Raw genomic sequence first — 57,671 nt, 5'->3', positions numbered from 1 at the left:
CCTGAATTATCCATCCCCGAAACAAAAAGCTACGTAAAAACGGTTTTCGCCGACCCAAACTCACAAAAAGCTTTACTTTAAACGCTTAAAAACCGTACACGAGGGTTTTAACTCTTTTTTCTGGCACCTAAATTTGCCCATTAGCTTTTTTCCTTATCTTTGGCTGGCAAAAAATCCAATAATTTTAATTTGAAGACAACTATGAGCAACAAAAGAAAATTAAAGCGCACTATCAATTACATTTGTAGCGACCTCTTCGCCGAAGCTCTGGCAACATCACTCTATGGCGACATAAACAACAAGGAAAGCATAGAGCAAGTACTCTCTTCAATTCTCATCATTCACAATAACTATATCAGTCGGGTGTCTCACGTAGAACCGGGTATGCCCCCAAAAAAGTATTTTTCCGACCTCATCACCAGTTTTAACAAAGAGGTCATCGAAACCATCGACCAAATCAATAACATCAGTTAGGGGGACGATGCTGAAGAAACTATCTCAATGGATTCTTTACAGACTAATGGGATGGCACAAAGCCATCACTGTCGATTTTCCCGAAAAATGCATCATATGTCTTGCCCCGCACACAAGTAATTGGGATCTCCTAATAGGCCAATTATATTCGCATGCCGAGGGACTGAAAAGCAATTTCCTAATGAAAAAGGAATGGTTTTTCTGGCCTTTGGGTGCATTGTTTAGAAGCATGGGAGGAATTCCCGTGTGGCGCTCAAAGCAAACAAGCCTGACCGATATTCTTGCCGAGCACGCCACGAAAGCTAGCTCTTTCCAACTGTGTATAACACCCGAGGGAACACGTTCGCCCAATCCCGATTGGAAAAAAGGCTTCTATTTCATCGCCCTGAAAGCAAAATTACCAATACTACTCTACGGAGTAGACTATGAACAAAAACTAATTTGTTGCACTAAGGCGATTCTCCCAACTGGAAACATCAACGAGGATATGAGAGAGATTAAACTGTATTTTAAAGATTTCAAAGGCAAACGACCTGAACTATTCACCGTAGGAAATATTGATTAATGAAAAAATTCACACTTACTACCCTGATATTTCTCTTAGCAGGCAGAATCTGCGCACAAAACACCACGACATGGGGAAAAACCGAACATAAAGGAAAACCATGGGTTGAAAATACATCTCGTCCGAATAAAATCACCAACGGACTACAAGGACGACACTTTTCAATCTGGGCCTCGCACGGCCGATATTTCGACAACGCTAAATGTATCTGGAAATGGCAGCGCCCGATTCTTTTCGGAACAACCGAAGACCTTTTCACCCCAACCATCGTTGTACCATACCTAATGCCTATGCTCGAAAACGCCGGAGCCATTGTTTTCAGTCCTCGCGAACGCGATTGGCAGGCAAACGAAGTCATAGTCGACAATGACACGCCATTATCATCGTATGCCGAGAACAACGCAAAGAAAAAATGGAAATCTACTGAAGAGCCTGGATTCGCTTTTCATAAAGGCACCTATGCCGACGGCGAGAATCCCTTTACAGCCGGTACCTCCAGGCAAATTAAGACCAGAAAGAAAGACACCAAGCTCAGTTCCATAGTATATAAGCCCAACTTCCCAGAAGAGGGACGATATGCTGTTTACGTGAGCTATCAAACTATGAAAAAGAGCACTGAAGAAGCCCAATACATTGTTCGCCACAAAGGTTCGCAAACAATTTTCCACGTGAACCAGCAAATGGGCGGCGGAACATGGGTTTATCTCGGAACATTCGACTTCGACAAAGGGCAGAACCAGCGAAACTGTGTTATCCTAACCAATCACAGTACAAAGAAAGGAATCGTCACAGCCGACGCCGTGCGCTTCGGAGGCGGAATGGGAAACATTCAGCGAGGCTCTCAAACCAGCCAGCTTCCTCGAGCACTCGAAGGAGCCCGCTACTACGCCCAATGGGCCGGTGCACCACGCGAAATTGTAAGCAAAAGCGGCGGCAGTAACGACTATACCGACGACATAAACGTACGCTCACTAATGACCAACTGGCTTGCTGGCGGCTCATGTTATCTGCCAGATCACCAAGGCAAAAACGTGCCCATAGAACTCACCCTAGCCATCCACAGCGATGCCGGCGTGAAGGCCGACGGCTCCGTTGTGGGAACACTCGGAATATGCACCACGCAACAAGGCGAACCAACACTAGGCACCGGATTATCCCGCCAAGCATCCCGAACCCTCGCCGAAGCACTCGTTCAGGGGGTGAAAAAAGACATCGAAGCAACCTTCGGGGTAAATTGGAACACACGCTCTGTACGCGACCAAAACTACAGTGAAACCAGGCTCCCCGCACAGCCGTCAGCCATTCTGGAAGTACTTTCCCACCAGAATTTCCCAGACATGCGCCTCGCTCAAGACCCCAACTTCAGATTCATCCTAGCCCGCTCAATCTACAAAACAATTTTGCGCTATACCGCAGCCATGCATGGCACAACAAGCATAGTTCAACCCCTAGCACCCAGAAACTTTAGCGCTGAAATAATTGCCCCCGGAAAAGTACGCCTAAGCTGGGACCCTACCCCAGACGCAACCGAACCATCAGCCACCCCAACATCCTACAACGTCTACATTGCCGCAGGAAAAGCCGGATTCAACAACGGCCAGAATATAACCACAACAAACCTCGAAATTCCTATCACCCCCGGCATTTCATACTCCTTCCGCATCACAGCCTGCAACGCAGGTGGCGAAAGTTTCCCAACCGAAACACTCGCCGCATGCTCACAGCCAGGCGCAACCGAAACAATCCTTGTAGTCAACGGATTCGACCGATTATCCTCACCCGCGATCATCAACACCAATATCGAACAAGGATTCGATATCGAAACCGACCCCGGAATAACGCTCGGTCCGACCCTTGGATGGAGTGGCCGCCAGAGCAATTTCGACAAACAGCAAATGGGCAAAGAAGGCCAAGGTAGTCTAGGATACGGCGGCGAAGAACTCACCGGAACCCTCGTAGCCGGAAATAATCTCAACTACGTCCCAGTGCACGTTGAAGCCATCCAAACCCTACAGAAATATAACATTGCGAGCACATCCGGCAAAACCATCGAAGCAGGGAAAATAAACCTCAAAAAATACGCCCTCATCGACCTGGCCCTAGGTCTCGAGAAAGACGACGGGCACAGCCTCTACCTCTACAAAACCATCGCCCCCGAAACCCGCCGCCAACTCACAGAATACCTCTATCAAGGCGGAAAACTCCTCATATCCGGAGCCTATCTCGCAACCGACATGAAAACACCCGAAGAAGAACAATGGCTAGCACAAACCCTCAAAATAAAAGCAGCCGGAATCAACGCCGACAATAACAGCCCACAAATCACCGGCCTAGGAATGCAATTCAACATCCACCGAACAATAAACTCCGAGCACTACGGCGCCTACAATCCCAATATAATCCAACCCGCCGACACACTCGCAACCAACATAAACCCCATCATGACCTATGCCGACGGCTCCACCGCAGCCCTAGCATGGAACAACGCCCCACAAGCCGCCATCATCCTCGCCTTCCCATGGGAATGCATAACCTCTCCACAACAGCGGAACCGAATAATGCGCGGCCTCATAACCCATCTAATGAAATAAAAAAGCAAACACATGTATAAAATCCAAGCCAACCAAAAAGGTACACGAACCATAGAAGTAAGCCCGCAACACCTAGCTACAATCGAAAAATATTCACTCCTCTCGAACCTCGTAGACTCCAACGGAATCATAGACGAAGACATACTCCTAAAGCTCAAACTCAACATTCGCAGTATGCTCGAAACCGAAGTCGGCGCCGACAAAGAACTACTCAACCTCTGCCTCGACATCATCTACCACCCCAACATGAAAGCACTCGGTCTCCAAAATCTCGTCAGCCTATATAACGACTGGCATAAAACCCACAGATAATCCGCACACCAAACGAAAAAAATCAGGAATGATCACAATCAATCCGCACGCCACCCCAAAAGCAACACAAAGTCCGACATGGAAAAAAGCAACACACAACAAGCACACCAACTCACCGACTTTCTCCCAACAACAAAAAAAGAAGTACAACTACGCGGATGGAACCAGCTCGATATAATCCTCTTCTCGGCCGACGCCTACATAGACCACCCATCATTCGGAGTAGCCGTAATCGGACGAACACTCGAAGCAGCAGGCTACAAAGTAGCCATCGTTCCACAACCCGACTGGCACGGCGACTACCGAGACTTCAAAAAACTAGGACAACCACGACTCTATTTCGGAATAGCACCAGGATGTATGGACTCAATGGTGAACAAATACACAGCCAACAAACGACTCCGCTCACAAGATGCCTACTCGCCCGACGGACGACACGACCTCCGACCCGAATACCCCACTATTATATATACACAAATCCTCAAACAACTCTACCCCGAAACACCCGTCATCCTCGGCGGAATCGAAGCCTCCCTCAGACGCCTCACACATTACGACTACTGGAAAAATACACTCCGAAAAAGTATCCTCTGCGACTCCGGAGCCGACATGATAATCTACGGAATGGGCGAAAAACCCGTCATAGCCCTAGCCCGAGAACTCGAAACCGGACAACCCATCAGCAACATAAAAAACCTGCCACAAACCGTCTACCTATGTCCCAAAAACCAAATACCAGGCGGAATAACCGCCAACGACATAATACTCCACCCACACCACGACTGCCTGCGCAATCCCAAACACCAATCCGAAAACTTTCGCCACATCGAAGAAGAATCAAACAAAATGCACGCCCAAAGAATCCTCCAAGAAGTCAACGGCCTCTACACCGTAGTAAACCCACCCTATCCCACCATGACCACACAAGAACTCGACGCATCATTCGACCTTCCCTACACTCGCCAACCCCACCCAAAATACCGCGGAAAAACCATCCCAGCCTACGAAATGATAAAATACAGCGTCAACATACACCGCGGATGCTTCGGCGGATGCGCCTTCTGCACCATCTCGGCCCACCAAGGCAAATTCATCAGTAGTCGCTCAAAAGAAAACATACTGAGAGAAGTCAGAAAAATAATAGCAATGCCCAACTTCAAAGGCTATCTCTCCGACCTCGGCGGTCCATCGGCCAATATGTACAGTATGGCCGGTCGCAACCTCAAAGCCTGTGAACACTGTAAACGCCCAAGCTGCATCCACCCCGAAATATGCCCAAACCTAAATACCAACCACACACCACTACTAGAAATCTATAAAGCCGTCGACGCCCTACCCGGAATCAAGAAAAGCTTCATCGGCTCCGGTGTACGCTATGACCTCCTGCTCCACCAAAGCAAAGACGAAACAAGCAATCAAGCCGCCCGAGAATACACACGCGAACTAATCCGCAACCACGTGAGCGGCCGACTCAAAATCGCACCCGAACACACCTCCGACCGAGTGCTGCAACTAATGCGTAAACCAACCTTCAAACAATTCTATCAATTCAAGAAAATCTTCGACAGAATAAACAAACAAGAAAATCTGAACCAACAAATCATACCCTACTTCATCTCCTCCCACCCCGGCTGCAAGGAAGAAGACATGGCCCAACTAGCCATCATCACCAAAAACCTAGACTTCCACCTCGAACAAGTACAAGATTTCACCCCAACGCCAATGACTGTCGCCACCGAGACATGGTACACCGGCTACGACCCTTACACACTCCAACCCGTCTACTCGGCCAAGACACCAGCCCAGAAACTGGCCCAACGACAATTCTTCTTCTGGTATAAACCCAGAGAACGAAAAAATATCGAACGCGAACTCCGCCGAATCGGTCGCCCCGACCTCATCCCACAACTCTACGACAACAAGCAAACCCGCAAAAAATAAAACACAACATGATACAAGGAAACAATACAAAATCTCACAGCGTCCCAGTGAAAAGATATTGCCAGACAATGACGCTCAAAAACGACTCCGAACTAATCAGCAAATACAAAAAAGCCCACAGTCCGGAGCATTTCTGGAAAGAAATAGGCCAAGGCATCCGCTCTGTAGGCATCCTCGAAATGGAAATCTATCTCTCCGGCAACCAGCTCTTCATGATTGTCGAAACACCCCTAGATTTCGACTGGGATTCAGCCATGGCAAAACTCGCCACCCTTCCCCGCCAACAGGAGTGGGAAGCCTTCGTCGCCGCCTTCCAACAGTGCAAAGCAACCGACACTTCAAACGACAAATGGAAAATGATGGAGCGCATTTTCCACATATACGATTAAAACCATAGAATTACGCACTCCATCCTACACTTATAATTCTTCGGGGATTTGTTTTTTAGGAGTTATTCCGAGTGATTTCATTCCGTCGAGACGGCGCACAATGTTACCCTTACCCTCGCTAAGCTGGTTACGAGCCTTGTCGAAATCCTGCTGAATGCGCTGTATGCCGTTGCCGAGCTTGAGAAAAGTTTCACCAAAAGAAACGAACTTATCGTAAAGGTCGTTCGACTGACGGAGAATCTCTTCCACGTTTTTATTCATCCTAAAGTTTTGCCACATGGTGTGCGTAAGCTGCAGAGCCATGAGCAGATTGCTCGGACTGAGAAGAATGATGTGCTTTCTATAGGCATATTGCAGAATGCCTGGATCGGCTTTAAGAGCAGCGGAGTAGCCGCTTTCGTATGGCACGAACATAAGCACGTAGCCGATGCAACCGGGGACAAGTTTCTCATAGTTCTTGGCCGACAGTTCATCGATGTGCCTGCGCATGGAAAGAGAATGCTCGTGCAAAAGGCGGTTGCGTTCCTTTTCGTCGTCAACCGTGAGAGCGACTTGATAGGCAGTGAGCGAAACCTTTGAATCAATAACGGCCTTTTCGTCGTTAGGAAACATTATCACCGCATCAGGACGGAAATTGTTTCCGTCTTCGTCTTTGTAATTTTCCTGAAGGAAATATTGCTGGTCTTTAATGAGTCCGCAATCTTCAAGTGTTTTTTCTAGAATCATTTCGCCCCAATCGCCTTGCATTTTCGAGTCGCCTTTGAGAGCTTTTGTGAGCGACGCGGCATCATTACCGATGCGTTCAGTTTGTTCGCGCAATTCTTTCACGGTACGTTGCTGTTCTTCGCGCATGGCTTTCACGGTGTTTTCCTGTTCGGCGTGGAGGCGCTTCATTGCCTCTTCGAAAGCGGTTTTTATTTCGGTCTTATTCGACGCATTTTCCTTACTATTATTCGTCACGTTTTGGTTGAAAGCCTCAAGCCGTTCTTTGAGCGGAGCCAAAAGATTGTCAAGCCGTTCCTTATCGACAGAATTCAGTCGGTCGCGACTTTCGTCGAGCAGCTTGGTCGTCATGTTCCGCACTTCTTCCTGCATCAGACGTTTATCTGCCTCCATCTGTTTGGTTAGTTCGACTCGCAATTCTTCACTGTGCTTACGCTCTGTTTGAAGTTGATTTTCAGCTACAGCCAGTCGGGAGTTAGCTTCTGAAAGCGTTTGGATATTTTTGTTTCGCATGAGCAGGAACACGAATATTGCGCCCAATACTGCTCCGAGGATGATGTAGGTTATTATAGCCATATTATTTAATCTTGGAAATACATTCGTTTCACGCGGTTACTGATTGTTGTGAGAACCTCATAGGGTATCGTTCCGAGCACGTCGCTAAGCACGGTGACTGGCAGATTGTCGCCGAAGATTTCAACGCTATCGCCCTCCTTACAGGGTATTCCAGTAACGTCAATCATAGCCACGTCCATGCATATGTTGCCTACATAGGTCGCCGGCCTACCGTTTACCAGGCAATAACAGTTACGGTTACCCAGGTGACGATTCAATCCGTCGGCATATCCAATCGGAATAGCTGCAACGACGCTGTCGCGTTCGATTGTTCCGCGCCGCGAATATCCTACGGTTTGTCCGGCCTTCACTTCTCGGAGTTGCAGGATTGTTGTGCGCAACGTGGCGACATTGTTTATTATAGAGTTCGTGCGCGGGTTTATACCGTAGAGTCCCAGGCCGAGCCTACACATGTCAAGTTGCCGCTCAGGAAAGTGCTCTATGCCGGCCGAGTTATCCATGTGGCGCAAAATTCGATGCGAAAAAGCATTGCAAAGCATATCGCTACCCATCTTGAAAAGTCTGAATTGCTCGTCGGAAAATGTATCGAAGTTGTCGCTGTCCGCCCCAGCGAAATGTGAAAACACTGACCGCGGGATTATTGCATTTTGTCCTTTCAGACAGCCAATCAATTCAGGCATATCTCTCTCTGGGTTGAATCCCAACCGGTGCATTCCCGTGTCGAGTTTTATATGAACCGGATAGCCCGTTATGCCTTCGTGTTGCGCGGCCTTTACGAGCGCGTGGAGCAGGCGGAAACTGTAGACTTCGGGTTCGAGTTCATAGTCGAACAGCGTTTTAAACGAGCTCATTTCCGGGTTCATAATCACTATATTGCTCGTGATTCCGTTCTTGCGCAGTGTCACGCCCTCGTCGGCCACGGCCACGGCCAGATAGTCAACCCGATGTTCCTGCAAAGTTTTGGCAATCTCTACTGCGCCGGCGCCATATCCGTCGGCCTTTATCATGCAAACCAGTTTTGTTTCGGGGCGAAGAAACGAGCGATAGAAATTCAGATTTGCCACTACGGCGGTGAGATTAACTTCCAAAACCGTTTCGTGAACCTTGCGCACAAGTAAATCTGTGAGCCTCTCAAAACCAAACACCCGTGCACCTTTCAGAAGTATAACCTCATCGTGCAATTTTGCGAACGCCTTGCTACCAATAAAATCGGACACCGACGGGAAGAAGACTCTCTCCCCCACTCTTCTGAACTTTTCCTTATTCGCACACAGTTTCGGCCCGATACCGATAAACTTCTCCACGCCGCGTTGTTCGCAGAGTTCGGCCACAGACTCATAGAGTTGTTCTTCGGCCTGGCCGCTTTGAAGAATGTCGCTCAACACAAGTGTACGCCGCCGGCCGGCATGGTCGGGACGCCGATTCATGAAGTCGAGTGCAATATCGAGCGAATTGAAATCGGAGTTATATGAATCGTTGATTAGCGTGCATCCGTTCCGCCCCTCGATAACCTCGAGTCGCATAGCCACAGGCTCGAGCGTAGACATTTTTTCTTTCAACATGTCGACCGTGACCCCCATCCATAAGGCGGCCGAAGCGCAGGCAAACGAGTCGATGATGCTGGCCTCGTCGATGAACGGCAAAACATAACTTCCGCTCGTAGTGCCACGCCAAACAAAGTTGATACAGGTTGAATCGTCGCTCTTTTCAATTGATTCAACCCAAAAGGCCGCGTGTCGGTCGGTGAGCGACCAGTCCACTCGTTCACTTTCGCTATCGACCATACATTTCCGAACTATCGGGTCGTCGAAAGGATATATCACCGCCTTCGCACCACGAAAAAGTTCGAGTTTCTCCTTACATTTCGCTTCCATAGTCGAAAAATTCTCCTGATGAGCGTCGCCCAAACCGGTGAATATTCCAACCGTGGGGCGAATAATTCTCTGCAAGGCTACCATCTCGCCGGGTTGACTTATGCCTGCCTCGAAAATTCCAACCTCGGAATTGTTGCCGAGCAGCCAAACCGACAGCGGAACTCCAACCTGGGAATTATAGCTGCGGGGCGACCGTGTGACCGTGTATTTCGACACCAACAACTCGCTCAACCATTCTTTCACAACTGTTTTTCCATTCGACCCCGTGATTCCTACGACCGGAATATTGAACATTTCTCGATGTCGCTCGGCCAAAAGCTGAAGGGCTTGCAGGGAATTATCGACCAGGAGGAAATTAGCCAGTCGATAATTCTCTTCGTTATCGGTCGGTACTTTTTCCACAACGAAATTCCTAACTCCTCTATCATAAAGTTCCTTTATATAAAGGTGACCGTCGCTCCGTGCCGAACGCAGAGCAAAAAAGAGTGTTTCTTCGGGAAAACACAGCGAGCGACTGTCAGTGAGCAAAAAGGCAATAACATTGTCATGGCCCTTCCCCACTCGCTTGGCGCCAATGAGCTGCGCCACTTTGTCTATAGAATAAATCATCGTAGTTTCATTTTCATTATTTCTCCAATCGTTGGAAAAGCCTTCCTCCCAGCCTGTCGAGAAACCGTGGCAAAGGTAGTTAAAAGCCCATATCATCTCGCCCTCGAGCGGTTATATAGGAATTCTGATAACTCATCCGAAGCCTCGGATGAACAACTTCTTCTCGGATAGTGCTCCCTGATGATATAAAAATGTTGTCGGGATAATTTTCAAAGCTTCGCCCGCAAAAGATTCAATAAGTTTATATCTTTCAGATAATCAATAACCTAAGAAAGGATAAAGGACAAAAGGGTTACGAGTTGGAAACGAGCGAGTTTCTTTTCCTTTCTTTATTCTGCATTGCTTCAAAGAACACGTTGTTCTATGTTGCAAAGATACTGATTATTCGATGAAAAACACCTGAAATCAAAGAAAATAATAGTCTAGGATAAATAATTCTCTAAATCTTTCGCTATAATGCTCTTAATGCTGTACCTTTGCATATAACTACTTATATTATTACTATATAAAATCACCATATTATGGCAATGAATAGGATTAAGGCTGTATTAGCAGAGAAACAACTAACAAGTAAATGGCTTGCCCAAGAACTGGGGAAGGCTGAGAATACTGTTTCCCGTTGGTGTTCCAATAAGGTACAGCCTTCTTTGGAAAATCTTGTAGAGATTGCCAAAGTATTAGATATAGAGGTGAGAATACTTATCACCCCCACAAAAGATAAGTTGATATAAGCTACCTACCACCATGGCTAAGAAAAAGAAGAAAGAAGATGCTGGTATGCCCAGCCTTGAAACCATACTATTTAACTGCCGAGAGTATTTGCGCAGTAATGCTTCACTCAACGATAAGCGTGACCTCCTGCTCACGCTCGTCTTCCTGCGCTTCATCGGCGAGAAGTTCGTGGATGAGCAGCAGCGGTTGTACAAGATGGCACTCGATAATGGGATGACCGATGAGGAGGAAATACAAGCTTTCGTTAATGAACCAAGCATGTATAGCGGTGCGCCCTTTGTGCCGGAAGCTGCTCGATGGGATAAGCTAGTCGAACAACCAGGGACGAAGCTCAATGCCGCACTGGATGATGCCTTGCAAGCACTGGAGGAAAGTGGAGATACTTTCAGGAGCTGTGTGCGCCTTGGGCTTTTCTCGAGCATTAACCTTTCGCCCAACGTAGTGAAACAAGTGGTGGACGAGGTGAGCAAGATTTCGCATAAGACCTTCGGCACGGAACGCGACCTCATTGGGCGTGTTTACGAATACTTCCTCAAGAGTTTTGCCGTGAATGCCACTAAGGAGGAGGGAGAGTTCTACACGCCTCATGACATTGTGGAGCTGATCGCTGCCTTCATTGAGCCTTTCGATGGCACTCTCTACGATCCTTGCTGTGGCTCGGGTGGGATGTTTGTGCAGTGTGCTAAGTATGTCGAGGAGAAGCAAGGCGACATCATGCAGGTCAATGTCTACGGGCAGGAGCAGGATCCAGCCACCTACCGACTGGCGAAGATGAACCTGGCTATGCGGGGCATCTCCCACCACCTGGGTGAGCGCAACGCTTCGACCTTCACGAAGGATATGCACCGGGGCTTGACCTGCGACTATATCATGGCGAATCCGCCCTTCAACCTCAAGAAGTGGTACAGTCCCGAGCTGAGTAACGATGCACGTTGGGCAGACTACGGCTTGCCACCCGAGGGCAATGCCAACTATGCGTGGATATTGCACATTCTCTCCAAACTGAAACCTCAACGGGGTGTGGCTGGCTTCCTCCTGGCCAATGGCGCCTTGGGCGATGGCGACACGGTGACTATTCGGCAAAAGCTTATCGAGGCCGATAAGGTGGAGGCCATCGTGGTGTTGCCTCGTGAATTGTTCTACACCACCGATATATCCGTCACACTGTGGATCCTCAACCAGAACAAGGGTGGAGGACGCTGGCACGGGCGCAAGCTGCGCAAGCGCACGGGCGAGATCCTCTTTATGGACTTGCGCCAATGGACGGAGCATGCTGTCAAGGGAGAGCAGAAGAAGAAAACTCTCTTCTCCCACGAGCAAATAGCCCATGCCGTGAGCATCTATCACACTTGGCAAGCCGAAGGTACGGACGGCACGAGCTATGCCGAGCCCGAACTCTTCCGCTCTGTAGGCATCGATGAACTGCGCAAAAACAATTTCTCCCTCGTACCTAGTCGCTACATCGAGTTTAAGGACAGAGACACCGAGATCGACTACGACGCGACCTTGCGCCACACCGCCTCTACCGTGGCGCAGCTCCTCCAACGCCAAGAAACCAATGCTCAAACCCTGCGCAAGGCATTAAAACAATTAGGCTATGAATGTGAGTAAAACAAAGTGGGTGCGCCTCGGGGACTATATCGAGGAGGTGGACGAAAGGAACTATGCGGGGACGGATTATCCTTTTTGTGGTGTGAATAAGGATAAGAAGTTCATGCCCACTGTGACGGATACGAACAACCTTGATAATAGGAAGTACAAGTTGGTAAAGCTAGACACCTTTGTGTTTAGTGGTATGCAGACTGGGCGAGACATTTGTATTAGAATAGCGTTGCAAGGCAATGATGAAACAATACTCGTATCGCCTGCATATACGACATTCAAGATAAAAGACGCTTCGGAAGTCTTACCTCAGTATCTGTTCCTGCAATTCAATCGTCTTGAAATGGATAGATTAGGCTGGTTCTTGAGTGATGGTAGTATTCGCTCAAATCTTGATTGGGACAGATTCACCGAGATAAAGATTCCCCTCCCCCCTCTCTCGGTACAGCGCGAGTTGGTAGCCACGTATGAGCGCTTAAAGCAATTGGCAGAGACGAACGAAGCCATGATGGCACCGCTCTCCGAAGCCTGCCAAGCTTTCATCATTGACTGCAAACGCAAGTATCCTGAAGTGACGCTAGGCGAGTATATTGAGGAGGTGGATGAAAGGAACTATGCAGGTGAGTATGGCATAGAGGATGTGCGAGGAATGACAATTACAAAGGAAGTCATTCCCACTAAAGCAGATCTTGTCAATAGCGATTTGTCCAAATTCAAAGTTGTCAAGCCCAATGAATTTATCTACAATCCGCGAACACATGGAAAGAAAATAGGATTAGGATTCAATTCTACTCTAAATCCCTTCATCACCAGTTGGAATAATACAGCTTTCAAGGTGTCAGATAATCTCCTGATACCTGAATACTTATTTATGCTTTTCTGCAGAGATGAGTGGGATAGAAACGCCTGCTTTCGTTCTTGGGGTAGTTCCACAGAAGTTTTTTCCTGGGTAGCATTGTGTGAATCGCGCATCCCCCTCCCTCCGCTTTCGGTGCAGCAGTCTATTGTGAACCTGTATCATGGTATGGAGGAGGCGAAGCGCATAGCGGAGGCGGCACGTGCGGAGCTGCGCACGCTCTGCCCCGCACTGGTGCAAAAGTCGATCAAGGGATGAAATATGAAGATGTATGAAAGAGAATAATAGCTTAGTTCAATCAGTAAATGGATTGCAAACGAATGATTCTGAATATGTGCAACTAGTCGCACATATTTCAGACACTTGGAATGGTGCAAGAGCAAAGGCTGCCATTGCTGTTAATATAGAACTGCTCAATGCCAATTGGGAGACAGGTAGATATATCGTTGAGTTTGAACAAAAGGGTAATGCAAAGGCAAAGTATGGTGAACGCTTATTGCCCAATTTATCTAAAGATCTAACTCGATTAAGAGGTAAAGGATTTAGTCGCTCGGCTCTTCACTATATGCGCAAGTTTTATCTTGCCTTCCCAATTTGTGAGACAGTGTCGCACAAATTAAGTTGGAGCCATTATTTGGAGCTACTCAAGTGTTCTGATGAGCTAGAAATGCAGTTCTATCTGAAGACGAGTATAGCTGAAAATTGGAGTGTACGAGAGCTGAAACGCCAAATAAGCTCTGCTCTTTTTCAGAGGCTTGCTATCAGTAAAGACAAAGAAAGTGTACTTGCTCTTGCAGAAAAAGGACAGCAGATGTCTTCGCCCACAGATATTCTCCGAGATCCCTATGTGCTAGAGTTTACAGGTATCTCACAGCAAAAGCGTTATAAAGAAACTGATCTAGAGAAGGCTCTGAAAACCAACATGGAACAGTTTCTGCTTGAATTAGGAAAAGGCTTTGCTTTTATGGGGCGTCAGTATGTAATTCCCATTGGAACAAGACGTTTCAAAGTTGACTTGGTGTTCTATCATACCATCTTGAAATGCTATGTGCTGATAGACTTAAAACGTGCAGAGATAAAGCATGGGGACATAGGGCAGATGAACCTCTATCTAAACTATTTCAAAAACGAGGTTTGTCAGGCAGATGACAATCCTCCAATTGGCATTGTATTAGGAGCGCACAAGGATGAACTATTGATGGAGTATGCTCTTGAAGGTATAGACAATCATCTCTTTGCTGCACGCTACCAACTCTATCTACCCAATAGAGAAGAACTTCAGAAACAATTAGACCACTTACTCAATCAAGCTAAAGACTAAGCGTAAAGATAAGCTTGTTGTATATTTCCGAGGTCATCTCTATTTATTGATGTGTATAAAAAGATAAAGACAGCTAAGATGAAGTTCTACGAAAGCGAATATGAAGAAGCACTCATCAACCTACTTACCGATGCAGGTTGGGAGTATACGCACGGTAGCACGCTGCATCGCAACAACCGTGAAGTGCTGATAGAGGAAGATCTGAGAGCGTTCCTCGGCAGGCAGCATAGCGAGCTTGAGCAGGAAGATATTGATGAGATCGTGAACCACTTGCGGCACATGAGTGGGCAGACGCACTTTGCCCTCTTGCGCGCCACATATCAATTGCTCTGCAACGGCTATCGCTATGTGCGCCATAGCGATGGAAAAACCTTCGACATTAATTATATAGACTTCGACGAGCCACAGCAGAACAACATCTTCCGAGTGGTCAATCAGTTTGAAGTGGGCTACGGACAAGGGAGCGACATTCGCATCCCCGACGTGTTGCTCTTTGTCAATGGCGTGCCCCTCTGCATCTTCGAACTCAAGAACCCTACGGACGAACACGCCACCATTGCCGATGCCTACGAACAAATACACACACGCTACAGAAGAGACATTCCTCATCTGCTGCACTATTGCCCCCTATCGTGCATCAGCGATGCCACGAAGAACAATACTAAGCTCGGCACCACCTATACGCCTTATGAACACTATTATGCGTGGAAGAAGGTGCGCAACGAAGACCCTGCGGCACAGAGTGGCATAGACCAAGTGCGTACCATCGTGGGAGGCGTGTATGAGACGGAGCGTTTCTTGGAAATCTTGCGTGACTATGTCTACTTCCCTGACGCCAGAAGTGAGCGGGAAGAAGAGGTGGTGTGTCGCTACCCACAATTCTTCGCTACACGCATGCTGCGCGACCACGTTGTCGAAGCTTACAAAAGGGGAGAACGCAAGGGGGGAACGTACTTCGGAGCTACAGGCTGTGGGAAGACCTACACCATGATGTTCTTGGCTCGGCAGTTGTCGTTGCGCTGTTCGGACTTGGGTTCGCCTACGATTGTGATGATTGTAGACCGAGAAGACCTGCAAACACAGGCAGGTAAGCTCTTTCTCCGTTCGGAAGAGTTCCTCTCGCTGGGTACGGCAAAGATCATAGAGAGTAGAGCCGAACTAAAAGCCGAGATGAGCCTGCGTCCCTCAGGAGGCTTCTTCATCTGTACCATCCAGAAGTTCTGTGAGGATACAGGACTGCTCAACGAGCGACGCAACATCGTGTGCTTCTCGGACGAAGCGCACCGCACGCAAGTGCGCTTGAACAGCCAACTCAAGGTGAAAGACAAGGTCGAGAAAGGCAAGGAGGCTGAACAATTGGGAGCGTTCGTCACGAAGCCTTATGCTGAACTGCTGCGCACCGCCTTCCCCAACGCAACCTTTGTAGGCTTTACAGGTACGCCCATTGATGAGACTATTCAGGTCTTTGGTGAGATTGTGGATAGCTACACCATGCAGCAGGCTGTGGCAGATGGCATCACGAGAGACATTAAGTATATCCCTCGCATCGCTAATGTAACACTTGATAGTAATAAGGTCAAAGAGATAGATACCTACTATCAGCAGTGTGCCGATGAAGGAGCCACCGACGAAGATGTTGCCAAGAGCAAGAAAGCGATGAGTGCGATGGAAGTGATTCTGGGTGATGACGAGCGACTGGAACGATTGGCCAGCGACATCATAGAACACTACACCAAGGCTTGCGACAACAAAGCCGATGTGGTGCAGAAGGCAATGATCGTGTGTAGCAAACGGCAGATTGCCTATAGACTCCTCAAGAAATTCGAGAAACTCCGCCCTGAATGGTTTAAGGAACGCAAGTCGCCCGATGATAGTAAGCTTCCCCCAGAAGAGCTACGCAGGCTAAGCCCTATGCCCACCATTGCGATGGTCGCCACCCGCAGTGCCAACGACCCTGCGGATATGTGGCAGTATCTGGGAGACAAGAAGCGGACGAAGCAACTTGACGATGCCTTTAAGGCCGAGCAGAGCAACTTCCGCCTCGTCATCGTGGTGGATATGTGGATTACGGGCTTCGATGTGCCCTGCCTGACGTATCTCTACAACGATAAACCCCTACAGAAGCAGACCTTGGTGCAGACCATCAGTCGCGTGAATCGCAACTATCCCGGCAAAGACTTTGGCTATGTCATCGACTATATCGGCATACACAAGAATATGATGGAGGCGATGCGGCGGTTTGGAGGTGACGACTTCGGTCCGAGTGATGATGATGTGGCACAGTCCTTGGAAGCCTTGCGCATTGAGTTGGAGCTAATCCGTCAAGTGTTTGCTGGCTTTGATCTCACGCCCTTCACCAGCAAGGATGTGAAACCATTGGTGCGCTTGGAATGCCTTTCGGCTGCGGCTGAACATATCATCACAATGAATGAGATGCTACATATCGAGAGCGAAAAGGGATTACCCAAGAAGGTGGATGCCAAGACCTTCTTCCTGGCTCATGTGAAACGTCTCCGAGCGGCTTACGACATTTGTCAGCCCTCGAATGTGCTGAGTCACGAAGAACTCTCCCTCTCGCAATGCTACATGGCAGTGGCGTCGTATGTGCGCAAGACATCGGGCGAGAAACACGATGTGGCTAGTATGAATCGTGCTGTGGAACGTATGGTCGCAGAGGCTTTGCGCTGCAATGCCGTGGTGAGTATCCTTGATACAGACGTAGAGGAACGGATTTTCAGTCCTGAGTTTACGGAGCAACTCAATAGCATCAAGCTCCCTGCTACACGGCTCGAACTGCTCGTTAAGATGCTTCGCAAAAGTATCCAAGCCTATAAGAATACGAACAAGGTGATGGCAGAGAAATATGAGGAGCTACTTCGGAAGACGCTAGACGAGTATCACAGCCGCAGGGCGGCGCTCTCGGATGCAGAGGCTACAGCCACACAGAGCGAAGCCGTTAGTGCCATTATTGGCGAAGCGACGAAACAGGCCTTTGACTTGCTCGATAAGCTAGGGAAAGACAAGGAAAGTTTCCGCGGACTGGGACTGACCTTTGAGGAAAAAGCCTTCTACGACATCTTGATGCATCTCAGAGATAAGTATAACTTTGAGTATGGTGAGGATAGACAAGAAGGCTCAGTCATCATTAACGACAAGTGCAAGACCTTGGCTAAGAAGATTAAGGAACTGATAGACGTACAATCCTCCTTCACCGACTGGCTCAACAATGCCAAGATACGTGCCGACCTCAATCAAAAGATCTTCTTCTGCCTGCGTGCCAATGGCTATCCTCCTCAATACAACACTGAGGTCTTCAATCAAGTGATGGAGCAAGTGGAGCACTTCAAGAGCTATGGAGGGGAGTAAATGAGATTTTGGGATATACAATAAAGCCCCCTTGCAATCAAGGTAATATAAATTAGTTCGATAAACACATAATATTTTGTTCATATGGAAGAGTTACAAATAGAGACTCTACAAGAGATTCTGAAAAATGGTGGCAATGTTATTAAAACAAGAGATGATCGCGAATTGATAAGTTTTGATAAAGATGGAAAAGTGCTTAATACGAAAGATTGCGGTTGGTTGCCCGATACTGAGGATTCTGTTGCAAACAACAACATTTTCCGTTCACGTATAGAACCTTGGCTAACTTCTCTTTTCCAATCAGAACACTTGTCGCTGTTGTGTGGGTCTGGGATAACAAATGCCATCAGTATCTTAGCAGGAGCAGGCTCTGGTACTACAATGGGTGGGGCTACATTTACTAACTACAAAAATGAGATAGAAACTGCAGCTCAGGAATCAGCGAAAGCTAGTGGTCGTGAGAATGGTAATATTGAGGACCAAATAAGAACAGCAAATGATTTGCTCAGAGGCTTAAAGATCTTAGGAGAAACAGACAAAGCGCAGACATTAGAACAGGAATTGAACTCTATTGTTTCAGAATTTGCAATATCCATACTAAAGTCAGAGAAAGGTATTGCAGTTGCTGTGGAAGAAAAGCGAGAGAACGCCTATCGGGTATTAGTTAATTTTCTTCTAAGTTTTGCAAGTCGCACAGGAAACAAAGAACGGCTTAACATCTTCACAACAAATTACGACCGACTTATAGAAATTGGAGCAGAATTGGCTGGGATTCATCTCATGGATCGTTTCGTAGGGACTATGATGCCTATTTTTCGCTCTTCAAGGCTCAATTTAGATATTCATTACAATCCTCCAGGCATTAGGGGAGAGCCTCGTTATTTGGAAGGCGTAGCACGTCTAACAAAGCTTCATGGCTCTGTTGATTGGGTGCAGAATGGTGAAGAGATACGCCGTATAGGGCTTCCATTTGGAGCAAATAGCATTGATCCTTATCTACAGGCTCCTGGATTACATGGTGCAGATGCATTGAAGTTAATGATTTATCCCAACTCCGCTAAAGATCGAGAAACATCCGAATATCCATACGTGGAATTGTTCCGAGATTTTGCGGCTTCTATTTGTAGACCTAATAGTACTTTGGTTACTTATGGCTATGGCTTTGCGGACGAGCATATAAATAGAGTCATTCATGATATGCTCGCAATACCTTCAACGCATCTGGTCATTATTTCATACAATGACCCAATAGGTCGCATCTTAAAGTTTTATTTGGAGTCAGCACATAAAGCTCAGATGTCAGTATTGATAGGGAATAATTTGGGGGATATTACGAATCTTGCCAATGACTACCTACCGAAATCAGCCATTGACAGAGCTACAATTAGAATGGCAGAACTACTACAACACCGTATGGGAGCAGTCTCAAATATAGACAAATCTACCACAACGGTTCATTCTGACTCCCCTATAACAGAGGTATCTGCTTACACAACAAACACTAATTCATAATCCTAATTACATATTTATGTCTACAACGCCCATTGAGTACCTTGCTTCACTGCGTATAGGAACTGTAGAATATATATCTCCAGATAGAATAGAAATACAACTTGATGTAGAGTCTCCAGAGAGTGTAGCTTTGAATACAGGTACACCTCGAAGTTTTCCACGCATCAATGGCTATGTTATGATTCCTATTGACCTTGGCTTTGTAGTCGGACAAGTGTCATGGATTACAATCCAACGTTCTCCTTATCCTAAACGAAGAGGCTTTCAAGACTTTGGGCTGATTGATTTGCCTTTTCCTCTAAGAAAAATGGAACTTCAACCTGTGGGTACCCTTCGTTCTTCCGAAGGTGGTTATAAATTTAAGCGTGGCTTAGAGTCCTTTCCTTCTGTTGGTGATATAGTCATATTGCCCACAGATGAACAGTTGCGTTCTATTGTCGAATCAGGAGATAACCGAAGAGTGTATATTGGCAACAGCCCGTTAGTCGGTAATGCCAAGGTGATGATTGACCCTGATCGTCTGTTTGGACGTCATCTTGCTGTGCTTGGAAATACTGGTAGTGGAAAATCTTGTTCTGTAGCAGGTTTGATACGATGGTCTATTGAAGGTGCCAGAGAGCAACTTGTTGATATGGAAGGGGATGTAAATAGTCGCTTTATTGTATTAGATCCGAATGGGGAGTATAGCAAAGCCTTTGCGGATAAGCCTAATGCAAATATCTACACGGTAAATGTAGAAGGGGAGGCTGAAAAACAACTTGAAGTTCCACTGTGGTTTTGGAATACTGACGAGTGGTGTGGATTCACCAAAGCCTCTCCGAAAACACACAGGACGACAATCGTTCATGCACTAAAGTCGGTAAGAAGTGGAAACGCTTTTGAAGGGCAGACACAAGAGCGAGAGCTGGCAAACTATGTTCGCACTGTTATTGATGCTATTGAGGTCCACAAAGCATCTGGTAACCCTTGGGGAAAATTTCCGTTCCCAAAGAATTTTCATCAATCCGTCGAAAAATGGGCAAGTGGAATTACAGGTGCACAAGAATACTCAGAAGAACTAAATACGGCGATTCAAGCATTTCAAGAACTAGTTGAAACACTAACAAATGCTAGGTCAGGAAAATTTCCTCATTATGATTACACGAAAAAGGAAATAGATGATTTAATAGCCAGATTAAAGGATGTCTATATTAAATCTGGTGGTCGGGAGGAAGAGTTTTTGCCTACAGATGAAGATAGTCCTATCCCATTCACTGGTGATAATTTTGTACGTTCCATAGAGGCTAATGCAGAAATACTCAAAACAACAGATTATATCGTGACTCTAATGCCTCGTATCAAAACATTACTGACAGATGTACGCGTCAAGAAAGTCATTGATAATGATTCTCTCAAGTTAAGTGATTGGCTAGATAACTATATAGGAGCTAATAATAAAGAATCGCTGACAATAATTGACTTGTCTTTACTTCCATCTGATGTAACGAGTATCGTTACGGCAGTTGTAGCTCGTATGATATTTGAAACACAACAACGTTACCTTAAACTGAATAAGCAATGTCTACCGACCGTTTTGGTTATGGAAGAAGCTCACTATTTTATCAAGCGATACAATGATGATACAGAAAATACAGGACCAACTATTCAATGTTGTAAAATTTTTGAAAAGATTGCCCGAGAGGGACGAAAATTCGGACTAGGGCTTGTTTTGTCATCACAAAGACCATCAGAATTATCTCCTACTGTCTTGTCTCAATGCAATTCTTTCTTATTGCATCGTATATCTAATGACCGAGATCAAGAACTAATTCATCGTTTATTGCCAGACAATATGAGGGGGATTCTCCGTGAAATGCCATCGCTTCCCTCGCAATATGCAGTGTTGTTAGGCTGGGCATCAGAGTTGCCTATTATGGTAAAAATGCGAACATTGCGTGATGAACAACGCCCACAGTCTAATGATCCTGATTACTGGGATGTTTGGACTGGTAAAAAAACGAGAGAAATAAACTGGGAAAATCTTGCTGATGAGTGGCAAAATAAAGCAGAAAAATAGTTTTGAGGCATAGCAAGTAAACAAAGTTCTTTACTATCTAGTACTATAGGATTCGCAATTATCGCCATCTAAATTCATTTGTCAACTCCACGGCTTGCTTTTGCAGATCGTGGAGTTCTTTTGTTAGGCAGCATATCTCTTTTAGAATGGATTCGAAAATCTGCAGTCGCTCTGTGGTGTACAGGATGCGCACCAACTGATTGTAGTTTACCCCAATCTTGTGTACCTCATCTGTAAGCGATGAGAGCTTACGATAATACTCTATTGCAGATTTATCCACTGTTATCACCTTAAAGCTTTCTCCCAATAGCCTTGCCCGTGCAAATTCAGATTTGGAGCGACAGCCTGATTTCCTGTAAAGGTCAATAATTCTCAGTTGGTTTTTCTCTTCGGGTAGACGGAAGTGCCAATCTTCCCACTTGTCAGGGAAATCGCCGCACTTCTTAGAGATGCGTTTCTTTGGTTTTTCGTTATTCATAGGCATCTATTTTTTCTGTTTCTTTAATCACGACTTTGGAGTGATTAAATACCCCTTTCGGGGTAAGGGTCTTTGTGGTACAAACTGCGGTTTGTGTTACAAAGACACACCTTGCCAATATCAAGAAAGAGGTTGATAAGCCCCGCCGTGTTACTGCATTCTGTGAATGCGGTAACTCGGCATAGGCTTGTGTTCCGTAAATGAAGTAGTTCAGAGTTTCCGCCATGTTTCTACATCATTTTTGTATTGGTCAAGGTGTTCTTGAAGCACCTGCTCCACATACCCCGAAATGCTCGCTCCCTGCTCGCCAATTTTCCGCACCACATAGTTCAGTCTCTTTTGAGTTTCTTCAGATACATATACGGCTTTGCGGTGGCTGACATGAAGCGGTTGGAGATATTTCCTTTGAAACTCGGCTAAACGTTCCCTGACAATAGATTTACCTTCTCTCCGATGAGTTTCTTCGGCAAAAACAGTCCTATCCGTTGAAGACAACTCTGTCTCTTGATATGATGTTTGAGAAATCTCCTCGTGGCCCTCCCTCTCTTCCATATCCTCCACTTGAACAGGCTCAAATCTTTTCTTCTCCTCCTCATAATCTATGGGCTGGTCAAAATCGGGCAATTCCTCGGGCTTGCGGAGTTTTACGCCATAATTTCCCATATCTCTGATGGCTTGCTCTAAAACGGCTTTTCTCTTTTCATCTATGGTCGGCATGGCTTCTTGGGTATTGGGTAATAATGTCTTTCGAGCATGGCTTGTATGTCGCTCTGCCTATAGAGTATCTTGCCGCCGATTTTACAGTAGGCAATCGTACCATTGTCCCGATAGTCCTGAAGTGTACGGGTACCCAGCCGTAAGAGTTTACAAACTTCTTCGCCTGTAAGATAAACTTCTCCGCCCAACATCGGGCGAGCCGTTGCGCAATAACGATCCAATTTCTTCAATGTACCCTCCATCAACTGTGCAAACATCTGCATCTGAGGGTCTTTCTGTGTAATGATTTCGTTCTCTGCCATAATTCATTCAGTGTTTGAGTTCATTCATTTCCTGTGTTCAATAACTCCGTGACGTCGCTCTCCTTGTAATAGCACTTGTGCCCAATGATGGAGAAGGGTATTTTACCCGTATCGCGATAGGATTGCAGGGTGCGCTTGCTGATACCGAGCCTGCGGCATACGGCTTCGTTGTCGAGCCATTCTTCCGTTTCGGGCGGATTGCCGATAAGCTGTTCGATACGGTGGATAAAGTTTGCGAAGTCAGAGCAGTGCCGCTCCCATGCCTTGCAGTCGATGATGATAAGTTTCATTGCATTCATTTTGTTTTGATTACGTTGTTGTTACTCGGCAAACAAGCTCATATACAATCTGTTGCCGTTATTGTCGTGTGCAAAGGTAAGTCTATGACAGCATAGAAAAAAGGGATGGAGAAAAGCAGGGAAATAGAGGGAAAGCAAAGGAAGTCAAAGACGAAAATGATGGGAAGATACAAGAGATTGCGGTAATGAGAAGAGGTGCCGGTTCGTACCGTTTTTGCGAATATATAAGCAGGTAACTCTCGAACGTTCGATTATTCGACATATCGAACGTTCGAGAGTTCGAGAAATAGATTGTCCGAACGATAGACCTATTGAACGAATGTGAGAATTATCTACCGAACCGCAAAGAGATTGAAAAATCGTCCGTACGATTGATAGACCGGATATTTGTTCTGTCGCTTGCGTCCAAAGAGCCTGAGTATGCCGTATTCGTCGGGCATTTCTTTTGGGCAGTTAGCTTATTGCTGCAAGGTTGGAGCGAAAAATACGACCGCCGAAAGATTGGATTTTGGCAAATATGATTGTATCAAAGCATAGGGAAAAAGCCCTGCGGTGGAGATTTTTTGCTCCATCCGCAGGGCTTGACCTTGCGAGCAATCAAGACAACTGCCATACCTTTGCCCGACCGATTACGGCTTCAGGGGCTTTGCGTAAGGCTGTTTGCAAAGAATAAGCGTTGGCTTTATCCGTCTGCTTGGCCGACAGTCGCCAGATTGTTGCTCTCCATGATCAGCACTATCGTGCCTGTGAGTTCGGTGTAAAGACGGACATATTGCTCGATCGCGGCAAATTCGTCCGTCAAACCGAACTTGTCGAATGTGGCTTGAATAGCCTTGTTCGACAACAGTATGGGTGCGAGTTTCTCAGGGAGTGGTGCAGGCAGTTCCCTCTCAAACTCGTTCTCCAACACGGATATAAGCGTGTCATACTTGGAAAAGTGCAAGCCCTGATACAAGACTTCGCTTGCCATGCTCTCCGCTTCGGGGTGCGTAAAACCTTGCGCTACGGCATCACAGTAAGCTGTGAGAGCCAAATCTGCTCGTGCGGTGATAAACTCCGTGTCTTGCAATCTCTCAGGGTGATGCTCACCCATATAACTTCTTAATTTCAATCGAAAGTAAGAAAGTTCCTGTTTGTTGTTCTGTTTCATAATCATTTGGGGTTCAATCGTGAATAATAAATATTTGACCACTTTTTTTAAGCTTGTTGCTTCACAGCACTCTGCCGTGCTATCGACTTGCAATAACTTTCAAATACAGAATGCTCTCTGTCAGTGAGTGCAGTCATATCCTCATGTATCTTGTGGTCAGTTATCTTTCCGTAGATTTGTGTCGTGCCGATATTGCTGTGCCCGAGCATCTTGCTGAGCGTTTCCATCGTGATGCCGTTGGAGAGGCAAATCGTGGTCGAGAATGTGTGGCGAGCCATGTGGAAGGTCAAGCCTTTCTCTATCCGGCATATCTGACCGATGTTCACACACGCAAAGGATGCTTTCCTTGTTGTGAGATTGGGGAATATCAATTCGTCTGCTTCTTTGTCCTTGATATAGAGCGAAAGGATTTGCTTGGCAATAGGAAGAAGTGGGATAATGGCTTCCACGTCCGTCTTCTGCCTTTTGATACGGATTTCCTCCGTGCCGTCAGCATTGCGGATGATGTGCTTCGGCTTGAGCCGTTGCATATCCACACGAGCCAATCCTGTAAAGGTGCAGAAAAGGAAGAGTTGTCTAGCTCGCTCAAACTGCCTGTCAATGATGGGTGTTTGCAATACCCGTTGTAATTCTTCCGTTGTGAGATAACGCCTTGTGCGGTGTGGCAGTTCTGCCTTGTAGTCCGCAAACGGATCGATGCGGATATATTTCTTCTGCTGACCGATGCCGATGAGTTTACGCAGGAAGATGACCGCTATATGAATGGTGGCAAGGGATAGGTTGCGCTCTGATTTGAGGTAGAAGTCCATCCCCTCGATAAAACCGTAGTCCAACAGAGAGTAGCGAATATCCTCCTGTCCTAAACGTTCACGCAGATAAGACTCTATGAGCTGTGTAGCATAGATGTAGTTGGCAAAGGTAGGTTTGGCTACCGTTATTCCTACGCAAGGACGCTTTTCCTCTATGAAAAGTCGTGCTTCCTCCAGAAGAAAGCCTTTGGGCTTGTCTTCTTCCATAAGTTCACGCTTGAGGAGTTCGGCAGTGATATAGCCACGCTGCCAGACCAACTCTTGATACTTCGCTTTGGTTTGTTCCTCTTTGGTTTGCAAATAGCGGTTGATTTCCTTTGTCTCTTCGCCTGTTCCTTTGCATCGTCCTTTACGACTGTCCCAAAGTTCGGGAGCGATTTCCTTGCCCGTGCTGTATTGCACCTGCTCACCGTCTATGGTGATGCGTCCCATAATCGGGCATTTGCCGTTCTTTTTCTCTTTGGAACGGTTGATATAAAAGAGTGTCTTGAATGTACTTCGTGCCATGATGTCAAAGTTTTAAGGTGAATGTATCTTGTATTCGCTGCTGCACTTTCTGCATGTCCCGATGGATTCTCTCGGAGGAAACCGCAGCATAGACTTGTGTCGTTCTCAGGTTGGTGTGTCCGAGCATACTGCTCACCGTTTCAATTGGTACACCTGCCGAGAGTGTGATAAGCGAAGCAAAGGTGTGTCTTGCCATATGAAAAGTCAGCGGAGCTTCCATACCGATGTTTCTCTGTATGTGGTGCATGCCATTGAGAATAATGTCGGTAGTCGGCACGTCAAAGACAAAACCTGCACGCTTTCCTCTGTACCGCTCCATTATCGCCCAAGCAGGGGGAAGAACTTGCACACGGTACGGAGTCTTGGTCTTCATCCGTCTGCCTTTTATGCAGAGTTCGCCCTCTTCCAAGACGATGTTCTCTTCCCGAAGATTACGGACATCGGAGATTGCCAAGCCAGAAAAGCAGGAGAAGACGAACAAATCACGGACAACACGGTAGTTCTCCCACTCAATCTCCAAGTCGATGATGCGCTCAAGTTCTTCCTGCGTAATGCTTCTCGGTTCGCCCTTTGGTCGCTCGTAACTGTAGCCTAAGAACGGATAGAAGTCCAGCATACCTTTCTTCACCGCCATGCGGACGATGGTCTGCAAGGTGGACAAGGCACTTGATACGCTGCTCCGCTTCAGTTTACGGTCGATGGTAAGAAAATACTCGAAGCCCTCGATAAAGGGTTTGTCCAACTGCGAAAGGGGAATGTCGCTTACCTTGTGTTTCTTTTGTACATACTCACGGAGCAGGGAAAGCTGGTAGGTACGGAGTTTGAATGTCTTCAAGGCTCGGTCGATGCCTATGCGCTCCTTTGTCTGTGTGAGATAGTCCCCGAAACTCTCCAAGAGCAGGGCTTGGCGGTGAATTTGACCCTGATAGGCATCCCTCACATCGGTAGCGGTAAAAGATTCTTCCCTTTCACTGAGTTCGTGAAAGCGTGCGTGGATGAGTGCGGTGCATTCTCCGAGTTTCTGATTGACGGACACTGCCATTGCACTCTTGCCGATGAGCCGTTGCTTGCGGCTGTCCCAAAGAGCAAGTGGAGTCTTGCACTTAGTGGAGAAGCCCGAATGGGTTCTGCCTACGGAGATGCGCCCGATGATAGGCACAAGTCCTCTCTTGTCGGTTCGTTTCGCCTGAACGAAGAACGATACTTTCAGTTTGTTTTCTTTCATTTTTCTGTCGTTTTTCTAAATTTCCTTTGCTTGCAAAGGTACATACGAACAAGTATTCCTGAGCGATGCAGAAAAATGAAAGATGAGGAATAAAAACCTATGACACAGTTGTTTAAATTCAATTCATAACCCCTTTTTGCTTTTTCCTTGATGGGTTACAATTTGGTAACTGAACTCATGCCGTTTGATGCTCGTTTTCGCTTACCCTCAAAACAGCAAGAAAATGCTAAATGATGATATTTCAAATAGTTACATTCCTTACATTTCCCTCTGTTTCCCTTAATTCTTAATGACTGACTATGCTCCGGAGGGAAGCCTCGCTTTTTTGATTTTCAAGCTTTCGCTCCAGAGCGAAGACCTGTTTTTTCAATTTTCATCGTTTCGCTCCGGGGGGAAGCCTCGCTTTTTTGATTTTCAAGCTTTCGCTCTAGAGCGAAGACCTGTTTTTTCAATTTTCATAGTTTCGCTCCGGAGAGAAGCCTCGTTTTTTTGATTTTCACGCTTTCGCTCTAGAGCGAAGAACAATAAAAAACCGACATTTAAAAAAATGCCGGACTCAACTAGAAATATAAAACGAATATTCTTATTGCTTCAATAACTCCTCAATTTGAGCATGAATGTGCTCAATTTTCTCCGTCGGTTCGAAGCGAGCAACAACTTGTCCTTTTTTATTCACGAGGAACTTTGTGAAGTTCCACTTAATCTCCGAATTTTCCTTGTAGTTCGGGTCGGCCTCCGATAGCATCTTGTCGAGCACCGGATAAAGTTTGTGAGACTCATCCCATCCTGCAAATCCCTTCTGGCTTTTCAAGAACTTGTAAAGCGGGTCGGCATCCTCGCCATTCACCTTGATTTTCTTGAAACGTGGGAAATCGGTACCGAAGTTGAGCTTACAAAATTCGTGAATGCTTTCGTCGGTGCCCGGAGCCTGCTGACCAAACTGGTTGCAAGGAAAATCCAGAATCTCGAATCCCTGCGAATGATACTTCTTGTAGGTGGCTTCTAATTCATCATAGGTGGGCGTAAAGCCGCACTTTGTGGCAGTGTTGACAATCAGAAGAACTTCGTTAGAAAACTCCTTCAACGAAATTTCCTTTCCTTTTCTGTCCTTTACGGTGAAATCATAAACTGTTTTCATCTCTATTTCTTTTTCTTCAATTATAAAATAAATCCCCGGGACGTTCCGGATTGCTGCAAAAGTAGCGAGATGTTCACAATTAATAGTGCTTATATCAGGACTTTCCCTATTTCTATTATAGCAACCATTATTTTGCCTCGAGGCTGAATATGGCTACTTTTGCCAAAAACAAAATAACAATGATTATTATGAAAAAATTAGCAACCCTATTAATGACAAGCGCGCTGATAATTTTACCGCTAATGTTCAGCTCATGCGACGGCGAAAACGCCCCCTGGAGAAAAGCTTTTGTAAAATACCAACTTGCACGTAACGAATATTTCAAGCAGTTCGGTGCTTTCGGAACCGATGAGGTGTCGACAAGAAACTGGTTCTTCGCGAACTTCAGAGATGCCAACGAGGCCGACTATCAGGAATTCGCCCAGAGAATCGTAAACGATATTCTAAACATCGACAAAGTGCTCGATGCTTATTTCGATAACAATAGCGGGTTCGGAACTTTCGGAACCGACCAGGCCGAAGCCCGGCAATGGTTCTTTAAGAATTACGAATACGCGATAGAAAATGATTTTGTTTATTTCTGGCAGGAAGCGTTGAAAGATATTCAGCGGTCGAAAACCCGGATGGCGGCCATACTCTCGGGGGCAGCATGGCGAGGCAATATCAAGATGAACTTCAAGAATAATCCGAACGACCAATACTCGCAAACAGCAGCCGACGAAGAGCTCGATTTCGACCTGGCACAAACTGGAGGAACCTACGGACGAGGAGAGGAAAAGAGAACCAATATGTCCGACGGAAGTGCCGACAATCAAAATAGATTCAATTGGGAAATAGACAACCGCGGAAACATTATCTTTGATTTCGACGATGCCCAGCTCGGACAAGGTAAAGGTGTTGAAATGGTGATTTTCTATAAAGACCTGATTGTTTTAGAGGATAAGAACTTCAAAGGTCGAATGACAAGTAACACACAGAATCTTTATGAATACGATGATTTCGAGCTCGTTCGTTCGAGCTACATCAAACCAGCCGATGGCGTAAGTCGCAGTATATCATCTGCCGCTAGCCGAATTTTCAGTGGAAAGAACACTAAGCTGCATAAACTTCCCGAAATGAGAATCCTTCATAACTTCTCATCTCCCCGAAGATAGAATCTCAAATCATATTTTTAATTAGTAAGGCTGGCAACAATAATTCTTTGTTGCCAGCCTTTTTTTCTCGTTTCCTGAAATCGCTTTCAAGACCACTATAAAATGTATTGCACCTACAGGCATAGAAAGGTTGATACAAGATTGAAGAACTCCGTCGACTTCCGTTACTACCATTTCTCCGATGCCGAGCCAGCATTATTATTCACATCTACATTACTTTTGCATGTAATTTAAACTTCAACATAACAATGAATCAAACACAACTAAGTCCTTTTCGCAGAACCATCGTAGGCATACAGTTTCTCTTCGTTGCCTTCGGTTCAACTGTTCTAGTTCCGCTGCTCGTGGGGCTCGACCCTGCAACAGCGTTATTCACAGCCGGAATAGGAACCTTCATCTTTCATCTAGTCACGAAAGGAAAGGTTCCTATTTTTTTAGGCTCATCGTTCGCATTCATCGCACCAATCATCGCAGCCTCTAAACAGTGGGGAATGCCCGGTACGCTAGCCGGGATAATCGGTGTGGCAGTAGTATATTTTCTCATGTCGGCACTCATCAAATGGCAAGGACGCAAACTGCTCAACAAGCTATTCCCGCCGGTAGTTATTGGTCCGGTGATTATTCTCATCGGTCTATCACTCTCTACTGCGGCCGTCGACATGGCCAAAACAAACTGGCTATTAGCCTTCATCTCCCTAATTGTCGCTATCATCGTGCTGTCGCTTGGACGTGGACTAATCAAGCTCGTTCCTGTTGTTTGCGGAATAGTAGCGGGATATATCGTGGCTATATGCATGGGATTAGTCGACTTTGAGCCCGTGGCTGCCGCACCATGGATTGCGTTGCCTAAGGCATTGGCCGAATTTCATTTGCCGCAATTTGCTTGGGAGCCGTTTTTCTATATGATTCCAGTTGCAATTGCACCGGTTATTGAGCACATCGGAGATGTTTACGTAGTTAGTGCAGTGGCCGAAAAAGATTTCGTGAAAGACCCCGGCTTACATCGTACCATGTTGGGCGATGGATTAGCTTGTCTAGCTGCCAGCTTATTCGGTGGCCCTCCTGTAACCACCTATAGCGAAGTAACCGGAGCGATGAGCATAACGAAAGTGACTCATCCGCAGGTTATCAGAATCTCGGCTCTGACGGCAGTGATATTCTCCGTGATTGGAAAGCTTAGCGCATTGTTGCAGAGCATCCCGTCGGCCGTACTGGGCGGAATAATGCTATTGCTTTTCGGAACGATTGCCTCTGTTGGCATACAAAACTTAGTGCAACACAAGGTTAATCTCAACATAACTCGCAACACCATCATCATTTCCGTTACCCTTACGATGGGCATCGGAGGCGCCATTCTGAGTTGGGGCAGTTTCGCGATAAGCGGAATCGGCTTGTCAGCAGTCGTCGGCGTAATTCTAAATCTCATACTCCCGAACAAACATACTGAGGAATAAATAAAACTCGAGTTAATGTAAAGGGCGCTTCCTCGCATCGGAGGAAACGCCCTTTTAGTTTGAGAGTCTTTTATACGAAGGCTAGAAGAAATAGGCTACACCTATCTGCCAAGAGTTGTTACGGCTGTCTTTATGTAAAATTTTACTTGCCTCTTCAAAGGTTACGTCGGCTGATTTACCGAGTACGATATTGTAGTTCGCCGTTATTTGCAAATGCTCGACAAGAGTTACGCCAGCGCCTATGTTAACGCTGAAACTGCTTTTATTGAGCGAGTAGCTACGCTTGTCTTTCCATTTGAAATCCTTGTCCCCAACGTTGATTCCCCACTGCGGACCAGCATATAGGAGTACATTTAGCGAACTGCCCAACCCAATGGAATAGCGAGCGTTGATTGGAATAGCAATCTTGTCTTGCTTGATATCCTTACTTTCTCCTTCGGTTGTTACTTTAGCTGCGCGATGGTCGTAAAGTATGGAACCATCTACTCCAAGACCAACGATTGGTAAGGTTAGTTTTACTGTCGGACCGAAGAACCATCCGATTTGATTAGACTTTTTGAACACATCGGTATCTAATTTCATGTCGGTAACATTAAGTCCGGCTTTCACTCCGAAGTGAAGATTCTGTTGCGCTGTAGCTGTGTTTGGAATCATCATAGCTGATGCTAGGAGCGCGATTGATAAAAACTTTTTTTTCATGTTTAAATCGATTTGTGACACCGCCTCCAATTGTTCTTTAAAGAGGCGATATCGTGGTTAAACTTTAAATTATCTATTAACTCTCATATCTTGTATTAATGGCGTTGGCGTCTAACACTGATACGTGCCGAGGAACTGCTTGCCGATGTTGCTGAATTTCGCGAGCGTTTCGGAGCTCTTACTGTTGTTTCCGAGGATTCTGTCCGTCGTACACGTCGGTTGCGTTGCCGCGGCATTCGAGCATTTGCTTTTTGGACGCTGTCGATGTTGTTTGTCGTGTCGGGACGAGCTTCGTTTCCAAAGATATTTTTCTCGAATTCAATGAGTTCGTTTTCTATTCTTTTTTGCTCAGCTGCCATTGCAGAATCGGTTGGACAATATTGTGCAAGTGTTCGGCCAAGCATGTTAGTTGTCTTATAGATCTTACCTTTATATTGATTCATGGTAAAATAGTCGTCACCACTCATTGTTGCTGCATTGTTGAGGTTGCTTGTCATGATGACTTGCTTGGCGAGAAATGGCGCAAGGTCGTCATATTTCACCCAGAAGAGAGGATATTTCACTTCACCGTCGCCGAAGTCATCGCTTCTGTACATGATTGGACAAAGAGCTATTACTTTCCGATGAAAAGTCGCTGTACCTTGATCGTAGTAGGCACTTTCCTTCAAATAATAACCCTTCACTTCAGCCGACGGTATATCGCTTTTGTCGAGGCGAATTCCTTTTCCTGTTCGTTCGTAGTAGATGTGATAATTGTCAAGGAAGTCAAGCATCTTCACTTTTGCCGAATCATCAAACACTTCATTGCCATCCATTCGATATTGATAAGCTGAAATTCCTCCACGTAGCGGACCGTTCATAACCAGCGTAAAAATGTAGGTAAAGAGATTCATCTGTGAACCTATGGGCTCAACTGGATAATAGAGTCCTGCATTGGCATCGTCAGTGAGTTTGAGTTCACGATATATGTCGCGTCGCCAAACCACGTCTTCACGCATCGGAGCTACGGTGGGGAATGAAATTTGGGCTCGCGTTGAAATAGTGTTGTTAGGAGATTGCCGCTGGGGTTGATTTCGTCGTTGCGCAGGCTGCGCTGAAATGGTAACGGCTACGAGGCCAAGGAATAATATGAATAAGTAACGTTTCATGTTCGGAATATTTGTTTTGGGCTGATACTTCATGTTATTGCACAATTACCTCCATGTTACGCCCGTTGAGAGTTCGGGTTGTTCCGTCTGGACCATGTACAACCACATTTGTTATATAGAATCGTTTGTTCCTACTTAAATGGCGAAATTGTTCCTTTTGTTGCGCCGAGAAATTGGAGCCGTTACTTGCCATCGGTACAGCATTACCCATGTTATCAAAGAATACGGCGCGGAAGCTCGTCACAGTGAAAGGAATGTCTAGCAAACCATCGTCGATAGCTGCATGTATTCCCGGGGCTGACATAAGAGCACCTTTAGAGAGTGCACCACTCTTAAATCTGTCGCCTCCCATAGCGATATATGGCGATGGGTCTGGTAGTTTCCTTACACGGAATTTATATTCGCCCACTTTACGTCCCTTGGCCGACACCGCTATCGTAACAGGCTGTCCCACTGCCGATGGTCGAGCAATAAAATGACCACCTCCGCGCGAAACTAGCGAGCCTCCCGACATCGTTGCCTGAACATCGCCTTGTGAAGTGTTGGGAATACTAATAGTTATCGGATTATCAAAACCGGCATAAAGAACATTCATCAAGTCGGCTGCAATAGTTGCCATACCATCGAATGGAGGCTTTTTCTGCATTCCATCGGGACTGATGTAGTGTTTCGGTTGTGGACCACCGGTTACCCAATAGTCTTGCGAAAAATTACGTCTCAAAACATTGCCCGATAAATCTTTTATCAAGATATATCCATTCAACGTATGCTTTCCTGGCGTACCAGCTTTGATGGTTATTTTGTTGCCTCGTATAAGCTGCCCGTTTACATAAACTTGGGGTTGTTGTGTTGAATCAACAGCTCCTATGAACATTTGCGCTGTCATTATTTCACCGGGATAAAGTCGAGTTTGACTCGGAACGACGAATGCCTGCAACTTGTTTACACGGATGTCTTTCAAACCAACGTTAGCAACCAGTGAGTGAAGCACCTCACCCTCGGCATATCGCACATCGCTCTGTAGTTTCGAAAGCAAAGTCACAGCAGCAGCGGTAGGCATGTCTTCAAACATATATTCTTGCCAATTCTTTCCCATGGAACTATTAGGGACTTCGGTGGACAGATTGCTTGCAATTATACTGCGCTGTACAGGGTCGCTAACAAATTTCAAAATCCTAACACGATAGCGATTTATTGCTTTGTAGAGTTTACCTCCTTCACCTGTACCAGGACTTAACATGACATAACTGGCTGCCTCGAGATCGTCCTTATTCTTGATATTGAAGGGATCGCCCTTAGTACCATCTGACTCTTTCACTATGCGAAGTTTTAGGTCTTGCGCATAATTATAGAGAGAATCACTCATTTGACGTACCGTTGATGCCATTATGAACCACTCCTTCACCTTCTGTGGATTCTTCTGCATCATTTTTTCGAGTTCGTCGAATATAGCTTCGTTCTCTTTAGATGAGTTTCTTGTCGTTCGATTAAGACTCTCCTCAACAATAGAGAAACCATTGAGCACCTCAGTAGAAATGTTCAATGCCAACATAGCCATTAGAACGACATACATAAGATTGATCATCTTCTGGCGAGGGGAAATCTTTCTCTTTATGATCGCCATCTTCTATTATTCTATATTTGGCTGTTGTGGAGCTACTGGAGCCGTGGCACGCATGTTTACTGTCATGGCTTCAATCATACGTGCATAAATCTTGTTGAGTTGCTCAATCTGTCCGGCCATCTTACGGGTCTGCTCGTTTATCTGGTCAATAGTTCCAATTTGCTGACTTGCTCCTTTTAGCTGCATCTCATAAACCTTGACTATACCAGTGAGAGTACGATTCAGATTCTCCATTTCTTCACTGTCGCGAGCCAAACGTTGACTTTGATCGTTCACTTTGCCAAGCATTTCTGTGAGATTTTTCAGTGCGTCAACATAATTGGTTTGAGCTTCGACCATTTCGGGAGTTTGCTGCTTTGCGTCAATTATAACTTTACTCTGTTGATCAACAACAGCGGCTGCTATTTCATCGGCCGAAAGCATTATTTGAGTGGGCACTTGCCGAGCTATATTTTCTTTTTCAAAAGCAACCTCATTCTTTTCCACAACTGTTCGAACTTGTTTAGCAGGTCTCTTAATAACTGGAGAAGAATCTCTCTCAATATTTACGTGCGTCGGTATTTCCTTTCCATCATCGGTTTTATCGAACGGACGATCGAAAGCCGAAAGGAAGAACACAATCACCTCAGTACCCATACCGAAATAAAGCATGATATTAGCACCCGGCAGATGAGTAAGCTTGAACAAAGCACCTAAGATTACAACCGATGCCCCCCAGCTGTAGCCATAGGTAAGAAATGTTTGTCCGGGTACACTGTCCATCCATTTTTGTAGACGGTAGATGAAGTTTATTTTACTATACTGTGTCATTATCTATTTCCTCTTTTTACTACTCTTCTTTATTTCTTTTGCAGCTTCGCTCGACGAGCTCGCCAAACTACGCACACAACGGAATCCAATATAGCTTCGCGGTTGATTCTGATATTCCCAAGTTCGCCAAGCGCTACGGATGTAGTTCTCTGGATCTTTCCAACTTCCTCCGCGTATACTTTTTTTCTTGAGTCTATAGGGGTCTTCTTTAGCTGCTTTATATTCTAATTGCGGATTAAGATCGTTCATTGCATCAACTCCGGCTTCGGTATAAATTGTACTTGTCCATTCGGCTACATTACCAGCCATATCGAAAAGTCCGTTTGAATTTGCACCATAAATTGCAACTTTACTTGTTATCAGATTACCGTCTTTTGTATAATTTCCACGTGCCGGCTTGAAGTTGGCATAGAAGCAACCATTGCCGTTCTTCACGTTTTCATTCTCCCAAGGGAATTCGTCTTGATTTCTACCGCGAGCAGCATATTCCCATTCCGCTTCGGTAGGCAAACGATAGCGTTGAACAAAACGCGCTTCCCGTCCCAATCCTTTCAATAAATAATCGGTACGCCATGCGCAAAAAGCATTAGCCTGTTCCCATGTCACACCTACTACAGGATGATTATTATAAGTTGAATTGCTAAAATAATTTCGAAGATAGATTTCATTGTCCGAATTGCGGAAGTCATTCACCCAACAGGTAGTATCAGGATAAACATTTACTATATAGGTGTTCAAAAAATCCCACGGACCAGATAGCGGACGATTTATAGTTTCGTTGTGAATGTTTCCTTCGTCGTCAATATATGCGGTATCCTTAGAAATCATTACAACCTCGTTCGGATTCACAGCTATGTCTGTGTTGAGATTACGCTCACTTGGATTCAAACGATTCCTTCGCAGAGCGGCCGTTGTGTAATCATAAATTTCATAGCGATAATTCAGTTGCTTTGCATCAAGACTGCGCTCGCCCGTAACCGGATTGGTTACATAAAGACTTTCTATTGCGCGCTGTTCATCCTCATTGGGTTTGCGAGGCAGACGTTTGTTCCAATTGAGATGCGGAGTTATCGGATCACCGTTTTTATTTTCGGTAATCATATATGATTCATCTCCACCGTATGAAGGATCGGCCAATCGAGTACGGAGTATTGAATCGCGTACCCATTCAATAAATTGTTTGTATTCAGAGTTCGTCACTTCTGTTTCATCCATCCAGAAACCGTCCACCGATATGTCTTTTACTGGAGTTCGTTTACCCCAGAGACTGTCTTGTTTCTCTATTCCCATCTTCAGCCATCCTCGCTTAACCAGCGTCATACCGTAAGGAGTTGGCTCACGGAAAGGACGACCTCCGCCAACACCAGTCACTTCGCCGCCGTGACCAGACACAGAGGCCTTGCCGCCAAAGCAACTGCTCAAAGCAACTACTATGAGAGAACAGAAAGCTAGGGTGACGATTATTTTTCTAATATTCATATTTCTATGTTTCTATAAAAATCTAACACTCTTGTGCAGGTTCCGACCTTTCTTTTGCAAGTTTATGTCGGTTTGATAGATGATGAGCAAGCCGTGACTTCCGTTTCCTATTCCGACATTACGGGTATACATTTCATAACTGTAGCCTATGTTTATACCATGGAATCGACCTCCCAAATAGGCCGTAACCGAATTTGTCGGACTGTATCCAAGTCCGGCGTAAAGTATTCGATTCTCGTTCGTGTATACAACTCGAAATGTTAGGTCTGTGCGATAGCCGTTGCCATCATATTTTGCCAAAATCGAAGTCGGTATGCTCACAAACGGACTATTAAATTTTATATTGTATCCACAAGTCAAATAATATGTCGATTTCACTTCCAACTCATTTTTTTCACCGAGTTCAACAGTTGGTACATTGATGTGTTGAACCGACGCACCTGCATACCATTCCCGTCCACTATAATATACTCCTAAACCAATGTCGAGCGCGTTACCATTCACATTGGTTGTTGGGAATGCCCGATCGCCTGAATCACCTAAATCTAGTTTCGTCCCGTCGAAATTTTCAAGCAGCATGCCCAATTGAACGCCTGCCGATATTGTGCCTCCGAAAAGGTTATATCGGAATGCGTATTGTGCACTGATTCTTTGATGGGTAGACAAACCAAGCTTATCATTTTGGATGGATAAGCCCGCGCCATGATAATGCTTAATAGAATATAGCGGTATGTCAGCGCCCACGTAAAATGTATTCGGATTATGTTCGTAACCTGCAAAATCAAGCGAATAGGCCCCGACAACATTGAACTTCGTGTCCTTGCCAACGGCTGCTGGATTGAAACTCGGTTGCATCGCCCAGTAGTGGCTGAACGATGCGTCGTATTGCGCGCGAAGAGGCATAACAGCCAGGATAGCGAACAATGTGAGGGAAGATATTCGATTAAACACGCAGCAATAACGAATTGTTCATGGATTATATTGCACAGCGTTGATTATAAAATTTATTTACGCCGATTTCATTTGCCGATGCAGAAAGAAGAGAATATATTTTTCAACGTTTCGTCGCTAGTTATTTGCGAGCCGGTGATTTCGCCAAGCGTGTAGAGCACATCTTTGAGTTCTTCGGCAACGAGGTCGGCGCTCAAATGCGATTCGATGGCCGAGCGAACTCGCTCCAAAGCGTAGTGCGAGCGTATAAGAGCGTCGTAATGTCGGGCATTCGTTACGATGATGGTGTTTTCGGTGATGGAATCTATGCCAGCTGCTTCGTAGAGAGTTTTCTCCAAGTTATCTATACCTAGACCGTGTTTGGCTGATATTTTGAGCATGTGCGAAAAGCGTGATTCGTCAATCAAGTCGATTTTGTTTAGAACGGTTAACAGCGTTCGTTCGCCGACAAGTGATTTCATGTTGCTAATTTCTTCAACTGTTGGCTCATCGTCTACTAACCAAATAATTATGCTTGCTTCAGAAATTTTTCTGTGTGTTCGTTCTATACCTATTTTCTCAATTTTATCGGTTGTGTTTCGAAATCCTGCAGTATCGATGAAGCGAAAATTGATACCTTTAATGTCGACTACATCTTCGATTGAATCTCGCGTTGTACCTTCGACTTCTGATACGATTGCACGTTCTTCGTGTAGAAGTCTATTGAGAAGAGTAGATTTTCCAACGTTCGTCCGTCCCACAATCGCAACTGGAATTCCTTCTTTTATTGCTCTACCCATCTTGAAAGAGTCGGTTAACTTTACAACCTTTCTATCTATTTCGTTTGCAAGCTTGAGCATTGTATTCCGATCGGCAAATTCGATGTCTTCATGGTCTGAAAAGTCCAGCTCCAGTTCGAGTAGCGTTGTTATGTTCAAAAGTTTTTCGCGTAAACTAAACAGTTCGTTGCTGAAATGCCCTTTTAATGCCGAGATTGCCATTTTGTGGCTTGCTTTATTCGACGATGCAATCAGATCGGCAACGGCCTCGGCTTGTGATAAATCCATTTTTCCAGACAGAAAAGCACGTTCGGTGAACTCACCGGGACGTGCACCACGACAACCCACTGCGATGAGGCGGTTAACAATTTGTTGCATGATGTAACCCGAACCGTGACACGACACTTCTACACTATTTTCGCCCGTGTACGAATATGGAGCACGCCAAACAGATGTAACAACTTCGTCGATTGCTATTCCATCGTTGTCTAGAATTTCGCAATGATGTAAAGTACCACCTTTAGCTTGGATAATATCTTTTGAGAGCGTACTGTTCACGATTTCGATTGCCTCAGGTCCAGAGACTCTTACTATGCCGATTGCTCCGCCCGATTGGGTTGCTGGAGCGCAAATTGTGTCATTTTCAAGCATTATTATTTTTCGAAAGGTCGACTATATACGTTCCAGAACTCGCTCAATTAGTTGCTCGATTGTGTTGCGATAATTTGAGTTAGCTTCACCTACAAGCCTATTAGCAATAACCATGCAGCATGTAAGCGAACGGTGGCCCATAAGTGACGAAAGGCCTGCTACCGCCGACGATTCCATTTCGAAATTTGTTATGCGCATACCTTTGAATTCAAAGTTTTCAATTCGTTCGTTCAAATCAGGAATAGCAAGCGGAATGCGCAAGCGTCTTCCCTGTGGTCCAAAGAATCCGCCACATGAGATCGTGACTCCTCGCACCATGTCATCGCCCGCAATTTTTTGTAGTAGCTCTTCATCGGAATTGACAACATATGGATTTCCAAGAGCCAACGTCCAATTGGTTTGTTTTTTGAACTCTTGTTCGAATTCAATGTCACATATCTCGTTTCGTCCTTTATAAAAATTTAGCAAGCCATCGAACCCTATGCTTTTCACAGAAGCAATAAATGTTCCTATGGGAGTATAGGGTTGTAAGCCTCCGCAAGTTCCGATTCTAACGAGTGTTAGTTGTGTTTTCATCTCGCGCTCTTGTCGCGAATCGAGATCGATATTGGATAATGCATCCAGTTCATTTAGTACGATGTCAATGTTGTCACAACCAATTCCTGTACTTTGCACAGTTAGTCTCTTACCTCGATACCCCCCTGTTACAGTTTTAAACTCTCGGTTTTCGACCTCGCACTCGATTGTATCAAAATTTTTAGCTATCAAACTAACGCGTCCCGGATCGCCAACAAGTATCACGCGGTCAGCCAACTGTTCTGGTTTTAAATGTAAATGAAACACGCTTCCATCAGGGTTGAGAATAAGTTCCGATGGTGCAAAGATTCTTTTCTCCATGTTGTTTGTTTCTTGGTTATTAATTATGAACAAAGATAATCAAATTCCTCTGTCCTATTCATCCTACTCAATCCTTTAATGTAACTTTTTGTTAGTAACAATTATTTATTCATCATTGAGTATATGTATTTATATACTTATGTAACTTTTTCCAGCTTCAAAACTATTGGTTTAATCTTCTTATGATTCACGGCGAATCGTATGATAACCGTATCAAGCGCTTTGTCACATGCGTCATCGAGTATCAAGAGTTCTCCAATTCATACACGTTTCATACGCTCTTAGGTAAAAATTGTATTATTAGATAGTAGATATCCTTGTGGGGCAACATTTTTCCGAACACATCAAATTATCAGACGAAAAAAACACAGAGAAAACAAAATTTCTCTGCATCGCATTGGGACTAATATAAATAGGTATGTGTGAGAACTCACGGCTGGAAAGGAATATTAATCAATTCATTTCGTTAAAACTTAGTATTTCTTCTTGATTTATAACAAGAGAAAGATATGACTAAGAGTTGAAATTATAAAAATTCGTTGTCGAACTTTTGTATATCCCGACGACGAATTTGTTTTTGATGCTTTTTCTTTCTGAGCCAGGCTTGTTTGCGGGCTTCGTAGTCATCACGTTTACGCTCAAGGAAATTGTCAGCCATTGAATTTGCTGTAGACAACCGACAGTTTTATAGCATCGGGATTGGCCGCTCCACCGAAGAGTTTCACGCTCGACAGTTCCATAAGGTTTGAAATCTTTATTATCCTTGTCAAAGTTTTACTGCCATATTGGGAACTGGTTGTTTGAACGTCCACTGGAACCAAAATGACTTTAGCCCAATTCGAAGATGCGTTTTGCTTTGTACGATGGAAATATTTTATAAGCGCTGCTAGGTTGTTGAATGTATAGCTATTTGTTGCCGAGCTATAGGTGGCAGTAAAAGATGTTTGATAATCGATCACCTTATTTCGTGCAAAAAACGACGATAGACTGTCGGCCGGCAGAATCAGAATATCTTTTGGAAATGGCATCTGGAAGTGCGAAAAGCTAGTATTGTTGACTCGCTTCAAGTCGAGTTTCACGGAATTGAGAGTGTCTTTTTCGTGTCCTTTCATTATGCTATCCACTGGGAGAGTTAGTTCGGTAAATAGTCCGGCTGGTGTTTTTAAGAATGTATAACCGGGGGTTTGTGCCATTTGTTCGAGCTGACCTCTGTCTTGCGAGAAATTGGTTATTTGCAGAACTTCTTCTGTACTGTTAAAGTTAGTGCTTGCTGCTCTAATCTTGTTGTTTACTCGGAGATTGAAATAAATATTGAGCTGAACAGCTTCTACGTGAGCCATTGAACCAATTCCATAGGTTGTTTTGAAATAGAATCCGGGACAAACTTCGTGAAGGAATCGATAGGAGTTACGGAACGCAGTAGAGTCTTGTAGATATTTCCGAATTAGATAAGTTCCATAGTTGTTATATGTCTGCCCATTCTTGTCGGTGTATTGCTTGTTAAGCTTGATATCGATGTTCTTCACGTAGGTAGAATCTTTTCGCACTGATTCCGGTTCGGTGAAGTTAATGAGGGTGTAGGTTCGTTTTTCGGCTATTCCCCCCATACGGATGTAGCCTAGTGCCTGTGGGTCTAGGTTGGAATAGTAGATTTGTCCTTCTTCAACGGGATGATTGAGTTCATAAGCGGTGAGTTTCATTTGACTTGTCGAGTCACCGTTGTAGGAGGCGTAGAATAACTTTATGTCGCACGAGTCGGCGATAATTTCATTGTTTTGATCACGGCTCATGATACTGTCGAGAGTTGGCAAGCCATAGTTGTTAAGCACATGTAATTGCGCCATGAAATTACCGGTGATTGTTGCGCCCGTTTCTGGGTCTTTCATACGGCCAAGAAATCCCGTCCCTGTTCGTGCTATAACCGAATCGGCCAGGATACTCCTTGATATGACATTGAATGTATCGACCATTACTTTTAGGTTATCTGTTTGGCCAATCAGCGAAGAGCCGATTGAATCTGTTGTGTCGTCGCACGAAATGAAAGAAATACTAATCAAAGCGGCGACTAAAGCTATTGTCTTTGCTTTCATCCAAGTAGATTATTATAGAATTCAGTGTATTTTATTTTTATCTCTTCGTGGTCGTTAGGCTGCTGCAGAATTTTTTTATGTTTGCTTTCGGCATATTCCATCAATTCGGACGGGATGTCTGCTCCGGCTTTTATTATTCCGTCGGAGTTGTCGATTGCTAGTTTTTCCAATTCCATATAGTTGAAATCGTCGCCGTATTCAGCTAGCTTGTTGGCCTTCGCACCTCTGAACTCCATACATTTCTTGAAATTAGGATTCAGATTGTCTTTCGGTAGATCCGAAAATAGCGATGTTATGATTTTTGCATTAGCAAACTGTGGCTCGTCTTTGTAGGCATTCTTAATATAGAAAGGAATAACAGAGGTCATCCATCCCTGACAGTGAATTATGTCGGGCATCCAACGTAGTTTCTTCACAGTTTCCAAGACGCCTCGTGCGAAGAATACAGCACGCTCATCATTGTCAACATAATCGTGTCCAAGCTTATCTTTAGTCATCGATGAACGTTTTTGAAAATAGTCTTCATTATCGATGAAATAAACCTGGATACGTGTTTGCGGAATACTCGCAACTTTGATTATCAACGGATGATCTGTATTACCTATTATAAGGTTCATTCCCGAAAGTCTGATGACTTCGTGTAACTGTCCACGTCGTTCATTAATCGTTCCCCACTTTGGCATGAAAGTACGGATTTCAAATCCTGCTTCTTGCATGATATTTGGCATGTTACAGCCGAATAAAGACATTTCTGACTCCGGAACGTAAGGTGTGATTTCTTGATTGATAAATAAAACTTTCTTTCCCATTCTCTTTGACTTATTATTGTTTGCAAAGGTATCTAAAAAAGTTCAGAATTGTGAAACGCCTTATTTTCAGCCTTGTCAGGGTAGCTATATTTTCAGAAGCAGGCTGAATCATTTAGATAATTTTGTTGTTCCTTTGCAAATGAAAAATGTGAGTATTGATGAAAATATTCGAGAGTATTTCAGATCTACAAAACGAGCTTTTTATCATTAGAAAAGAAAGAAAAACTGTGGGCTTAGTGCCAACCATGGGGGCACTGCATGAAGGACACGCATCACTTGTTCAAAGGAGTACGAAAGAAAACGACGTGACAGTTGTTTCTATATTTCTGAATCCAACACAATTCAATGATAAGGATGACTTGAAACGGTATCCGCGCACAATGGATGACGATTGCAAACTGCTTAAAGAATGTAAAGTAGATTATGTTTTCGCGCCTTCTGAAAAAGAAATATATCCTATGCCCGACACCCGTCGCTTTGAGTTTCCTCCTCAATCAACCGTTATGGAAGGTGCTAAACGACCCGGGCATTTCAACGGGGTTTGCCAAATAGTTAGTCGATTATTTTACATCATTAAGCCTGACAAAGCTTATTTCGGCGAAAAAGATTGGCAACAAATTGCCGTAATCAAACGCCTTGTGCCCTACATCGGCTCAACTACGCAGATTGTTGAATGCCCCATTATACGCGACGCCGACGGATTGGCAAAAAGCTCTCGCAACACTCTGCTTAGTGCCGACGAACGCCTCATTACCCCTAAAATCTACCAGGTTCTAAGCGAAAGTTTGGCATACGCCCAAGATCACACCGTTGAGGAAGTTCGCAATTACGTTGAAAGCGGCATAAATTCGGAAGAAATGCTCAACGTGGAATATTTTGAGATTGTAGACGGCAACACACTCCTACCTGTCGACTCTTGGAACGACAGCCCTTACATTGTGGGCTGCATAACCGTTTATTGCGGCCGAACCCCAATCAGGCTGATTGACCACATCAAGTATAAAGGATAGAAACAAAATGATGATAGAAGTATTAAAGAGCAAGCTGCACCGCGTTGTTGTTACCGAAGCGAATCTCGACTATATGGGCAGTATAACCATAGACGAAGCCCTTTTAGAAGCGGCCGGAATGATTGCTGGCGAGAAAGTTCAGATAGTAGACAACAATAACGGCGAGCGTTTGGAAACCTATATAATAAAAGGTGAACGCAACTCGGGCTGTATATGTTTAAATGGTGCCGCTGCCCGAAAGGTTCAGGTGGGCGATATTTTAATAATTATAAGCTATGCCCTGATGGATTTTGAAGAGGCCAAACATTTCGAGCCGAAAGTTGTTTTCCCCAAGTCGGGAAACAAACTATAACCCCACGCCGCCAAGAAGAAAAGGTTAACCCACACTAAAAGAAACTTTATGGGCAATCCCAATTATAGAGCACTTTCGAAAAGTCGCGACGTTTAAGATCTTCCCAATTAATGAAGAAATTACCGATTCCGACGTCTCCCCATAAAAGTATATCCTCGTCCTCGTCACTAATCGAATCGAGCTGCAACAAAACAGTATCGTAGTAATTATCGTTACGCGGGTCGCTCTGCGTGAAATAAGGATAACCCAGCACATTATTCAAACTATTTTCTCCCAGCACCCGCCTTATTTCGTCAAGTTCGTCGCCGAAATAATCATACGCATCAAGTTCGCCTTTATCTTCGTGGAATATGTCGAAAAGAATGGCGTTCACAATGGCGTCGAAATCGTCAGGAAAATCAGGCGTGATATAACATGTTTTCTTAACAAGTTTGATTAAACATTCCCGTTCCACAGGCACGGCCGAATATTCTTCAGCCCTTTTTATTCCCAGCTCCTCAACTTGTTCAGCCGTTACCGAATCGTCTATCTCGTCATGATAAACCACCCTGAAACCATCCTGAACATCGGGGTGTTCTAAGTCAAGCCCCATCATCAAATCATCTTCGTCGTTCGAGATAAAGAATTGCAATAATCCTTTCTTCGGTAACGGTGTCTCTACATTTTCCTTATCGAAGTTTATCTGTGCCAGCAACACCAGTTTTTGTCCTTTACTATTGGTTGGATATTCCATAGAAATCGGCCAATAGGGCAATCCTCCGATTTTCGAGTCGGTTATGAATGGTTTGCGTTTGCGTTTTGTTTCTAAGCTTATACGATAGGATTCACGGGCCGTACGACGCTCAATTTCAGCTATAATCTCTTTTGTTTTTTCACAGAGTCTCATTTTTTGAATATTTATCAATGTCTGGGCTTACTTATTATGTGTTTATGTGCTACAAAGTTAAGTAGATGTTCATAATTAAACATATCCTATTGCATGGAGCCATATTATGCGGTCCATTTCGATCCTAATCGTCATAGGAAATATACGCAAAACAAGAGGATAGATACTGGGAATATAAAAGGTACTATCGTTTTTGCAAAAAGGTACTATCGTTTTCGGCAAAAAGTACTATCGTTTTACCCAAAAAGTACTATCGTTTTACCCAAAAAGTACTATCGTTTTACCCAAAAAGTACTATCGTTTTTGGCAAAAGGTACTATCGTTTTTGACGAAAGGTACTATCGTCTTTGATGAAAGGATAAATCAGGATGTTCAAGAGGAGATAAAAAAGGAAACATAGGTCTACTTTTCAATATCTAGTGACGTACCTTTGCCCACGTTAACGAAAGCGCTAATAATTAATAAAAACATGAACAGAACAAACAAAGTGTTGCTCATCTACACGGGCGGAACAATCGGAATGGGATGCGACCCCAGAACCGGAGCACTCGAACCGCTCGATTTCAATCATCTGGCCAAGAACGTTCCGGAGTTCGAGCAAATTCAACCTGACATTGACACCTTTCAGTTCGTACCGGCCATTGATTCATCTGACATAACACCGGCAAGATGGGGCGAAATTGTGAAACTGATAACCAAACGATACTATAACTACGACGGATTCGTGATTCTGCACGGCACCGATACCATGGCTTATACAGCTTCGGCACTGTCGTTCATGTTTGAGAACCTAACCAAACCCATCATCCTCACCGGGTCACAACTACCCATAGGACAACTTCGTACCGACGGAAAGGAAAATCTCATGACAAGCATCGAACTAGCTGCAGCCTATCATTCGGACGGTCGACCGATGGTACCGGAGGTGTGCGTCTACTTCAACGGTCATTTGTTGCGAGGCAACCGCTCTACGAAACAAAATGCCGAGGAATTCAATGCTTTCGACTCGTTTAACTATCCGCATCTATGTGAGGCAGGAGTCAACTTCACCTTTAAGGAGCACAACATCATGCAACCCGATTATAAGCGGCCAATGGTTCCGCACACAAAGCTCGACAGTAACGTAACAGTATTCTCGCTCTTCCCCGGTGTAGAGGAGCGAATAGCTCGCCACATCCTGGAAGCTCCCGGATTGCGAGGCATTGTAATGCGAACCTACGGAAGCGGCAATGCCCCACAATCGTCATGGCTAACCAGGCTACTCAAAGAAGCTTCCGAAAATGGAGCAGTTGTTGTGAATGTGAGCCAATGCATCAGCGGGAAAGTTGAAATGAACAGATATGGCGCAGGTTATCAACTCAAAGACTCCGGAATTGTAAGCGGTTACGACAGCACTGTCGAGGCTGCAGTAACCAAACTGATGTATCTCCAGGCACAGTTCAACGACCCAAACCTTATTCGCAAACATATGAACAGGTCGATTGCCGGAGAAATAACCATCGACGAATTCTGAAAATAATCTCTCTCTCTGAATTGTATAAGCCGGACATCGCTGAAAAGTTTTGTCCGGCTTGTTTTTGAATCGAGATTAATCTGCACACTACTTTTGGTTTTGATTTGAGCAGTTAAACAACTAATTTTGCACGTAAACTATTAATTTGCGCAATGAAAACAACGCCTAATTTTAATTCTTACATCAAGAAAAGCATTACTGAAAATTGGGATAGAGATGCCCTGACCGACTATCATGGAGCCACGTTGCAATATCGTGACGTGGCGCGGAAGATTGAAAAACTGCACATCCTTTTCGAACATAGTAACATCAAACAGGGAGATCGTATCGCTCTTTGCGGGCGTAACTCGTCGGCCTGGGGAGCAGCTTTCTTAGCCGTGCTCACCTATGGGGCAGTAGCTGTACCAATTCAGAACGAATTCACAACCGAGCAGGTCTACAACATCGTGAACCACTCGGAAGCCCGGCTACTTTTCGTGGGCGATGTTGTTTCGCCAACATTCGATGCCGAATGTATGCCGAACTTGGAGGGCATCGTTTACATTCCGGACTATTCGCTGGTTATGTCGCGCTCGGAAAATCTCACTTATGCACGCAATAATCTCAATGCCATTTTCGGAAAGAAATATCCTAAGTTCTTCCACTCCGAACACATAAACTATTATATCGATTCACCCAACGACCTTGCACTCATCAATTACACTAGCGGAACCACGGGTTTTTCGAAAGGAGTGATGTTACCCTATCGTGCCCTGTGGGGAAACCTGGATTGGACATTCAGCGTATTCGGGCCGAACGTTCCGCGTGGATCTAATGTTGTAAGCATTCTGCCCATGGCCCATATGTATGGATTGATGTGCGAATTTTTATTCGAATTCTGTGCCGGTAATCATATTTTCTTCCTCACACGATTGCCCAGTCCGTCGTTCATATCCGAAGCCTGTGCCGAAATAAAACCGGCTGTCCTAATAGCCGTCCCAATGATTATTGAGAAAATCATACGCAAAAAAATCTTCCCTTCCATACAAAGCAAATCAATTGTTATGCTCATGAAGATGCCTGTGATTAGTCGGAAAATTAAAGAACACATTCGCGCGATAGTTATGGAAGCATTCGGTGGAAATGTGTATGAAGTGATGGTGGGTGGCGCACCTCTGAATCAAGAAATAGAGCGTTTCCTAACCGAGATTGGATTCCCGATTACTATGGGTTATGGAACAACCGAAACCGGTCCGATGATAACTTTCAGCGATTATAAAGATTTTGTGAGCGGTTCGTGTGGAACTGTTGTGCCTCACATGGAAGCAAAGGTATTAAGTCCCGACCCAAAGAATATTCCAGGCGAAATTGTGGCCCGTGGACTGAACGTTATGCAAGGCTATTTCAAGAATCCAGAAGCAACACAAGCCGTCATAGATAGTGGCGGATGGTTTCATACTGGCGATTTGGCAACTGTTGATGAAACGGGACACTTTTTCATCCGCGGTAGAATCAAAAACATGCTACTAGGGTCAAATGGCCAAAATGTTTATCCTGAGGAAATCGAGAATAAACTGGCTTCAATGACGATGGTGAGTGAGTGCATCATCATTCAAGACTGCGATAAGCTAGTTGGCCTAGTATATCCCGACATGGAAGAGGCATATGCCATGGGATTCACAACCGAAGACATAAACAAAATCATGGAACAGAATCGTCGAAAGTTAAATGAATCTTTACCAGCTTTCAGTAGATTGAAAGTAATTGAAGTATGTCACGAAGAATTCAAAAAGACTCCAAAGAAAAGTATTAAACGTTATCTCTATCAGCGCGCGGTTTAGAGCGCTTTTCAATCCAAGAAAAACAAATGAATATAGAAGAGCAGCTAAATATAATTGAGAACCAGGACGGGTTAAGCCATACGCTAGGAATGCAATTCATTTCGACCCCTGAACCCGATACGCTAATTGCAAAAATGGCCGTGGACGACCGCAACAAACAACCGTTCGGATTTCTTGCGGGAGGTGCTTCGCTTGCCCTAGCCGAGAATCTGGCTGGAATTGGTTCAATGGGTGCCTGCCCGGGTAAGATGGCAATGGGAATAAACGTAAGTGGAAATCACGTGAAGGCTATGCCTTATGGCGGAACCGTCACAGCTTACGGAAAACTGGTTCACAAAGGACGAACACTACACGTGTGGCACATCGACGTGAAAAACGACGACGATGAACTTATCTCAACCGTACAGGTGACGAATTATGTTGTAGATGTACCTACAAAATGATATAAAATCTGATGACTTCGATTGTTCTTTACAAACTGCCTTCTGAAAAGATTTACCGAAAACTTGTGCACGACGAAAAGCCTCAACTCTTCTCAAACCTAAAGCAGCTTGACGGCAAAGAAGGATTCGTCATTGCACCTTTCATCGTGTCGAAAAGTTGCCCGATTGTCCTTCTCCGAAATAATCAAGTTTGTATTCGAGAAATTGATAACTACAAATCGAACGATTCTAACTCTACATTTTCACCAAGTCTTTCTATAGGCAGAAAAGAATATAGTGCTGACTTCCGACGCTTTCACGCCGAACTACAAAGCGGAAATTTCGATAAGCTGGTTCTTTCGCGCTCCATAAATATTCCTATAAACAGCCAACTTTCTCTCGAAAATTTTTTCTTAGAGGCGTGTCGACTCTATCCACAGCTATTCGTGGCATGCTTCGACACTCCGGCAACGGGTGCATGGCTAATGGCTACACCCGAACTTCTACTAGGCAAAAGCAAGAATTTGTGGCACACAATGGCACTGGCCGGAACAATGGGTCACGATACAACTCAGTGGAGCAAAAAGAATATATTGGAACAGGAACATGTAGCAGAATACATTCGCAGCTGTCTAAAAGAACACGCAACCAACATCGATGAAAGTGGTCCCTACTCGGTTAAAGCAGGCCACTTGCAGCATCTGCAAACCGATTTTAACTTCACTCTGTCAAACAACAATCATCTCGGAACATTGCTCGATTCGCTACATCCTACGCCGGCAGTGTGTGGATTGCCTAAGAGTGAAGCCTTGAAGTTCATCGCAGCCAACGAGCACAATAATCGTGAATACTATAGTGGATTTGCTGGCCGACTTTCTGTAAACGGTGAAACTGACATATATGTATCGTTGCGATGCATGAAAATCTACTCGAATCATGCAACACTTTTTGCTGGTGGTGGACTTATTAACCAAAGCTCTGAAGAAAACGAATGGCGCGAAACTGAAGCTAAACTGCAAACGATGGCCCGATTGATAGTAACACACAACTATGTATAGTAACAAAGAAAACGTAAATATCCTCACCTCACTCCTCATCGACTTCGGAATCAAAAAGGCAGTTGTTTGTCCCGGTTCGCGCAATTCACCGATTGTACACAACCTATGCTCGTGCGGCAGAATGAAGTGTTATCCTGTGACCGACGAGCGCTCGGCAGGATTCTTTGCCATCGGATTAGCTGAAGCTCTCAACATGCCGGTTGCGGTGTGCGTCACATCGGGGTCTGCACTACTCAATCTAGCTCCCGCCGTGGCAGAAGCTTATTATCGGAACATTCAACTGATTGTCGTTTCGGCCGACCGTCCGATACAGTGGATTAGCCAATCAGACGGACAAACCATCCGACAACAATCAGCACTCGAACCCAACATAAGAAAAAGTGTATCGTTGCCCGAGCCGACCAATGCCGAAGAACGATGGTTCTGCAACCGGCTCATTAATGAAGCTCTAAACGAAACTAGACGGCACGGCGGCGGCCCAGTTCACATAAACGTCCCGATATCCGAACCGCTTTTTGTCTATACCACGCCCTTTTTGCCCTGCGAACGCACAATCATGATCCATGATTCAACTATCAACAGAACGGCTCTCGAAACGATTCTGAAAGAAGAAATACTGAAAGCCGACCGTCCCATGCTCGTACTCGGTCAACTTCCAAAGTATATGCTTGGGAATATCGAAACAATAGAAAAGGTTTGTCTCGTATTGCGCGAACGACCTGCCAACAACAGTTTACAGCCCCAACCAATCGACCAGATACTTTCTGCTGGTATAGATGAAAGTATGCAACCCGACGTCATTATATATATAGGCGGAACCATAGTAAGCAAACAACTCAAAAGATTCCTACGAAATTGTAGCAACGTAAAGAGCATCTTGATAGACGACCGCGCCGAAATACGCGACACATTTATGAATCTAAGTCATGTTGTCGAAGCCTCGCCCGACGAAGCTCTGGATACAATAGTCAGCATAGCCGGCAAGTTAAAGCCAGGGAAGTTCGTCAAGAGCTGGCATGACGCCATAAGACAAGCCTGCCAAACCATAATGCAACAACCGCTCGACTATTCGTACGAATGGGCTGTGCGCGAACTGTTCAAACAACTTCCTAGAAACGTCGAAACGGTTTGTGGAAACAGCACCGCCATTCGCCTAGCAAATAAATATTCCGACAGATATATCTTCGTTAATCGCGGAGTCAACGGTATTGAAGGTTCGCTCTCAACAGCTGTGGGACATTCGGTTGCCGTAAAACACACGCAGGTGTGCTGTATCATCGGCGACCTCAGTTTTTTCTACGATCAGAACGCCCTATGGAATCAAAACCTAGGCAACAATCTCCGTATAATTCTCCTCAACAATCACGGTGGCGGCATATTCCGTCAGCTACCAGGTTTAGAGCAATCGCCTTTCCGCGACAAATTCATCGCCGCAGCCCATGTAACATCGGCACGCGAAGTGTGTTGTGCGCATAAGCTCGAATATTTAGAGGCACACAACAAAACCGAATTCAACAATGCGCTCGAATCATTCTTCAACCGAAAAGAACGCTCGGCGCTCCTGGAAGTATTCATCGAAATAGAATAAACATAAATGAAAACAAGAACTTGGCAACCCATCGAAGGATTCAACTTTAAGGAAATCCTATTCGAAGAATTCAATCACATCGCGAAAATCACCATAAACAGGCCACGCTATCGAAACGCATTCACGCCTCTCACTGTGTGGGAAATGTCGCAGGCGTTGGCTCATTGCAACGAGGCCGCCAATATACGCGTGGTTATTCTCACCGGAGCTGGAGACAAGGCCTTTTGTTCGGGCGGCGACATGAATGTCAAAGGCCGAGGCGGATATGTGGGCGGCGACGGAGTTCCTCGCCTAAACGTTCTCGAAGTACAAATGCAAATTCGCCGTCTGCCCAAGCCTGTTATTGCAATGGTAAACGGCTACGCAATCGGCGGCGGACACGTGTTGCATCTAATGTGCGACCTCACAATAGCATCGACCAATGCCATCTTCGGACAAACAGGTCCGCGTGTCGGCTCCTTCGACGCCGGTTTCGGCGCATCCTATCTTGCAAGAATCGTAGGTCAGAAAAAAGCACGCGAAATATGGTTCCTTTGCCGACAATATTCTGCTGAAGAAGCCGAGCAAATGGGACTCGTAAACCGAATTGTAGAACCCTCCACGCTCGAAAACGAATGTGTTGAATGGGCCGAACGAATGATGGAACACTCGCCACTAGCACTACGAATGATTAAAGCTGGACTTAATGCCGAACTTGACGGACAGGCCGGTATACAACAACTTGCCGGCGACGCCACTATGCTCTACTACACGCTCGACGAAGCCCAGGAAGGTGGCAAAGCTTTCTTGGAAAAACGTAAGCCCGATTTCGACAAATATCCCCATTTCGTTTAGCTCTGTTTCAGCCCCAAAACAAACCCTCTTTACAATGGGGCGTAGGAAGAGTCACGTCTAGTCCTAGGACAGAAAGCATCTGGTCCTACTTTAGATGAGGTCTAGTCCTAGGACAAGCAAGATGTAGGCCTACTAAAGATAAAAATCTGAACATACCAAAATAAAGATTGGGAACAATACCAAATCCCATTCTGAAACAACGTATTCAACAACCTTGAATGAGCTGCCCGATATGTCGATGTCTCTTTATCCCGAGTTCACCTTATTTACTTACTTTTGCCAAACATAATCCGAAAGAACAGAGATGGATAATAAAAAAGCAACATTAGAACTCGGCACCAAACCCATAGGCAAATTGCTAGCACAATATGCCATGCCGGCTATTGTTGCAATGACCGCCGCTTCACTATATAATATTATCGACAGAATCTTCATCGGCAATATCGTAGGCCCCCTCGCCATCTCGGGATTAGCCATAACCTTCCCATTCATGAATCTAGCAACCGCCTTCGGAGCAGCCATCGGCGTGGGAGCATCTACAACAATAAGCGTGAAACTGGGACAGAAAGATTATCAATCGGCCGAACATATCCTGGGAAACACCATCACACTGAATATTATCATAGGCATCGCGTTCGGTGCGATATGCCTCCTATTTCTCGATCCAATTCTGCGCTTCTTCGGTGCCAGCGACGCAACGTTGCCCTATGCCCGGAGTTTCATGGAAATAATACTGGTCGGGAACGTTTTCTCGCACATGTATTTCGGTATGAACGCCGTACTGCGAGCTGCATCGAAGCCATGGCACGCAATGACTGCCACCATTTTCACGGTGGTGATGAATATTCTGCTCGATATCGTTTTTATCTGGTGGCTCGGCTGGGGAATCCGCGGAGGAGCCGCCGCAACCGTTCTTTCACAAATCATGGCCCTGTGCTGGCAAATGAAACTTTTTGCCGACCAACGGCAGCTTCTACATCTGAAACGAGGAATCTATAAACTCAAGGCTCATTTAGTAAAGAACATTGTAGGCATCGGCGTTTCGCCATTCCTGATGAACGCTTGTGCGTGCGTGGTAATCATTTTCATCAATAACCAGCTGGTTAGCTATGGTGGCGATATGGCCGTGGGAGCATTCGGAATAGCAAATAGCATAGCAATGATTTTCATCCTGTTTGTTATCGGTTTGAACCAAGGCATGCAGCCCATAGCAAGCTACAACTACGGTGCACAGCAAACCAACCGTATGATGCGCGTAGTAAAATATTCCATCTTCGTCGCAACGTGCATAATGATTAGCGCATGGCTCATTTCACACCTCATTCCAGAAACTTGCGCAAGGCTTTTCACAAAAGATGCAAGACTGATTGAGCAATCAACCAAAGCTATGAAAATCTATATGATGGTTTATCCCATCATAGGCTACCAAATGGTTGTTACAAACTTCTTTCAATGCATCGGCAAAGTGCGAATAAGCATATTCCTCTCGTTGTCGCGCCAGCTGCTATTTCTCATTCCACTGCTTATCGTTCTACCCCGATTCTTCGAACTCAACGGCGTATGGGCATCTATTCCAACCAGCGATGTAATGGCTTCCACAGTGGCCGCGGTAATTATGGTCGTGTACATGCGTCGAATCAAGCAGGAAGAACCCATGTATAAAACCAATTCAAAAAAATAAACACCATTATGAACGACAAACTAATCCTGAACATCGGACGACAAATTGGAAGCGGCGGACACATCATTGCCAGTATGCTAGCCGAGGAGTTCGACTGTCGACTCTACGACCGAGAAATTCTCAATCTCGCAGCAAAAGAGAGCGGTTTCTCCGAAAAATTCTTCGAACAGAACGACGAACAAAAAGGATTCCTCAAAAACGTATTCCACATGCAGCTACCACTTATGTCCGCCAACAATTTTTATCAGAGCACTTTTTCACAGGAAAGCTTATATCAATTCCAGAGCGACGCCATCAGGCAAGCCGCCCGAGAAAATAAGCGTTGCGTGTTTGTGGGCAGAACAGCCGACTATGTACTGCGCGACGAGGAAGCAATAAATATCTTCATAACAGCCAATATGGAATTTCGCATCGATAACGTTGCCAAACGGTTGGAATGCAACCGAGAAACGGCTCGTAAGTTCATAGTGAACAAAGAGAGCGAGCGCGCGAAATTCTATAACTACTACACGGGGAAAACCTGGGGAAACGCTGAAAACTACGACCTCTGCATTGACTCCAGTCAGTTAGGACTAGAGAAAACGAAAGAATTCATTACCGCTTTCGTAAGAATGAAAACAGAAAATCAAACAACAAACATATCGATATGAAAACTTATTTAGTTACAGGAGCTGCCGGATTCATCGGCGCAAATTTCATCAAGTATCTACTTCACAAAAAGTATGTAAATGAGGACATCAAAGTTATTATTCTCGATTCACTCACCTATGCCGGAAACCTGGGCACCATCAAAGATGATATCGACGACAAACGTTGCGTGTTCGTTAAAGGTGATATTCGCGACCGCGGACTGCTCGACAGGCTGTTTGAAGACTACGGAATCGACTACGTTGTGAATTTCGCCGCCGAAAGTCATGTAGACCGCTCCATTGAAGACCCTCAACTTTTCCTTAGCGTGAATATTCTCGGAACGCAGAATATCCTTGACGCCGCCCGCCATGCATGGGTAAACGGAAAGGACGAAAAGGGTTATCCAACCTGGAAAGTCGGCAAACGCTATCATCAGGTGTCGACCGACGAAGTCTACGGTTCGCTCGACGGTCCCGACGGATTCTTCACAGAAGAAACCCCTCTCGCACCTCACAGTCCATATTCGGCCAGTAAAACCAGCGCCGACATATTCGTGATGGCCTACCGCGACACCTATCACATGCCAGTGAGCATCACCCGCTGCTCGAACAACTACGGCCCATATCATTTCCCGGAGAAGCTCATCCCACTAATCATTAACAACATCCTCGAAGGTAAACAACTTCCGGTTTACGGCGAAGGACTCAACGTGCGCGATTGGCTATACGTGGAAGACCACTGCAAAGCCATCGATATGGTTGTGAGAGACGGTCGCGAGGGCGAAATATATAATGTGGGCGGCCACAACGAAATGAAAAATATCGACATCGTGAAGCTCACTATCAAAACCATTCACGACATGATGGAGGCCAACAAAGATCTACGCAAACTACTAAAAAAACAGGAGACCGATGCCAATGGAGACATTGACATCAGTTGGATAAACAACGATCTAATCACTCACGTAGCCGATCGTCTTGGTCACGACCAGCGTTATGCCATCGACCCGACAAAGATTAAGAATGAGCTGGGATGGTTCCCCGAAACGAAGTTTGCCGACGGTATCGTAAAAACGATCAAATGGAACCTCGACAATCAAAAATGGATAGAAGAGGTTACAAGCGGAGACTATCAGAAGTACTACGAAATGATGTACAGCAACCGATAAAACAACAATAGCGAGGCCCGAAAAAACAATTCTTCGGGCTTCTCTTTTTTCGGCACTATGAAAAAGATTCTACTATTAGGATCGGGCGAACTGGGCAAGGAATTCGTTATTGCCGCCAAGCGGGCAGGACTCTATGTCATTGCCTGCGACCATTATAATAACGCTCCTGCCATGCAGGTTTCCGACAAGCAAGAAGTGTTCAACATGCTAGACGGCGACAAGCTCGATTTCGTTATAAACAAGTACCAACCCGACATAATTGTCCCGGAAATAGAGGCCATACGAACCGAATACCTCTTCCATTACGAGGAACGAGGTATACAGGTGGTCCCATCAGCGCGCGCAGTGAATTACACCATGAACCGCCGCGCTATTCGCGACCTTGCATCAAAAGAACTTGGCTTGCGTACTGCAAAATATTTCTACGCAAGAACATTCGATGAATTCGAACAAGCCGCGGAAGAGATAGGTTATCCATGTGTTGTGAAACCGCTGATGAGTTCGTCGGGCCACGGACAAAGCTACGTATACAACCACGACGAACTGTCTGAAGCCTATAGAGAGGCAATGGAAGATAGTCGGGGCGACCTGAAAGAAGTAATAATCGAAGAGTTCATAGATTTCGAGAGTGAGTTCACTCTATTAACGGTCACTCAAAATAACGGTCATACGCTTTTCTGCCCACCCATAGGGCACATTCAGAAAGGCGGCGATTATCGTGAAAGTTGGCAACCATTCAGTATTGGCCGTGAAGCCCTCGAACAAGCTGAGCATATTGCCCGCGAAGTAACTACCGCTCTCACTGGTTGCGGACTGTGGGGTGTTGAGTTCTTCCTCACCAAGAAGAACGAGGTGATTTTCTCCGAACTGTCACCCCGTCCGCACGACACAGGCATGGTAACGCTCGCGCACACAACCAATCTCAATGAGTTCGAGCTTCACCTGCGTGCCATTCTCGGTTTGTCTATCCCCGAAATAACTCTCGAGCATAGCGGATGCTCAGCAGTTATTCTCTCGCCCAAAGAATCAAGAACGCCTCTCGAATATAACCTCGACGACGCATGCAACATGGAACGCACACGACTGCGCATATTTGGGAAAACCACTGCGCATGTGGGGCGTCGCATGGGCATTGCACTATGCTACGATAGTCTTGACGCTGACATCCTCCAGCTTCGTGAAAAAACGAAGCGCGCGGCAGCAACAGTTCTAGGAACAAGTCCATACATGGACAAATGAACGAACAATAAAATGAGCAACATCAACGAATCAGGCAGGATAATCGACCTGCATAAAGAAATTGACCGTCGCGGAAACCTCACCGTTGTAGAACAGATGAAAGATATTCCTTTCAATATCTCGCGTGTCTACTGGGTTTATGACGTTCCCGGCGGGAAAAATCGCGGTGGACATGCACACAAGCACTGTCGAGAGCTTCTTGTTGCGGCTAGCGGCTCATTTAATGTTACGCTCGACAACGGTTACGAAAAACGAACCTTCTTCCTGAACCATCCCTATCAAGGACTGCTCATAAACACAAACGTGTGGCGAACACTCGACGATTTTTCATCGGGAGCCCTTTGCCTGGTCATTGCCGAAGACCCATTCTCGGAGGAAGATTATATCCGAGACTACGACGACTTTATAGCCTTCATCAAAGCGAAAGAATAATGTTAGAGGTATTCAGATATACCGCCATTCACAAGGCGCAATGGAACAAGTTTGCCGCCCGTGCACGGCAGAGCTCGTTCCTCTTCCAGCGGGATTATATGGACTATCATGCTCAACGATTTCGCGACAACTCACTCATTGTCATGCGCAACGGACGAATACACGCCCTACTGCCCGCCAACATCGACGGTCAAACGCTATATTCTCATCAAGGATTAACCTACGGCGGACTCATAACCGACAACAAGGCAACAACTGCCGACGTGTGTCAAATATTCAAAGAAATAAACAACTATCTCCGAGCCGAAGGAATCAGGAGGTTGATATACAAGCCCACGCCGTGGATATACCACCTCCTGCCTGCCGAAGAAGACCTTTATGCAATCAGCA

The 57,671-nt window shown here is 45.3% G+C and carries 51 protein-coding genes (1 of these 51 only partly in view); 29 read left to right on the top strand and 22 right to left on the bottom strand.

Going from position 1 to position 57,671, the window contains the following annotated elements:
- The first annotated feature begins 201 nt into the window (after window positions 1-201).
- The 6 genes from HMPREF9140_RS02910 (at window position 202) to HMPREF9140_RS02885 (ending at window position 6,272) form a co-directional block, all read left to right on the top strand.
- Window positions 202-474 (top strand): hypothetical protein, encoded by a 273-nt coding sequence (locus HMPREF9140_RS02910; RefSeq protein WP_006951646.1) that lies wholly within the window; start codon window positions 202-204, stop codon window positions 472-474.
- 7 nt (window positions 475-481) lie between these two features.
- Window positions 482-1,039 (top strand): 1-acyl-sn-glycerol-3-phosphate acyltransferase, encoded by a 558-nt coding sequence (locus HMPREF9140_RS02905; protein ID WP_006951645.1) that lies wholly within the window; start codon window positions 482-484, stop codon window positions 1,037-1,039.
- Window positions 1,039-3,630: a golvesin C-terminal-like domain-containing protein gene (locus tag HMPREF9140_RS02900; RefSeq protein ID WP_006951644.1), complete on the top strand. Its 2,592-nt coding sequence runs from the start codon at window positions 1,039-1,041 to the stop codon at window positions 3,628-3,630. Before HMPREF9140_RS02905 ends, HMPREF9140_RS02900 begins: the two co-directional genes overlap by 1 nt.
- A 12-nt stretch (window positions 3,631-3,642) precedes the next feature.
- Window positions 3,643-3,942, top strand: a complete 300-nt coding sequence (locus HMPREF9140_RS02895; protein ID WP_006951643.1) for a hypothetical protein — start codon at window positions 3,643-3,645, stop codon at window positions 3,940-3,942.
- A 78-nt stretch (window positions 3,943-4,020) separates the two neighbouring features.
- The gene (locus HMPREF9140_RS02890) at window positions 4,021-5,883 is read left to right on the top strand and encodes a YgiQ family radical SAM protein (protein WP_006951641.1); all 1,863 of its coding nucleotides are present in this window, start codon (window positions 4,021-4,023) and stop codon (window positions 5,881-5,883) included.
- 8 nt (window positions 5,884-5,891) lie between these two features.
- A complete protein-coding gene (locus HMPREF9140_RS02885; RefSeq protein ID WP_006951639.1) occupies window positions 5,892-6,272 on the top strand; it encodes an L-rhamnose mutarotase in 381 nt (126 codons plus the stop codon).
- A 30-nt stretch (window positions 6,273-6,302) separates the two neighbouring features.
- Here the strand turns inward: HMPREF9140_RS02885 and HMPREF9140_RS02880 are convergent, their stop codons facing one another.
- Window positions 6,303-7,571 carry a DNA recombination protein RmuC gene (locus tag HMPREF9140_RS02880; RefSeq protein ID WP_006951637.1) on the bottom strand — a complete coding sequence of 423 codons (1,269 nt, stop codon included), beginning with the start codon at window positions 7,569-7,571 and terminating at the stop codon, window positions 6,303-6,305.
- A 5-nt stretch (window positions 7,572-7,576) separates the two neighbouring features.
- Complete coding sequence (locus HMPREF9140_RS02875) at window positions 7,577-10,054, bottom strand: bifunctional UDP-N-acetylmuramoyl-tripeptide:D-alanyl-D-alanine ligase/alanine racemase (RefSeq protein ID WP_006951635.1); 2,478 nt, start codon at window positions 10,052-10,054, stop codon at window positions 7,577-7,579.
- Window positions 10,055-10,575: 521 nt separating this feature from the next.
- Here HMPREF9140_RS02875 and HMPREF9140_RS02870 point away from each other — a divergent pair.
- The 7 genes from HMPREF9140_RS02870 to HMPREF9140_RS02840 all read left to right on the top strand — a co-directional run bounded on the left by HMPREF9140_RS02870 (window position 10,576) and on the right by HMPREF9140_RS02840 (window position 21,499).
- On the top strand, window positions 10,576-10,785 hold the full coding sequence (locus tag HMPREF9140_RS02870; protein WP_006951633.1) for a helix-turn-helix transcriptional regulator: 210 nt from the start codon (window positions 10,576-10,578) through the stop codon (window positions 10,783-10,785).
- 13 nt (window positions 10,786-10,798) lie between these two features.
- Window positions 10,799-12,397, top strand: coding sequence for an N-6 DNA methylase (locus HMPREF9140_RS02865; RefSeq protein ID WP_006951630.1), 1,599 nt, complete (start codon window positions 10,799-10,801; stop codon window positions 12,395-12,397).
- Window positions 12,384-13,502, top strand: a complete 1,119-nt coding sequence (locus tag HMPREF9140_RS02860) for a restriction endonuclease subunit S (protein WP_006951629.1) — start codon at window positions 12,384-12,386, stop codon at window positions 13,500-13,502. Before HMPREF9140_RS02865 ends, HMPREF9140_RS02860 begins: the two co-directional genes overlap by 14 nt.
- Window positions 13,503-13,515: 13 nt before the next feature.
- Window positions 13,516-14,565, top strand: a complete 1,050-nt coding sequence (locus HMPREF9140_RS02855) for a PDDEXK nuclease domain-containing protein (protein ID WP_006951627.1) — start codon at window positions 13,516-13,518, stop codon at window positions 14,563-14,565.
- A gap of 78 nt (window positions 14,566-14,643) precedes the next feature.
- On the top strand, window positions 14,644-17,931 hold the full coding sequence (locus HMPREF9140_RS02850; RefSeq protein WP_006951626.1) for a type I restriction endonuclease subunit R: 3,288 nt from the start codon (window positions 14,644-14,646) through the stop codon (window positions 17,929-17,931).
- Between the two features lie 84 nt (window positions 17,932-18,015).
- Window positions 18,016-19,443: an SIR2 family protein gene (locus tag HMPREF9140_RS02845; protein ID WP_006951625.1), complete on the top strand. Its 1,428-nt coding sequence runs from the start codon at window positions 18,016-18,018 to the stop codon at window positions 19,441-19,443.
- Window positions 19,444-19,459: 16 nt separating this feature from the next.
- Window positions 19,460-21,499: an ATP-binding protein gene (locus HMPREF9140_RS02840; protein WP_006951624.1), complete on the top strand. Its 2,040-nt coding sequence runs from the start codon at window positions 19,460-19,462 to the stop codon at window positions 21,497-21,499.
- Window positions 21,500-21,557: 58 nt separating this feature from the next.
- On the opposite strand, the gene HMPREF9140_RS02835 is transcribed toward HMPREF9140_RS02840, so the two are convergent.
- The 8 genes from HMPREF9140_RS02835 to HMPREF9140_RS02795 form a co-directional block, all read right to left on the bottom strand.
- The gene (locus HMPREF9140_RS02835; RefSeq protein WP_025073330.1) at window positions 21,558-21,977 is read right to left on the bottom strand and encodes a plasmid mobilization protein; all 420 of its coding nucleotides are present in this window, start codon (window positions 21,975-21,977) and stop codon (window positions 21,558-21,560) included.
- A gap of 210 nt (window positions 21,978-22,187) precedes the next feature.
- Complete coding sequence (locus HMPREF9140_RS02830) at window positions 22,188-22,694, bottom strand: DUF3408 domain-containing protein (protein WP_006951621.1); 507 nt, start codon at window positions 22,692-22,694, stop codon at window positions 22,188-22,190.
- A complete protein-coding gene (locus HMPREF9140_RS02825; protein ID WP_006951620.1) occupies window positions 22,682-22,996 on the bottom strand; it encodes a helix-turn-helix domain-containing protein in 315 nt (104 codons plus the stop codon). The genes HMPREF9140_RS02830 and HMPREF9140_RS02825 overlap by 13 nt, the downstream gene beginning before the upstream one ends.
- Before the next feature lie 20 nt (window positions 22,997-23,016).
- Window positions 23,017-23,286, bottom strand: coding sequence for a helix-turn-helix domain-containing protein (locus tag HMPREF9140_RS02820; RefSeq protein ID WP_009347183.1), 270 nt, complete (start codon window positions 23,284-23,286; stop codon window positions 23,017-23,019).
- 691 nt (window positions 23,287-23,977) lie between these two features.
- Entirely contained in the window at window positions 23,978-24,451 is a 474-nt protein-coding gene (locus HMPREF9140_RS02815) for a DUF1896 domain-containing protein (RefSeq protein ID WP_018571928.1), read from the bottom strand.
- A 41-nt stretch (window positions 24,452-24,492) separates the two neighbouring features.
- On the bottom strand, window positions 24,493-25,761 hold the full coding sequence (locus HMPREF9140_RS02810) for a site-specific integrase (RefSeq protein WP_006951616.1): 1,269 nt from the start codon (window positions 25,759-25,761) through the stop codon (window positions 24,493-24,495).
- 4 nt (window positions 25,762-25,765) lie between these two features.
- Window positions 25,766-26,986: a site-specific integrase gene (locus HMPREF9140_RS02805; protein WP_006951615.1), complete on the bottom strand. Its 1,221-nt coding sequence runs from the start codon at window positions 26,984-26,986 to the stop codon at window positions 25,766-25,768.
- A gap of 583 nt (window positions 26,987-27,569) precedes the next feature.
- Entirely contained in the window at window positions 27,570-28,124 is a 555-nt protein-coding gene (locus HMPREF9140_RS02795) for a glutathione peroxidase (RefSeq protein ID WP_006951614.1), read from the bottom strand.
- A gap of 188 nt (window positions 28,125-28,312) precedes the next feature.
- On the opposite strand from HMPREF9140_RS02795, the gene HMPREF9140_RS02790 reads away from it, so the two are divergent.
- Both HMPREF9140_RS02790 and HMPREF9140_RS02785 read left to right on the top strand, forming a co-directional pair.
- Window positions 28,313-29,278, top strand: a complete 966-nt coding sequence (locus HMPREF9140_RS02790; RefSeq protein ID WP_006951613.1) for a hypothetical protein — start codon at window positions 28,313-28,315, stop codon at window positions 29,276-29,278.
- A 248-nt stretch (window positions 29,279-29,526) separates the two neighbouring features.
- Window positions 29,527-30,732 (top strand): uracil-xanthine permease family protein, encoded by a 1,206-nt coding sequence (locus tag HMPREF9140_RS02785; protein ID WP_006951612.1) that lies wholly within the window; start codon window positions 29,527-29,529, stop codon window positions 30,730-30,732.
- 81 nt (window positions 30,733-30,813) lie between these two features.
- Here HMPREF9140_RS02785 and HMPREF9140_RS02780 read toward each other — a convergent pair whose 3' ends face one another.
- From HMPREF9140_RS02780 to HMPREF9140_RS02730, 11 genes are all read right to left on the bottom strand, one after another.
- A complete protein-coding gene (locus HMPREF9140_RS02780; RefSeq protein ID WP_006951611.1) occupies window positions 30,814-31,431 on the bottom strand; it encodes a porin family protein in 618 nt (205 codons plus the stop codon).
- A 95-nt stretch (window positions 31,432-31,526) separates the two neighbouring features.
- On the bottom strand, window positions 31,527-32,579 hold the full coding sequence (porN, locus tag HMPREF9140_RS02775; protein WP_006951610.1) for a type IX secretion system ring subunit PorN/GldN: 1,053 nt from the start codon (window positions 32,577-32,579) through the stop codon (window positions 31,527-31,529).
- 34 nt (window positions 32,580-32,613) lie between these two features.
- A complete protein-coding gene (porM, locus tag HMPREF9140_RS02770; protein WP_006951609.1) occupies window positions 32,614-34,203 on the bottom strand; it encodes a type IX secretion system motor protein PorM/GldM in 1,590 nt (529 codons plus the stop codon).
- A gap of 6 nt (window positions 34,204-34,209) precedes the next feature.
- Window positions 34,210-35,013 carry a type IX secretion system motor protein PorL/GldL gene (porL, locus tag HMPREF9140_RS02765; RefSeq protein WP_006951608.1) on the bottom strand — a complete coding sequence of 268 codons (804 nt, stop codon included), beginning with the start codon at window positions 35,011-35,013 and terminating at the stop codon, window positions 34,210-34,212.
- Window positions 35,014-35,016: 3 nt separating this feature from the next.
- Window positions 35,017-36,492, bottom strand: coding sequence for a T9SS ring complex lipoprotein PorK/GldK (porK, locus tag HMPREF9140_RS02760; RefSeq protein WP_006951607.1), 1,476 nt, complete (start codon window positions 36,490-36,492; stop codon window positions 35,017-35,019).
- A 12-nt stretch (window positions 36,493-36,504) separates the two neighbouring features.
- The gene (locus HMPREF9140_RS02755) at window positions 36,505-37,416 is read right to left on the bottom strand and encodes a PorP/SprF family type IX secretion system membrane protein (RefSeq protein WP_026253236.1); all 912 of its coding nucleotides are present in this window, start codon (window positions 37,414-37,416) and stop codon (window positions 36,505-36,507) included.
- 95 nt (window positions 37,417-37,511) lie between these two features.
- Window positions 37,512-38,852: a tRNA uridine-5-carboxymethylaminomethyl(34) synthesis GTPase MnmE gene (gene mnmE, locus HMPREF9140_RS02750; protein ID WP_006951605.1), complete on the bottom strand. Its 1,341-nt coding sequence runs from the start codon at window positions 38,850-38,852 to the stop codon at window positions 37,512-37,514.
- 21 nt (window positions 38,853-38,873) lie between these two features.
- A complete protein-coding gene (locus HMPREF9140_RS02745) occupies window positions 38,874-39,749 on the bottom strand; it encodes a nucleoside phosphorylase (protein WP_006951604.1) in 876 nt (291 codons plus the stop codon).
- A gap of 526 nt (window positions 39,750-40,275) precedes the next feature.
- Window positions 40,276-40,407, bottom strand: a complete 132-nt coding sequence (locus HMPREF9140_RS02740) for a hypothetical protein (RefSeq protein ID WP_006951603.1) — start codon at window positions 40,405-40,407, stop codon at window positions 40,276-40,278.
- Entirely contained in the window at window positions 40,400-41,839 is a 1,440-nt protein-coding gene (locus HMPREF9140_RS02735; RefSeq protein ID WP_006951602.1) for a DUF4270 domain-containing protein, read from the bottom strand. The genes HMPREF9140_RS02740 and HMPREF9140_RS02735 overlap by 8 nt, the downstream gene beginning before the upstream one ends.
- Window positions 41,836-42,648, bottom strand: coding sequence for a glycogen/starch synthase (locus tag HMPREF9140_RS02730; protein ID WP_006951601.1), 813 nt, complete (start codon window positions 42,646-42,648; stop codon window positions 41,836-41,838). Before HMPREF9140_RS02730 ends, HMPREF9140_RS02735 begins: the two co-directional genes overlap by 4 nt.
- Window positions 42,649-42,806: 158 nt before the next feature.
- On the opposite strand from HMPREF9140_RS02730, the gene panC reads away from it, so the two are divergent.
- Window positions 42,807-43,658: a pantoate--beta-alanine ligase gene (gene panC / locus HMPREF9140_RS02725; protein WP_006951600.1), complete on the top strand. Its 852-nt coding sequence runs from the start codon at window positions 42,807-42,809 to the stop codon at window positions 43,656-43,658.
- Window positions 43,659-43,665: 7 nt separating this feature from the next.
- Entirely contained in the window at window positions 43,666-44,010 is a 345-nt protein-coding gene (gene panD / locus HMPREF9140_RS02720) for an aspartate 1-decarboxylase (protein ID WP_018571936.1), read from the top strand.
- A gap of 46 nt (window positions 44,011-44,056) precedes the next feature.
- On the opposite strand, the gene HMPREF9140_RS02715 is transcribed toward panD, so the two are convergent.
- Window positions 44,057-44,896 carry a YwqG family protein gene (locus HMPREF9140_RS02715; protein WP_238300653.1) on the bottom strand — a complete coding sequence of 280 codons (840 nt, stop codon included), beginning with the start codon at window positions 44,894-44,896 and terminating at the stop codon, window positions 44,057-44,059.
- A 469-nt stretch (window positions 44,897-45,365) separates the two neighbouring features.
- On the opposite strand from HMPREF9140_RS02715, the gene HMPREF9140_RS02705 reads away from it, so the two are divergent.
- From HMPREF9140_RS02705 to HMPREF9140_RS02650, 12 genes are all read left to right on the top strand, one after another.
- On the top strand, window positions 45,366-46,409 hold the full coding sequence (locus HMPREF9140_RS02705) for an asparaginase (protein WP_006951596.1): 1,044 nt from the start codon (window positions 45,366-45,368) through the stop codon (window positions 46,407-46,409).
- A gap of 152 nt (window positions 46,410-46,561) precedes the next feature.
- Window positions 46,562-48,229, top strand: coding sequence for an AMP-binding protein (locus tag HMPREF9140_RS02700; RefSeq protein WP_006951595.1), 1,668 nt, complete (start codon window positions 46,562-46,564; stop codon window positions 48,227-48,229).
- Window positions 48,230-48,255: 26 nt separating this feature from the next.
- Complete coding sequence (locus HMPREF9140_RS02695) at window positions 48,256-48,672, top strand: PaaI family thioesterase (protein ID WP_006951594.1); 417 nt, start codon at window positions 48,256-48,258, stop codon at window positions 48,670-48,672.
- A gap of 11 nt (window positions 48,673-48,683) precedes the next feature.
- Complete coding sequence (locus tag HMPREF9140_RS02690) at window positions 48,684-49,709, top strand: isochorismate synthase (RefSeq protein ID WP_006951593.1); 1,026 nt, start codon at window positions 48,684-48,686, stop codon at window positions 49,707-49,709.
- Window positions 49,702-51,297, top strand: coding sequence for a 2-succinyl-5-enolpyruvyl-6-hydroxy-3-cyclohexene-1-carboxylic-acid synthase (gene menD / locus HMPREF9140_RS02685; protein ID WP_006951592.1), 1,596 nt, complete (start codon window positions 49,702-49,704; stop codon window positions 51,295-51,297). Before HMPREF9140_RS02690 ends, menD begins: the two co-directional genes overlap by 8 nt.
- Before the next feature lie 6 nt (window positions 51,298-51,303).
- On the top strand, window positions 51,304-52,131 hold the full coding sequence (gene menB, locus HMPREF9140_RS02680; RefSeq protein ID WP_006951591.1) for a 1,4-dihydroxy-2-naphthoyl-CoA synthase: 828 nt from the start codon (window positions 51,304-51,306) through the stop codon (window positions 52,129-52,131).
- Window positions 52,132-52,435: 304 nt separating this feature from the next.
- The gene (locus tag HMPREF9140_RS02675) at window positions 52,436-53,812 is read left to right on the top strand and encodes an MATE family efflux transporter (protein ID WP_006951590.1); all 1,377 of its coding nucleotides are present in this window, start codon (window positions 52,436-52,438) and stop codon (window positions 53,810-53,812) included.
- Between the two features lie 8 nt (window positions 53,813-53,820).
- A complete protein-coding gene (locus HMPREF9140_RS02670; protein ID WP_006951589.1) occupies window positions 53,821-54,462 on the top strand; it encodes a cytidylate kinase-like family protein in 642 nt (213 codons plus the stop codon).
- Entirely contained in the window at window positions 54,459-55,610 is a 1,152-nt protein-coding gene (gene rfbB / locus HMPREF9140_RS02665) for a dTDP-glucose 4,6-dehydratase (RefSeq protein ID WP_006951588.1), read from the top strand. Before HMPREF9140_RS02670 ends, rfbB begins: the two co-directional genes overlap by 4 nt.
- A 57-nt stretch (window positions 55,611-55,667) precedes the next feature.
- Window positions 55,668-56,849, top strand: coding sequence for a formate-dependent phosphoribosylglycinamide formyltransferase (gene purT, locus HMPREF9140_RS02660; RefSeq protein WP_006951587.1), 1,182 nt, complete (start codon window positions 55,668-55,670; stop codon window positions 56,847-56,849).
- A gap of 12 nt (window positions 56,850-56,861) precedes the next feature.
- Window positions 56,862-57,281 carry a sugar 3,4-ketoisomerase gene (locus tag HMPREF9140_RS02655; protein WP_006951586.1) on the top strand — a complete coding sequence of 140 codons (420 nt, stop codon included), beginning with the start codon at window positions 56,862-56,864 and terminating at the stop codon, window positions 57,279-57,281.
- Window positions 57,281-57,671: the 5' end (the start) of a GNAT family N-acetyltransferase gene (locus HMPREF9140_RS02650; protein WP_006951585.1), read on the top strand. 551 nt of this gene lie beyond the right edge of the window; only the first 391 of its 942 coding nucleotides appear in the window; it begins with the start codon at window positions 57,281-57,283; the stop codon falls past the right edge of the window. The genes HMPREF9140_RS02655 and HMPREF9140_RS02650 overlap by 1 nt, the downstream gene beginning before the upstream one ends.

It is taken from the genome of Prevotella micans F0438, from assembly GCF_000243035.1.
Lineage (GTDB): Bacteria > Bacteroidota > Bacteroidia > Bacteroidales > Bacteroidaceae > Prevotella > Prevotella micans.
The sequence above is the reverse complement of the archived record's forward strand: the minus strand, read 5'-3'. Positions and strand labels throughout refer to the sequence as shown.

Excerpts from the sequence above, each read along its gene's own strand:
- HMPREF9140_RS02910 (WP_006951646.1), top strand. The coding sequence starts at position 202 with ATGAGCAACAAAAGAAAATTAAAGCGCACTATCAATTACATTTGTAGC.
- HMPREF9140_RS02905 (WP_006951645.1), top strand. The coding sequence starts at position 482 with ATGCTGAAGAAACTATCTCAATGGATTCTTTACAGACTAATGGGATGG.
- HMPREF9140_RS02900 (WP_006951644.1), top strand. The coding sequence starts at position 1,039 with ATGAAAAAATTCACACTTACTACCCTGATATTTCTCTTAGCAGGCAGA.
- HMPREF9140_RS02895 (WP_006951643.1), top strand. The coding sequence starts at position 3,643 with ATGTATAAAATCCAAGCCAACCAAAAAGGTACACGAACCATAGAAGTA.
- HMPREF9140_RS02890 (WP_006951641.1), top strand. The coding sequence starts at position 4,021 with ATGGAAAAAAGCAACACACAACAAGCACACCAACTCACCGACTTTCTC.
- HMPREF9140_RS02885 (WP_006951639.1), top strand. The coding sequence starts at position 5,892 with ATGATACAAGGAAACAATACAAAATCTCACAGCGTCCCAGTGAAAAGA.
- HMPREF9140_RS02880 (WP_006951637.1), bottom strand. The coding sequence starts at position 7,571 with ATGGCTATAATAACCTACATCATCCTCGGAGCAGTATTGGGCGCAATA.
- HMPREF9140_RS02875 (WP_006951635.1), bottom strand. The coding sequence starts at position 10,054 with ATGATTTATTCTATAGACAAAGTGGCGCAGCTCATTGGCGCCAAGCGA.
- HMPREF9140_RS02870 (WP_006951633.1), top strand. The coding sequence starts at position 10,576 with ATGGCAATGAATAGGATTAAGGCTGTATTAGCAGAGAAACAACTAACA.
- HMPREF9140_RS02865 (WP_006951630.1), top strand. The coding sequence starts at position 10,799 with ATGGCTAAGAAAAAGAAGAAAGAAGATGCTGGTATGCCCAGCCTTGAA.
- HMPREF9140_RS02860 (WP_006951629.1), top strand. The coding sequence starts at position 12,384 with ATGAATGTGAGTAAAACAAAGTGGGTGCGCCTCGGGGACTATATCGAG.
- HMPREF9140_RS02855 (WP_006951627.1), top strand. The coding sequence starts at position 13,516 with ATGAAAGAGAATAATAGCTTAGTTCAATCAGTAAATGGATTGCAAACG.
- HMPREF9140_RS02850 (WP_006951626.1), top strand. The coding sequence starts at position 14,644 with ATGAAGTTCTACGAAAGCGAATATGAAGAAGCACTCATCAACCTACTT.
- HMPREF9140_RS02845 (WP_006951625.1), top strand. The coding sequence starts at position 18,016 with ATGGAAGAGTTACAAATAGAGACTCTACAAGAGATTCTGAAAAATGGT.
- HMPREF9140_RS02840 (WP_006951624.1), top strand. The coding sequence starts at position 19,460 with ATGTCTACAACGCCCATTGAGTACCTTGCTTCACTGCGTATAGGAACT.
- HMPREF9140_RS02835 (WP_025073330.1), bottom strand. The coding sequence starts at position 21,977 with ATGAATAACGAAAAACCAAAGAAACGCATCTCTAAGAAGTGCGGCGAT.
- HMPREF9140_RS02830 (WP_006951621.1), bottom strand. The coding sequence starts at position 22,694 with ATGCCGACCATAGATGAAAAGAGAAAAGCCGTTTTAGAGCAAGCCATC.
- HMPREF9140_RS02825 (WP_006951620.1), bottom strand. The coding sequence starts at position 22,996 with ATGGCAGAGAACGAAATCATTACACAGAAAGACCCTCAGATGCAGATG.
- HMPREF9140_RS02820 (WP_009347183.1), bottom strand. The coding sequence starts at position 23,286 with ATGAAACTTATCATCATCGACTGCAAGGCATGGGAGCGGCACTGCTCT.
- HMPREF9140_RS02815 (WP_018571928.1), bottom strand. The coding sequence starts at position 24,451 with ATGATTATGAAACAGAACAACAAACAGGAACTTTCTTACTTTCGATTG.
- HMPREF9140_RS02810 (WP_006951616.1), bottom strand. The coding sequence starts at position 25,761 with ATGGCACGAAGTACATTCAAGACACTCTTTTATATCAACCGTTCCAAA.
- HMPREF9140_RS02805 (WP_006951615.1), bottom strand. The coding sequence starts at position 26,986 with ATGAAAGAAAACAAACTGAAAGTATCGTTCTTCGTTCAGGCGAAACGA.
- HMPREF9140_RS02795 (WP_006951614.1), bottom strand. The coding sequence starts at position 28,124 with ATGAAAACAGTTTATGATTTCACCGTAAAGGACAGAAAAGGAAAGGAA.
- HMPREF9140_RS02790 (WP_006951613.1), top strand. The coding sequence starts at position 28,313 with ATGAAAAAATTAGCAACCCTATTAATGACAAGCGCGCTGATAATTTTA.
- HMPREF9140_RS02785 (WP_006951612.1), top strand. The coding sequence starts at position 29,527 with ATGAATCAAACACAACTAAGTCCTTTTCGCAGAACCATCGTAGGCATA.
- HMPREF9140_RS02780 (WP_006951611.1), bottom strand. The coding sequence starts at position 31,431 with ATGAAAAAAAAGTTTTTATCAATCGCGCTCCTAGCATCAGCTATGATG.
- porN (WP_006951610.1), bottom strand. The coding sequence starts at position 32,579 with ATGAAACGTTACTTATTCATATTATTCCTTGGCCTCGTAGCCGTTACC.
- porM (WP_006951609.1), bottom strand. The coding sequence starts at position 34,203 with ATGGCGATCATAAAGAGAAAGATTTCCCCTCGCCAGAAGATGATCAAT.
- porL (WP_006951608.1), bottom strand. The coding sequence starts at position 35,013 with ATGACACAGTATAGTAAAATAAACTTCATCTACCGTCTACAAAAATGG.
- porK (WP_006951607.1), bottom strand. The coding sequence starts at position 36,492 with ATGAATATTAGAAAAATAATCGTCACCCTAGCTTTCTGTTCTCTCATA.
- mnmE (WP_006951605.1), bottom strand. The coding sequence starts at position 38,852 with ATGCTTGAAAATGACACAATTTGCGCTCCAGCAACCCAATCGGGCGGA.
- HMPREF9140_RS02745 (WP_006951604.1), bottom strand. The coding sequence starts at position 39,749 with ATGGAGAAAAGAATCTTTGCACCATCGGAACTTATTCTCAACCCTGAT.
- HMPREF9140_RS02740 (WP_006951603.1), bottom strand. The coding sequence starts at position 40,407 with ATGGCTGACAATTTCCTTGAGCGTAAACGTGATGACTACGAAGCCCGC.
- HMPREF9140_RS02735 (WP_006951602.1), bottom strand. The coding sequence starts at position 41,839 with ATGAAAGCAAAGACAATAGCTTTAGTCGCCGCTTTGATTAGTATTTCT.
- HMPREF9140_RS02730 (WP_006951601.1), bottom strand. The coding sequence starts at position 42,648 with ATGGGAAAGAAAGTTTTATTTATCAATCAAGAAATCACACCTTACGTT.
- panC (WP_006951600.1), top strand. The coding sequence starts at position 42,807 with ATGAAAATATTCGAGAGTATTTCAGATCTACAAAACGAGCTTTTTATC.
- panD (WP_018571936.1), top strand. The coding sequence starts at position 43,666 with ATGATGATAGAAGTATTAAAGAGCAAGCTGCACCGCGTTGTTGTTACC.
- HMPREF9140_RS02715 (WP_238300653.1), bottom strand. The coding sequence starts at position 44,896 with ATGAGACTCTGTGAAAAAACAAAAGAGATTATAGCTGAAATTGAGCGT.
- HMPREF9140_RS02705 (WP_006951596.1), top strand. The coding sequence starts at position 45,366 with ATGAACAGAACAAACAAAGTGTTGCTCATCTACACGGGCGGAACAATC.
- HMPREF9140_RS02700 (WP_006951595.1), top strand. The coding sequence starts at position 46,562 with ATGAAAACAACGCCTAATTTTAATTCTTACATCAAGAAAAGCATTACT.
- HMPREF9140_RS02695 (WP_006951594.1), top strand. The coding sequence starts at position 48,256 with ATGAATATAGAAGAGCAGCTAAATATAATTGAGAACCAGGACGGGTTA.
- HMPREF9140_RS02690 (WP_006951593.1), top strand. The coding sequence starts at position 48,684 with ATGACTTCGATTGTTCTTTACAAACTGCCTTCTGAAAAGATTTACCGA.
- menD (WP_006951592.1), top strand. The coding sequence starts at position 49,702 with ATGTATAGTAACAAAGAAAACGTAAATATCCTCACCTCACTCCTCATC.
- menB (WP_006951591.1), top strand. The coding sequence starts at position 51,304 with ATGAAAACAAGAACTTGGCAACCCATCGAAGGATTCAACTTTAAGGAA.
- HMPREF9140_RS02675 (WP_006951590.1), top strand. The coding sequence starts at position 52,436 with ATGGATAATAAAAAAGCAACATTAGAACTCGGCACCAAACCCATAGGC.
- HMPREF9140_RS02670 (WP_006951589.1), top strand. The coding sequence starts at position 53,821 with ATGAACGACAAACTAATCCTGAACATCGGACGACAAATTGGAAGCGGC.
- rfbB (WP_006951588.1), top strand. The coding sequence starts at position 54,459 with ATGAAAACTTATTTAGTTACAGGAGCTGCCGGATTCATCGGCGCAAAT.
- purT (WP_006951587.1), top strand. The coding sequence starts at position 55,668 with ATGAAAAAGATTCTACTATTAGGATCGGGCGAACTGGGCAAGGAATTC.
- HMPREF9140_RS02655 (WP_006951586.1), top strand. The coding sequence starts at position 56,862 with ATGAGCAACATCAACGAATCAGGCAGGATAATCGACCTGCATAAAGAA.